We start from the raw sequence: 42,146 nt of genomic DNA on the forward strand, positions 1-42,146 counted from the left end.
GGCAGGTGGTTCAAACACGCAGAAGTCCCCGTCCCACTTGGGACGGGGACTTCTGCGAACAGCCGATAGCTGGCCGCTAAAGTGGATACATCGCATTTGCGAGTCCAACTTTCGGGGACCAGTTCAGATCGAGGGGCCTTTTTGTGTCTGTTCCCCTATGCCTGCGGCTGCTGGCAGTAGGGGCACCAGTAGAGGTTCCGGCCGGCAAGGTCGGCCATGAGCACGATGGTTTGGCACACCCTGCAGGGCAGCCCGTGCCGTTTATAGACAAAGTGGACGTCGTCGCGGTGCGGGAAATGTGCGCTCCTGGGCGGCACGGGCTCCCCTGCCGCGGCCGCCTTGGCGGCCGTGGTGCCATCGAGCGTCCAGTACTTGGGCGGGGTGGTGATGATCCGCCCATCGGCCACGCCGTCGTTCATGACGGCGACGATGTCGCGCCACAGCCTGCGGGCGTCGTTGTCCGGCAGCGCGGTTCCGGGCAGCAACGGATCGAGGCGGCGGCGGAACAGCACTTCGGCACGGTAGACGTTCCCGACGCCGGCAATCACCTTCTGGTCCATGAGCAGGGCCGCCAGCGGGGTCTTCCGGGTCCGGACATTGGCGGCGAACCGCCCGGCGTCCCCGCGAAGGTTCCGCAACGGATCCGGCCCCAGCCGCGCCAGGACGGCGTCGGCCTCTGCTGCGGTGATGGTCTCGCAGGTGGTGGCCCCGCGAAGGTCCGCCCAGCCGTGGCTCCCGGCGAGCCGGACCCGGACGGCCCCGACGGGCGCCGGCGGGCCTGCGTAGGGCGCGCCGCCGTCGTCGTCCCCGTCAGTGAACGCCTCCTGCTCCCCTACCCGCCGCGGCGCACCGATGCTTGACGCGCCGGCGAAGGTGCTGTCACCACCGAAGCTCCAGGCCCCGTACAGGCCAAGGTGGACGTGCAGCACCAGCGAGTTGTCGAAGTGCAGGAACAAGTGCTTCCCATGAGCCTCGGCAGCGACCATGGTGCGGCCGTCCAGCAGCGCCGCTCCCCCGCTGAACCTGCCCTGGGGACTGGACACAGCCAGTGCCTCGCCGAGGAATACATCGCCGAACTGGCGGGCGAGCCGGCGGACGGAATGGCCCTCGGGCACTACTCGATGACCTCGCCGGTGGCCTCAAAAACAGCGATCTTTTCGATCCTGCGGATGTGGCGTTCATCATTGCTGAAGGGCTCCGCCAGGAACGCCTCGACCAGCTCGGTGGCTTCCTCCACCGTATGCTGGCGGCCGCCCAGGGCAACCACGTTGGCGTCATTGTGCTCGCGGGCAAGGGTGGCCGTGGAAAGGTTCCAGGCGAGGGCGGCGCGGATGCCCCTCACCTTGTTGGCGGCAATCTGTTCACCGTTGCCGGAGCCGCCCAGCACGATGCCCAGGGCATGGACGCCGGCCTCCCGGTCAGCCACCACGGCGAGTGCCGCGTTGATGCAGAACGACGGGTAGTCGTCCTGGGCGTCGTAGACCTTGGGGCCATGGTCAACCACCTCGTATCCCTTCCCGGTCAGGTGGGACACCAGGTGGGCGCTGAGCTCCATGCCTGCATGGTCGGTGGCGATATGGACCCGCGGGTAGGCAGGGGTAGTGGTCACGTGCTAAGTCCGTTCGGTTGTGGGAGCTGGCGGCCACCGGGTGGGGCCGGAACGACACGGATAAGGATACTAGGGCAGCCCGGGGTCGGGGCTCTGGCCTTCCGTCGGTGGCGGCGGGCCGCCCCCGCGACGGGCCCTGGCGGCCACCCGCGTCAGGACTTCGGCAAGCCGCGCGGCTGAGGCCTGGCTGCCGCCGCTGACGGCAAGGCGCTGGCCGTCGGTCTTGCTGACGACGACGGCGGGGCCGCTGCTGACCAGCATGGCTGCGGTTCCGTGGTGGTGCCGGTAGCCCCACCCGCCGTAGTCCGCGGCCCTCACTTCTGCGGCACTGGCGTCGGAAATGGCACCGGCAGGCACGTCCATGACCGGCACCACCCCGGCCAGCAGGACCTTGAGTCCGCGCCGGTCCGCCCTGATGCGGGCGAACAGGAACGCTGTCCCCACCAGGGCCAGGACCACGAGCAGGATGCCCAGCCAAGGCACCACGACGGCGATGAGGGCCGCCGGGAACAGGGAGGCGATGGCGATCATGACGAAGACGGAACTGCGGGCATGGACCCAGAGCCTGATGCTGTCCAGGGCAAGGTCGGGGTCCAGTTCCTTGGCGATGGCGACCTGGAGAGCCCTGTCATCATCCGGCGACCATTGCCGGTCAGCCTTGTAGACCATGGCCATGGTCACCCCGAGCGATACCGCGGCACCGCTGCCAAGGGCAAGCACCGTCATGTCCACATGCGACTGCCGGGCGTCGGCCAGCCCCGTCTGGCCGATCAGGCCCGCGGCAAGGGCGGAGGTGATGAACAGGCTGAGGAAGAGTCCGGCACCCATCATGATCCGCCGCATCATGACCGGCCGCCCAAGGGGCACGGCCTGGAGCAGGACCAGCCAGCCGGCAACGACAATTCCGGCCGCACCAACCCCCACGTAGGCGCCGAAGGGCGCGAAGTCGGCCCCGCCGTCGTCCGTCCAGCGGATGGCGACCGGCTCCGGAAGGTCCGGGCGCAGCAGCGACGCGCAGTAGGCAAAGGCGGCGGCCAGGACGACGGGGAACCCGACGGCGAAGCGCAGGGCCTTGGTGTCCACCGAATCCAGCAGCTTTCCCATGCATTTAACGCTACCCCTGCGGCTGCCCGCCCAACCGTCCGGGCACCTGCAGCCGGCTGTGAGCTGCGCAACTTGCCAAGGACCCCAAGGATGAAAGAATGCATCACAGTGCCGGAACCGGGACCACCGGCCGGCAGCCCTAAATTCTCTGGAGGCCCTCTTTTGCCAGGCATGAACCTGACGCGCGCCGAAGCCCGTGAGCGCGCCGAACTGATCACCGTCGAGTCCTACGATGTCAGCCTGGACCTGACCCGCGGCGGAGAGGTCTTCGGCAGTACCACCACCGTGAAGTTCGCGGCGTCGCCGGGGTCGGCCAGCTTCATCGATGCCGTCACCCGCACGGTGCACAGCGTGACCCTGAACGGCCGCGCCCTTGATCCGGCCGCCGTGGCCGACGGCGTGCGGATTCAGCTGCCGGACCTGGCGGAGCACAACGAGCTGACAGTCGTGGCCGACATGCCCTACATGAACACCGGGGAAGGGCTGCACCGGTTCGTGGACCCGGTGGACAACGAGGTCTACCTGTACACGCAGTTTGAGGTTCCCGATTCCCGCCGGATGTTCACCGTCTTCGAGCAGCCGGACCTGAAGGCAACGTTCGCCTTCACCGTCACCGCGCCGTCCCACTGGGATGTCATTTCCAACTCCCCCACCCCTGAGCCGGCGCCGGCGGCGCCCGCCGAAGACGGTGCCGGCCGGTCCGTGTGGACCTTCGCACCCACGCCCCGGCTGTCCTCCTACGTCACCGCCCTGATCGCGGGTCCGTACGAGTCTGTCCGCAGCGAGGTCACCAGCTCAGACGGCCGGGTTATCCCGCTCGGAGTCTTCACGCGCAAGTCCCTGATGCAGTACCTCGATGCGGACAACATCTTCGAGCTCACGCGGCAGGGCTTCGGGTTCTTCGAAGCACAGTTCGGCTGCCCCTACCCGTTTGAGAAGTACGACCAGCTGTTCGTGCCGGAATTCAACGCCGGGGCCATGGAGAACGCCGGGGCGGTGACCATCCTGGAAGGCTACGTGTTCCGCAGCAAGGTCACTGGCGCCCAGATCGAGCGGCGCGCCATCACGGTGCTCCACGAACTGGCGCACATGTGGTTCGGGGACCTGGTGACCATGCGGTGGTGGAACGATCTGTGGCTCAATGAGTCCTTCGCCGAATACATGTCCCACCTGGCGGCGGTGGAGGCCACGTCCTTCACCAGCGCCTGGACCACCTTCGCCTCCGTGGAAAAGTCCTGGGCGTACCGGCAGGACCAGCTGCCCACCACGCACCCCATCTTCGCCGAGATCAACGACCTGCAGGACGTGGAGGTCAACTTCGACGGCATTACCTACGCCAAGGGCGCCTCGGTGCTGCGGCAGCTGGTGGCCTGGGTTGGACCGGACCAGTTCATGGCGGGTGTCCGTGAATACTTCGCCAAGCACTCCTGGCACAACACGGAGCTGCAGGACCTGCTGGTGGAGCTGGAGAAGGCCAGCGGCCGCGACCTGGACCGCTGGGGCCGGCAGTGGCTGGAGACCGCGGGCGTGAACACGCTGGCTCCCGAGCTGGCGGTGGATTCCGACGGGAAGCTGCGGTCCTTTGCCATCCTGCAGTCCGCGGTACCGGAGTGGCCCACCATCCGGCCGCACCGCCTTGCCGTGGGGTTCTACAACCTGGACGACGCCGGCAAGCTCACCCGGGTGCACCGGGAGGAACTGGACGTCGACGGCGAACGCACGGAGGTGCCGGCGCTGGCCGGCCTGGCCCGGCCGGACCTGATCCTCATCAACGACGACGATCTTGCCTACGCCAAGGTGCGGCTGGACCCGGCCTCTCTGGCCACCGCCACCGCGCACCTGAAGGACTTCGCTGCAAGCCTGCCGCGGACCCTCGTCTGGAACTCCGCGTGGGACGCTGCCCGTGACGGTGAGACCCCGGCACGGAAGTACGTGGAGTTGATCCTGGCCAACGTCGCTGCGGAGACGGATTCTTCCGTGATCCTGGTCCAGCTCCGGCAGCTGGCCACCACCCTGAACTTCTATGTGGCCGAGGAACACCGCGAAGCCACCACTGTCGCGGCCGTGGACCGGTTGTGGGATTTGGCGTCGTCTGTTCCCGGCGGCTCCGACGGCCAGCTGCAGTTCATCAAGTCCTTCGCGCTGCTGGCCCGCAGCGCGTCCCAGCTGGACCGGGTGTCCGGCCTCCTGGACGGGTCCGTGGTCCTGGACGGCCTGAGCGTTGACCAGGACCTCCGCTGGGAGCTGGTGGCTTCGCTGGTTTCCGGCGGCCGGATGGGGCAGGACGGCATCGACGCCGAGCTGGAGCGGGACAACACCTCCAGCGGCCAAAACGCGGCTGCCCTGGCCAAGGCTGCCATCCCCACCCCGGAGGCGAAGGCCGCGGCCTGGGAATCCATTGTGGTCAAGGGGGAACTGTCCAACGCGCTGCAGGGATCGGCGGTGACCGGCTTTATGCGGGTGCTGGACCGTTCGCTGCTGGAGCCGTACTCGGAGCTGTACTTCGCGGCTGTGCCGGGCATCGTGGCAACCCGCACGCACGCACTCGCCCAGCAGATCGTCGTCGGCCTCTACCCGGCGCTGTTGACCACGCAGGCCACGATCGACCGGACGGACGCCTTCCTGGCGTCGCTGCCGGCGGAAAGCGCTGCGCTGCGGCGGATGATGCTGGAGAACCGCGACGGTGTTGCCCGCGCCCTGCGTGCGCGCGGCGCCGATGTCCTGCAGGAGGGCAGCCCGGCGTGAGCCTCAACGAACACCGGTACTCGCTGACGGTCCAGTGGACAGGCAACCGGGGCGGCGGCACCTCGTCCTACCGGAGCTACTCCCGGGACCATGACGTGCTGGTTCCGGGCCTGCCGGTCCTCAAGGGCTCGGCAGACCCCACCTTCCATGGAGACCGGGAACGGTACAACCCGGAGCAGCTTCTCCTGGCTGCGCTGGCGCAGTGCCACATGCTGTCCTACCTGCACGTGGCGGTGAAGCACGGCGTGGTGGTCACGGGTTACCGGGATGAGGCGACCGGACTGATGCGGCTTAACCGGGACGGCAGCGGCCAGTTCGAGCGGGTCACCCTGCACCCGCACGTGACGGTGGCCGACGCCGCGCAGGCGGAACTGGCGGCCTCGCTGCACCATGAGGCCAACCAGGTCTGTTTCATTGCCCGGAGCGTGAACTTCCCGGTGGAGCACCAGCCGGTGACGGTGGCTGCTTAGGCTTCCCCGCCCTGCAGCAGCTTGACGAGCCGTTGCTCCGTGGCGGGGTGCAGGCCGGCCTTGCGGGACCGGTCCAGCCCGCGGACGCGTTCATCTGCCAGGGTGTCGGCCAGGGTTTCCTGCCAGGGCCGCAGCACCATCCCCGCGGCCTTGGCTGCCTGGTTGCTGCGGGCCATGAAGCCCTCATGGCGGGGCGGCAGCCAGAGCGGAAGGGAATCAGGCCCGGACCAATAGTTGACGCCCTGCTCCACCAGCCATTCTTCACCGGCAGTAATGGTGGCGGGTATGTTGGCGGTGGAGAGCTGGCCGCAGGCGCTGATGAGCTCTGCAAAGGCCACTTGGTCCCCGCTGGCGTTCAGTGGGCCGGAGGTCCCCTGCTCCGCTGCAAGCAGGATCCACGCCGCCAGGTCCCGGACGTCGATGACCTGGGTGGGCTGGTGCCCGATGTCCGGGACCAGCACCGGCCCGGGGGTGCCGGCGAAGCGGGCCGGCCAGTAGCCGTAGCGGTCGGTGGGGTCGCCAGGGCCACTGACCAGGCCGGCGCGGCAGAGGTGGGCCCTGCCGCCTGTGGCGTCCAGGGTGGCCTGTTCGATGGCCACTTTGGACTCGCCGTAGTTCCCGGGGGTGGAGAGAGTTCCGGGGGCAAGCGCCGGCAGGAGCCGGGCGTCCTCTGCCGTTCCGGGGACGGAATGGTCCGCATAGGCTGAGCAGCTGGAAACGAAGGTCCAGTGGCCGGCCTTCGGAGCGAGGGCGGCAAGGGCCTCCCGTGCAGGTGCAGGGTCCCGGGCAACCTCGATGACGGCGTCCCACGTGCCGGCCACGCAGGAGTACGCTGCCGGGCCCGCCGACCGGTCCGCCCTTGCCCACTCGGCGCCGGGCGGCGGCTCACCGGACTCTCCCCGGGCCAGGCACGTGGCGTGATGCCCCGCGGCCACCGCCTGCCTGGCGATTTCCCGGGAGAGGAAGGCTGTTCCGCCGAGGATGAGGATGCGCATTGCTCCACGCTACGGCGCTAGGGTTGAAAGAGAACAGCGCAATATCCCAAGGAGCTATTTCCACCCATGGTCAGCATGTTGTCCATCCTTCCCGACGCCGCGAGCCAGCCGTCCGGCGTAAGCGTCCCAGGCATCGTGATCAGCCTCGGCGTCGGCGTTGCCGTCTGGCTCGTGGCCACGTTCATCATTTCCCGCATCACCAGGCGGGTGGCGTCGGGGAGCAATTTCTTCAAGAAGCCCACGTTCAAGTGGGCTGCTCCGGCCTTTCGGGCCCTTGACCACGAACGCCGCGTCCAGCGTGCCGAAACCATCGGTTCACTGCTCAACAGCGTGGTGGGCGTGCTGGTGGTCATCATCACCGGCATGTACGTGCTGCAGAACCTCGACATCAACATTGCCCCACTGCTGACCAGCGTGGGTATCCTCGGTGTGGCCATCGGCTTCGGCGCCCAGCAGTTGATCCGCGACTTCCTGGCCGGGATCTTCATTACCATTGAAGACCAGTACGGGATCGGTGATGTGATCGAAACCAGCGAAGTGGTGGGCGTGGTGGAGTCCATGGGACTGCGGATCACCCGCGTCCGCTCCGACGACGGCGCCATCTGGTACCTGCGCAACGGCGAGATCCTGCGCGTGGGCAACCGGTCGCAGGGGCGTTACGTTCCACTGCATGAGTCCGACGACGGCACCACCGACCAGGGCTCGGCGCACGTTGAGACCAAGAAGACTGACCAGAAAGCCGGGGACTAGCATGTCGCTTCCCATTGAGCCGCGCCCCGGGCAGCGGCCCCAGTTGATGCAGAACGATCCCTTCAGCAAGCCGGATTACACCGACAGCTTCTACGACGCGGTGGGCGGCCACGAGACCTTCGTGAAGCTCATTGACGTGTTCTACGACGGCGTGGCCACCGATCCCCTGCTGCGGCCGATGTATCCGGAAGAGGACCTGGCGCCCGCGAAGCGCCGCTTCCTGATGTTCCTTGAGCAGTACTGGGGCGGGCCCACAACGTATGGCGAGGAGCGCGGCCACCCGCGCCTGCGCATGCGGCACATGCCCTTCAAGGTCACGCCGGAGGCAAAGGACCGGTGGCTGTTCCACATGCGCACCGCCGTGGACGCTCTGGAGTTGCCGCCACTTTACGAGGGAACGCTGTGGGACTACATGGAACGGGCCGCGCTGTCCATGGTGAACAGCCCCTCCGGTTCCTGAGTCTCTTATCGGGCCGGCGCCCTGCGGTCTGGCCTAGAGCAGTCCGCTGCCCGTCCGTGCCAGGACGTGGCCGCGCGGTCCGGTAAGCCGGAACCAGCGGCCGGCCTGGTAGAGCTTCTGGTCGCCGTCCCCCAGGAACCCCAGCGCGAAGGCCGCGAAGGCAGCGCCGGCGGGCAGTCCGGCGTCGTCCAGTTCCCGCCCCCATACCGCGGCCCGTGCGTTGTTCACGATGAGTGCGCCCGGCTTGTCCGGCACGATGCCCGCCACCTCGGCGATGCCTGCCTCGGCAGCCGCCCGCAGGCGGGCGTCGCTGACGGACCCCAGCAGTTCCCAACCGCCCCGTGGGGCGCCTACCCCGGTCCAGGACTCGGTGACGGTGGTGGGCGGAACCGGCAACTCGACGTCGCCCTCCCCTGCACGTGCCAGCCGGTCCAGGACGGATGACAACGCAACGGTGACATCCGTTCCGGACGGTTCCGCCAGTGCCATGGTGCGCAGGCCCAGGATCGTCGGGGTGGATTCGCCCAGGAGCCTGGGCCGCAGGACGCACACGTAGGTGGCCAGGACGGAGCCGGCGGCCTGCAGCCGGATGGCGCCGTCATCAATGGCTTTGGCCCGGGTGGCGAAAGTCTTCAGGTCGGCGAGATCCCGCGGGTCTGCGAAACGGAAGGACGAGGTGAGAAGTTCAGACACATCTAGAACACTACCGGCTGCACTCCGGTTGAGTGGTTTGCGGGCCGCCGTCTAGAGTCGGACCATGACTGAAGCCGAAGCCGGACTGCTGGCGCCGCCCAGTGGCGACCCCACCTCATCGCTGATCGAACTGCTGGACCTTGGTGAGCTTGAGGGCGCCCGCACGGATGAGGACATTTTCCTTGGCCCCTCACAGCAGCAGCCGCACCACAGGGTGTTCGGCGGGCAGGTGCTGGCGCAGTCCCTCGTGGCATCGATCCGGACAGTTGACCCCGAACGGTTCGTCCACTCCATGCACGGCTATTTCCTGCGCCCCGGCGACGCCAACAAGCCCATCACCTTCGGGGTGCAGCGGCTGCGCGACGGCAGGTCTTTTTCGGCCCGGCGGGTCCACGCCTACCAGGACGGAGTGCCCATCCTGTCCATGATCGCGTCCTTCCAGGGCGAGGACGAAGGGATCGAGCACTCTTCTGTGATGCCGGAAGGAATCCCGGACCCCGAATCATTGCCCAGCACGGCGGACCTGCTGGGCAAGTTCGATAATCCGGTTGCCCGGCACTGGGCGTATGAGCGGCCCTTCGACATCCGGCACGTAGACCCTGCGTTGTACGTTTCAGCGGCCGGTCCGCGGGAAGCCCGCAACGCCGTCTGGATGAAGACCTTTGGGCCGATGCCGGACGACTCCAACCTGCACCGCGCCGCCCTGGCCTACGCCAGCGACTACACCCTCCTCGAATCGGTCCTTCGCCGGCATGGCCTGAGCTGGATCACCCCCGGAATGAATGTAGCCAGCCTGGACCACGCGATGTGGTGGCACCGGCCCGCGCGGGTTGATGAGTGGCTGCTCTACGTCCAGGAATCCCCCAGCGCCCACGGCGCGCGCGGCCTGGCAACCGGCAAGATCTTCAACCGCGAGGGCCAGCATGTCGCCTCCGTTGCGCAGGAGGGGATGGTGCGCATTCCCACCGACCCCGCGGTCGCCTGACTTCGAAGGCACCGCACCCTCGCAGGCACGCTGACCCCGCAGGCACGCAGAAGGCCGGTACCCCGAAAATTGTCGGGGTACCGGCCTTCTTTTGAGCTGTCAGGCTTTTGGCCCGGTTCCGCGCTGCTAGTCGCGGGTCAGGCGCCGGTGGGTGACCCGGTGCGGCTTGGCAGCGTCCGGGCCCAGACGCTCCACCTTGTTCTCCTCGTAGGATTCGAAGTTACCCTCGAACCAGTACCACTTGGAGGGGTTCTCGTCGTCACCTTCGTAGGCCAGGATGTGCGTGGCCACCCGGTCAAGGAACCACCGGTCGTGCGAGACCACCACGGCGCAGCCGGGGAACTCGAGCAGCGCGTTCTCCAGGCTGCTGAGGGTTTCGACGTCGAGGTCGTTGGTGGGTTCGTCGAGGAGCAGCAGGTTCCCGCCCTGCTTGAGGGTCAGGGCCAGGTTCAGGCGGTTGCGCTCACCGCCGGAGAGCACACCTGCCTTCTTCTGCTGGTCCGGACCCTTGAACCCAAAGGCTGCCACGTAGGCGCGGGACGGCATCTCGACGTTGCCCACCTGGATGAAGTCGAGTCCGTCGGAGACGACCTCCCACAGGGTCTTGTTGGGGTCGATGCCACCGCGGCTCTGGTCGGCGTAGGAGATTTTGACCGAGTCACCGATCTTCAGCTCGCCGCCGTCGAGCGGCTCCAGGCCCACGATAGTCTTGAAGAGCGTGGACTTGCCCACACCGTTGGGGCCGATGACACCCACGATGCCGTTGCGCGGCAGGCTGAAGGAGAGCCCGTCGATCAGGACACGGTCGTCGAAGCCCTTCTGCAGGTTCTTGGCCTCCAGGACCAGGCCACCCAGGCGCGGTCCCGGCGGGATCTGGATTTCCTCGAAGTCGAGCTTGCGGGTGCGGTCCGCTTCTGCGGCCATTTCCTCGTACCGGGCCAGGCGGGCCTTCGATTTGGTCTGGCGGCCCTTGGCGTTGGAGCGGACCCACTCGAGTTCCTCGGCGAGGCGCTTGGCCTGCTTGGCATCCTTCTTGCCCTGGATCTCGAGGCGGGCGCGCTTCTTCTCCAGGTAGGTGGAGTAGTTGCCTTCGTACGGGTACAGGTGGCCGCGGTCCACTTCGGCAATCCATTCCGCCACGTGGTCCAGGAAGTAACGGTCGTGGGTGACGGCGAGGACGGCGCCGGGGTAGCTCGAAAGGTGCTGCTCAAGCCACAGGACACTTTCCGCGTCCAGGTGGTTGGTGGGCTCGTCAAGGAGCAGCAGGTCCGGCTTCTGCAGGAGGAGCTTGCACAGGGCCACGCGGCGGCGCTCACCACCGGAGAGATTGGTGACATCGGCATCGGCCGGCGGGCAGCGGAGGGCGTCCATGGCCTGCTCCAGCTGGGAGTCGAGGTCCCAGGCATCGGCGGCGTCGATGGCTTCCTGCAGCTTGCCCATTTCCTCGAGGAGGGTGTCATAGTCAGCATCGGGGCTGGCCATTTCCTCGGAGATCTCGTTGAAGCGCTGGATCTTGCCGTAGATCTCGCCCACGCCTTCCTGGACGTTGCCCAGGACTGTCTTTTCCTCGTTGAGGGGCGGTTCCTGGAGCAGGATGCCCACGCTGTAGCCGGGGCTGAGCCGGGCTTCACCGTTGGAGGGCGTGTCCAGCCCTGCCATGATCTTCAGGATGGTGGACTTACCGGCACCGTTTGGGCCCACAACACCAATCTTGGCGCCCGGGAAGAAGGACATGCTTACGTCATCAAGAATGAGTTTTTCGCCAACGGCCTTACGGGCCTTGGTCATTGTGTAGATAAATTCCGCCATGGTCTCAAATCTAGTGGGTTGGCGGGCAGATCTCACATTTACAGCCGGAAAGTCAGCAGGATCAGGAACCCACGAAGCACTTGCCGCTGGCCAGGACCGGCAGGACGGTGACGGTCACTGCGCCTTCGCGCACCTGGCCAATGACGCAGTCCTTGCCCTGCAGCACGGCAGCCTCGATGGCGTCCGCCTCCAACCCGGTGGGCGTCCGGCTCTGCGAGACCTGGAGCACTGCGGGCGCGATGCCGGCCCCCGTCAGTGCGTCGCTGACCTGGGCCGTGGCCGGTTTGGGTGTGCCTGTTGCCAGTTTGGCCAGGGTGTCGGTTACGGTCCGCTTCACGGTTTCGGTGGCTGCGGCATCTGCTGCCGCGGCGGCCGAGGTGCTGGCACCGGCTGATGTATTGGCCAACGCTTCCCTGCCCACGGCGCTGCTTGTCGCAGCTGGATTGGCGGCCTGGGCTGCCGCTTCCTGTGTGGCCGGCGCTGCCGCCGTTGCCTTCAACAATCCGTCATCGCTGCCCTCAACCCGCGGATTGTTCGCTGCGGGACCGGCGGCACACCCCGTCACGAGGGCGGCCAGGACAGCACATGTCAGCGCTGCACCGGCCCGGTTTGTCTGCCGGCGGTAAGGGGTGGGACGCATGGTGTCATTGTGCCATGCGCCGGACGCCCGGCCGGGATTACCGGCCGCAGGCGTCCGGCCGCGCTGGAGGGCTGACGCATGGTGGCGGGCGCTCGGATGTGGGCGGGCGGACGGACCTCGGCCGGGGGTGCCACCGGTCCGTCCGCCCGGGACTGAACGGGGAACGTTGACAGCTGATGCCTGTTTCCTAGACTTCGGCGAGTTCCCCGGTTTCCAGGTCAAGGGAAGCGAGTCCGCCGTCGTTGTCCTCAATGACGACGGCCCCATGGTCGTGTTCCCCGGGATGGTCGTCCTCACGGTCCTCCGGTTCGTCAAGGGCCGGGTCCATCGCAGGGGCTTCCTCCGCGGACTGCGGCTGCTCCACAAGGGAAAGCGCAGGCCTGGAAGCGGTCCGGATGAAGTTTGCCGAACCAAAGGTAAGGTCATGCCCCACGGCCTCGGCGTCGATGATGGTGGAGTGGTAGACCCGGCCTTCCTTTTCCCAGGTGCGGATCTTCAGCTTGCCCACGACGATGACCGGTTGGCCTTTCCGGATGCTGCAGCCCAGGGTCCCGGCGAGGTTGCGGTAGCCCTGCACGGTGAACCAGTTGGTGTGCCCGTCGCCCCAGGTTTTGGATTCCCTGTCAAAGCGGCGTGTGGTGGAACCGAGCCGGAAGGAGGCTGTCGCCACTCCCCCCGGCGTGGTGGAACTCGTGATCTCAGTGGCAACGAAGCCCCGGATGGTAATCGTTTCGCTCATGTCTACGTCCTGTCTGGATGGTGGCGCCTGGAGCAGGCATGACCAGCATCGCCCCGGACGCCGGCGCGCAGGAGGCGCGGGTTCCCGTATGTGGACAACAGGGCCCAACCCGCCACGTGGGGAGGAACAGTGCAGGCCGGATGACGCCGCCGGCATGCCGGGCAATGTAAACTTTTTGAGGCGCCGGCCTGCAGGCCGGAAGCTGATGCCTCAGTAGCTCAGGGGATAGAGCAGCGGCCTTCTAATCCGCCGGTCGGGGGTTCGATTCCCTCCTGGGGCACGTTGGTGGCTGATGCCCCGGTCTTCGGACCGGGGCATTGTGCACCCGCCGCTATGCGTGCAGCCGGTGCGGGGCTTCCACCAGGGACCGGATCACGCTGCCGGCGGCCCCCAGCAGGGCACCAAACTCCCCCACCGTGGACACCGCTACCTGCTCCGACTCGTACTTTCCGGGCGCATATTTCTGCAGGCTGTCCAGCAACGGGGCGCGCAGCCAGGGCTCAAGGACTGCGAAATGCCCGCCCAGTACCACCGAATCGATATCCACCACGCGCGCCGTTGAGGCAAGCGCTATACCCAGACAGCGGCCTGCACGTTCGACGGCGGATACCGCCTTGGGTGCCCCGCCCTCAAGTGCCCGCAGGAGTGCGGACATGGCGGCAGACCGTGTAACCCCCTCCGGCGCCAGGCCGGCAGCAATGAATATGGCGTCCTGGCCGGCTACCGTTTCCAGGCAGCCAGTCCCCCCGCATGAACAATGGCCGCCGTCTGGATCCACCACGATGTGTCCCACTTCGCCGGCATGGCCCCCGGGGCCGGTGAACAGCTCGGAACCGATGACAATCCCGCCGCCCACGCCCACCTCACCGGAGACGAAAAGGAAGTTGGATGCGCGATCCGGCCGGTGCCGCAGTTCGGCCAGGGCGGCCGCATTGGCCTCATTGAACAGTGCAACCCCCAGCGCTGTTTCGGGCAGCAGGGCGTCAAGGTCGAGGTCTACATTGACCCAGCCCAGGTTGGGAGCGGTCAGCACGCGCGCCCTGGCAGGGTCCACCAGCCCGGGCACCGCCAGCCCGCCGCCCACGACGTCGACGCCCTGTTCCCCGGCCGCGCTCCGCACCCTGGCTGCCAGGCCTGCGAGCGCAGCCAGCACCGGCTTGTCCGCACTGTTCCGGTTATCGCGCTCCCGTACCTCCCGCAGCAGCACCTTCCCGGACAGGTCAACCACGGCGGCGGAAATGTAGTCGACGTTGACCTCCATTCCCATGACCGCACGGCTGGGGCTGAGCTCCAGTCCCACGCCTGGCCGGCCGCGGCCCTGGGGGTTAAGCCCGATTTCGCGGATGACCCCGGCGTCCAGGAGGTCCAGCACCAGGCTGGACACCGACGCCTTGGTCAATCCGGTGGCGCCGGCAACCTGGGCACGGCTGGGATGCGTGCCGGGCGGGAACTCGGCAATCGCGCCGAGGACCAGCGCAAGATTGCTGCGCCTCACGTCCCCAACGTTTCCGGGGGCCGGGGATCCGGACCCCGCCGCTGCAAGCGCCGGCATCACCATCACAAAGCTCCTTGGTTAGACGCTTCCGCCAAGTTTTTCGGCGGTCTCCACGCTGGACTATTGACCCCACCCTACGTCCGCTCATATAGTTCAGGCAATGAACTAAAGCTTCGCAATTCCGCGGCGCAACCCGATCGCAAGGACGCATCATGACTCTCTCCCCCACGCCCGCTGACAAGTTCACCTTCGGCCTCTGGACGGTGGGCTGGACCGGCGCCGATCCGTTCGGCGTGGCCACCCGTGCCGCTTTGGATCCGGTGGAGGCAGTCCACCGCCTGGCAGAACTGGGCGCCTATGGCATCACGTTCCATGACAATGACCTTGTTCCTTTTGACGCCTCCGCGTCAGAGCGGGACCTGATCCTGAAAAACTTCCGCGCAGCCCTGGCCGAGACCGGGCTGAAGGTCCCCATGGTGACCACCAACCTGTTCAGCCACCCGGTCTTCAAGGACGGCGGCTTCACCTCCAACGACCGTTCCATCCGCCGCTTTGCCCTCTCCAAAGTCCTGCGCAACATCGACCTCGCCGCAGAGCTCGGCGCCGAAACGTTCGTCATGTGGGGCGGCCGCGAAGGCAGCGAATACGACGGCTCCAAGGACCTGGCAGCCGCCCTGGACCGCATGAAGGAAGGCGTTGACACCGCGGCGGGCTACATCAAGGAGAAGGGCTACAACCTGCGGATCGCCCTTGAACCCAAGCCGAACGAACCCCGCGGCGATATCTTCCTGCCCACTGTCGGCCACGGCCTGGCCTTCATTGCCCAGCTCGAGCACGGTGACATCGTGGGCCTGAACCCCGAAACCGGCCACGAGCAGATGGCAGGACTGAACTTCACCCACGGGATTGCGCAGGCACTCCGGGCCGGCAAGCTCTTCCACATCGACCTCAACGGCCAGCGCGGCATCAAGTACGACCAGGACCTGGTGTTCGGCCACGGCGACCTCACCAGCGCCTTCTTCACGGTCGACCTGCTGGAGAACGGCTTCCCGGGCGGTGGCCCCAAGTACGACGGCCCGCGCCACTTCGACTACAAGCCCTCCCGCACCGACGGCTACGACGGCGTGTGGGCGTCCGCCAAGGCCAACATGGCCATGTACCTGCTGCTGAAGGAACGGGCGCTGGCGTTCCGCGCAGACCCGCAGGTACAGGAAGCACTCAAGACCTCCGGCGTGTTCGAACTCGGCGAGCCCACCCTCAGTGCCGGCGAAAGCACCGCAGACCTGCTGGCCGACGCCGCAGCGTTCGAGGACTTCGACGCCGACAAGGCTGCTGAGCGCTCCTTCGCGTTCGTCCGGCTCAACCAGCTCGCCATCGAGCACCTGCTGGGCGCCCACTAGGCCATGGTGCTCGTCGCAGGCATCGACAGCTCCACCCAGTCGTGCAAGGTGGTCATCCGCGATGCGGAAACCGGGTCATTGGTCCGCCAGGGCCGGGCCCCACACCCTGAGGGCACCGAGGTCCACCCCGACCATTGGTGGACGGCACTGCAGAAGGCAGTTGCAGATGCCGGCGGACTGGATGACGTCAGTGCCGTGTCCGTCGGAGGCCAGCAGCACGGCATGGTCTGTCTGGACAGCGACGGTGCGGTGATCCGGCCGGCGCTGCTGTGGAACGACACCCGCAGCGCCGGCGCTGCCCAGGATCTCATCGAATCCGCCGGGGGCGGCGATCCAGCCGCCGGCGCGCAGTACTGGGCACGCGCAACCGGTACCGTGCCGGTCGCGTCCCTGACGCTGACCAAGCTGCGCTGGCTGGCGGAGAACGAGCCGGAAAACGCCGCAAGGGTGGCCGCCGTCTGCCTGCCGCACGACTGGCTCACCTGGCGGCTCGCAGGCTACGGGCCAGGCAGCGGAAAGGAGGGGTTGGCCGCCCTGGCCACGGACCGCTCGGACGCGTCCGGCACGGGCTACTACTCGACGGCGGAAGGCAAGTACCTGCCCGACGTCCTGTCCGCGGCACTCGGCCACGTGCCGGTCCTCCCCCGGGTCCTCGGGCCCCTGGAAGCAGCGGGAAAGACACCGGCGGGCGCCCTCCTGGCGGCAGGCGCCGGGGACAATGCGGCGGCCGCGCTGGGTGCAGGGGCCCGGTTGGGCGATGTGGTGATGTCGCTGGGCACGTCCGGCACCGTATTCGCGGTCTCGGATTCGCCGGCGGCAGACGCATCGGGCCTGGTGGCCGGGTTCGCCGACGCCGCCGGGCATTTCCTGCCGCTGGTGTGCACCCTGAATGCCACCCGCATCTTTGATGCCACCGCCGCCCTGCTGGACGTGGACCTGGCCGAGTTCAACCGGCTGGCGTTGGCCGCCGGTCCCGGTGCCGGCGGCCTCACCCTGATCCCCTACTTCGATGGGGAAAGAACCCCCAACCTGCCGGACGCCACCGGCTCCCTGCACGGCATCACGCGGGCCAACTACACCCCTGCCAACCTGGCGCGCGCCGCCGTCGAGGGTGTTGTCTGCTCACTGGCGGACGGCCTGGCGGCACTGCAAAACCAGGGCGTGTCCGCCCAAAGGATCCTCCTGGTGGGTGGCGGAGCCCAGTCAGCAGCAGTGCAGGACGTGGCTGCCAGCCTGCTGGGAACCGCCGTCACGGTGCCGCAGCCGGGTGAATATGTCGCCGACGGCGCCGCGCGCCAGGCTGCGGCGGCACTCAGCGGACGCTTCCCTGCGTGGGCGGCAGACGCCGTCGACCTTCCGCTGGGAAACGACGACGCCGGAGTGCTGGCAAGGTACCGTCGGGTCGCCTCGCTCTACACGTAAGGCTGCAGCGGGCAGGGAAGTACCCGGACCGCGGTGGGAAATACCACCGCGGTCCGGGTCCTTTTATGTGGGGCGCAGGCTCCTGCCGTGACGTAGCAGGAGCCCGCGGGTCTTGGATCAGGTCAGGCGTACGGCAGGACAAGCTCCGCGTAACGCTCTTTGACCGTGGCCAGGACGGTGTTGCCGTCCGTGTCCCAGATCTCCTGATTGAAAATCTCCACCTCGATGTCGCCCGTGTACCCGGCGTCGCGCACCCAGGTGCCGATCGTGGCGAAGTCCACCACGCCGTCGCCCATGAATCCGCGCGAGAGCAGCGGATCGGCGGCGATGGGCATGTTGAAGTCGCACACCTGGTAGGAGGCAATACGGTTCTCCCGGCCGGCGCGTTCGATTTGCGCCTTCAGTTCCGGGTCCCACCAGACATGGAAGGTGTCGACGGCGACCCCCACCGTGGAGGCGTCGAACGGCGCCGCGAGGTCCAGGGCCTGCCCCAGGGTGGAGATCAGCGCGCGGTCGGCGGCGTACATCGGGTGCAGCGGTTCCAGCACCAGGCGGACGCCGTTTTCCTGTGCGAACGGGACCAGGTCCGCGAGCCGGTCAGCCACACGCTGCCGGGCGCCCACGATGTCCTTCTCCCCCGGGGCGAGTCCGCCAACCACCAGGAACAGTTCGGTGGTGTCCAGCGCCACGGCTTCGAGGATGGCTGCACGGTTGTCGGCGAGCGCGTTTGCCTGGCCCTGCGCGTCCGCCGCGGTGAGGAACCCGCCGCGGCACAGCGAGGACACACGCAGGCCCGCATCCTTGATCAGGCGGGCTGCCTTGTCCAGGCCGGCTTCCGCCACCCGGTCCCGCCAGGGGCCGATGGCGGGGATGCCGGCGTCGACGCAGCCCTCGACCACCTGGGCAAGCGTCCACTTCTTGATGGTGGCGCTGTTGATGGACAGGCGGGAGAAGCCGCTCATACTCCCACCCCGTTGATCCGCAGGTAATCGGACATGCGGAAGGCGGCCAGCGCGGGGTCCTTCAGCAAGCCGGCCTGGTCGGCCAGCTCAAAGGTCCGGGCGAGGTGGCAGACAGAGCGGCCGGAGTGCAGGCCGCCGACCATCTGGAACCCGGACTGCTTGCCGTTGAGCCAGGACATGAACGCGATGCCGGTCTTGTAGTAGAACGTCGGGGCGCTGAAGATGTGCTTGCCCAGTTCGCGGGTGGAGTCCAAAATTTCCCGTGCCCTGGCCGGGTTTCCGGCGTCGTAGTTCTGCAGGGCCACGGATGCGGCCGGGTAGATGGCCGCGAAGATGCCCAGCAGCGCGTCGGAGTGGTGGGTGCCGTCGCCGTCGATGAGCTCGGGATAGTTGAAGTCGTCCCCGGTGTAGAGGCGGACGCCCTCAGGCAGCGCTGCCCGCAGGGCCACCTCGTGGCTGGCATCGAGCAGGGAGACCTTGACCCCGTCCACCTTGTCCGCGTTGTCCCTGATCAGGCCCAGGAAGGTTTCGGTGGCGGCCGGAACGTCCCCGGACCCCCAGTAGCCGGCGAGGGCGGGATCGAACATGGTTCCGAGCCAGTGCAGGATGACCGGCTGGTCCACCTCCTGCAGCAGCGTGGAGTAGACGTTCAGGTAGTCCTCCGGCCCGCGCGCTGCCTTGGCGAGTGCCCGCGATGCCATGAGAATCACCTTGGGGCCGGCCTCGGTGATCACGGAGATCTGTTCGCGGTATGCCTCAAGGACGGCCTTGATGCCCGCGTCACCGGAGGGAAGGGTGTCCAGGTCCAGCTGGTCGGTGCCGGCCCCGCAGGACACGAGGTCACGGACCGATTTGCCGGCGGTGGCCGGGTTGTTGGCCGAGACCACCGAGGCTGCTTCGACGCCGGTGTGCTTGATGAGTTGCTGCGTGGCGGCCCAGTCAAGCCCCATGCCGCGCTGGGCGGTGTCCATGGCGTCGGCCACGCCAAGACCGTAGGACCAGAGCTCGTGGCGGTACGCCATGGTGGCGTCCCAGTCCAGGCGGGCCGGGGCCCCGGGGGTGTTGTCAGCGAGGACCTCGGGGATGACGTGGGCCGCGGCGTAGGCGCGCCGGGCAGTGAGCGGGGCGGTGGGGCGGGCCCAGGGCGTGGCGCCCTGGAGGCGGTACTCCCTGGTGCCGCCGTCCTCGGAGGGAAGGATAAGGGAAGTCATCAGAGCGTGATCTCCGGGATGTCGATGGTGCGGCGTTCGTCATTGGAGCGAAGGCCAAGTTCGGCGAGCTGGACGCCGCGGGCGGCGGACAACAGGCCGAAGCGGTGTTCCCTGCCGGCCACAACGTCGCGGAGGAACTCTTCCCACTGCAGCTTGAAGCCGTTGTCCAGTTCGGCGTTGGCGGGAACTTCCTGCCATTGGTCGCGGAAGGATTCGGTGACGGGCAGGTCCGGGTTCCACACGGGCTTTGGGGTGTGGGCCCGCTGCTGGGCGACGCACTTGTTCAGGCCGGCCACAGCGGAACCGTGGGTGCCGTCCACCTGGAATTCCACCAGTTCGTCGCGGTAGACGCGCACTGCCCAGGAGGAGTTGATCTGGCCAACCACCTGGTCGCCGCCCGGGGTCTCGAGTTCGAAGATGCCGTAGGAGGCGTCATCGGCGGTGGCCTTGTACTCGTTGCCTGCCTCGTCCCAGCGGGCGGGGATGTGGGTGGCGGTCTTGGCATTGACGCTCTTGACCTGGCCGATGATGCCCTCCAGGACGTAGTTCCAGTGGCAGAACATGTCCGTGGTCATTCCGCCGCCGTCTTCCTTGCGGTAGTTCCAGGACGGGCGCTGCGCGGCCTGGATGTCGCCTTCGAATACCCAGTAGCCGAACTCGCCGCGGATGGAGAGGATGCGGCCGAAGAAGCCCTCGTCCACCAGGCGGCGGAGTTTGACCAGGCCAGGGAGGTAGAGCTTGTCGTGGACGACGCCGGCAGTGACGCCCGCCTCCTTGCCGATGCGGGCCAGCTCGATGGCTTCTTCGAGGGTCTCGGCCGTGGGCTTCTCGGTGAAGATGTGCTTGCCGGCCAGCATCGCCTTCTTCAGGGTGGCGGCGCGCAGGCTGGTCATGGAGGCGTCAAAGATGACGTCCACCGTGGGGTCGTTGATCACGGCGTCCAGGTCCGTGGTCCACTCGGACACCTTGTGCTTTTCCGCCAGTTCCCGGATTTTGGCCTCGTTGCGGCCCACCAGGATGGGTTCAACCTGGACCCGGATGCCGTCCGGGAGGGTGAAGCCGCCTGCATCGCGAATCGGCAGGATGGAGCGCAGCAGGTGCTGGCGGTAGCCCATCCGTCCGGTGATGCCGTTCATGGCGATGCGGATTGTCTTTGTTTCGAAGCCCATGTGTCCTCCACGGTGAGTGAGCAAGGTAGTCAAACTAATTGGGAAAGCGCATTCCCGCTGCTTCCATGATGCACGGCGCGCTTTCCCTTGGCAAGCGCTTTCCGGAAGTAGTTTGAACTGCCATAATGTGCTTTAGCCTTCGAGCCCGTACAAGACCAGGAGATGCAGTGGCTGCAAGTACCCTTACCGAGGTGGCCCGCCTTGCCGGCGTTTCCCCCGCCACGGCCTCCCGCGTCCTGAACGGATCCGCCCGCAAACCGGGGAAGGACATTGCCGACCGGGTCCGGCAGGCGGCTGAGTCGCTTGGCTACATCCCCAACGCCCAGGCGCAGGGCCTGGCGAAATCCAGTTCCGGCCTGATCGGCCTGATCGTCCATGACATTGCCGATCCCTACTTCGCGGCCATTGCCAGGGGCGTGCAGGAAGCCGCCCGGGAACAGCGGAAGATGGTGCTCCTTGCCACCACCGGCGGCGGCCCCGCGGAGGAAAAGGAAGCGGTGGCTGCGTTCGCGGCCCGCCGCGCAGATTCGATCGTGATCGCCGGTTCCCGCTCGTGCCGCGACGAGGACAAGGACGGCAACACCGAGCTGGCAGCGGAACTTGACCGGTATTGCCGCAACGGCGGGCAGGTGGCCGTGGTGGGCCATCCCGTCGTGGGTGCAACTGCTCCGGAGGGGTACCACGTGGTGAAAGTGCCCAACCAGGAGCTGGCCGGCCGGCTGGCCACCGAACTTGCGGGCAGCTGGGACGGGGACTTCGTCATTGTCGGCGGTCCCGAAGGGCTCCTGACCTCCGATGACCGGGTCCGCGGTTTCCAGGAGGGATTGGAACGGGCCGGGCGCCGGCCGGCGGAAGTGCTCCGCAGCGCGTTCAACCGGTCCGGAGGATATGACGCCGGGCTTGAACTGGCTGCCCGGATCAAGGCAGCCCGGACCAACGCGCGCCCGTCCGGGGAAGGGGGCCCGTCCGGGGAGGGGGGCGGCGCAGCCAAACTGTGCATTTTCGCCGTCAACGATGTGATGGCCATCGGGGCCGCGGCGACATTGCGGTCCGAGGGGCTCCGCATCCCGCGCGACGCCGCCATCGCCGGTTTCGACGATATTGAGACCCTCCGCGACTTCCGGCCGGCTCTTTCCACGGTGCGCCTGCCGCTGGAGGACATTGGGCGCCTGGCCACCCGGGCCACCCAGCGGAGGCTTGCCGGCGACGACGGGGACGGGGCCGAAGACGCTTCACCCGGTGACATCACAGGCGAGGTCACGCTGCGGCGCAGCACCGAAGCTGCCGTCTGATGGCGCCGGGTGCGCTTACGGCAGTTCCGGCCCATTCCGGGGCTGCCGGCGCCCGGCCGGCCATCATGGTCCTGCCGGGAGGAGGATACGCCCGCCAGGCTGATCACGAAGCGGAGCCCGTTGCAGAGTGGCTGGCGTCCCTGGGCATCCACGCCTTCGTCCTCCGCTACAGGGTGACCCCTGACCGGCACCCTGCTCCCCTGGAGGACGCAAAGGAAGCCATGCTCCACATCAGGAAGGGACAGCACGGGTTTGCCGTTGACCCGGAGCGCATCGGCGTCCTGGGCTTCTCCGCCGGCGGCCACCTGGCGGCCACCCTCAGCACGGCAGCCGCCACCGGGAACCCGGACCTGGACGTGCCCGCCGCCGTCCCCGACCTCTCGGTGCTCTGCTACCCCGTTGTATCACTGACCCACGAGGCGCACCAGGGATCGGTGGAGAACCTCCTTGGCGGCGCGCCGCCGTCGGACCTCCTCAGGGCCCTCTCGCCGGAGCTGAACGTCACCCCCCGGACACCGCCGGCGTTCCTCTGGCATACAGCCGACGACGACGCCGTTCCGGTGAGCAACAGCCTGAACTACGCCAGGGCACTCTTTGCCGCCGGCGTTCCGGCGGAACTGCATGTCTTCCCGCAGGGACGGCATGGGCTGGGGCTTGCCACAGACCAAGCCGGACCCCGGCAGTGGACCGCACTGTGCGCAGCCTGGCTGCAGCGTGCCGGGTGGACGGACCCCCTCAGGCAAGCCGCCACGGCCGTCCCCGCCTAGCTCATCGTCCGCCTAGCCCGGCCCCGCCTAGCCCAGCGCCCGGATGGTCCAGCCCGCCGAATGGGCCTGGCCGGGCTGCAGATGCACCAGGTCCGTCCCTGAATGCAGGGCATCAGGCGGACTCGTCATGGGTTCAACGGCCAGGCCCAGCCGGTCCGGGCCGGCGGGTTTGTCGCCGGTGTGCACCTGGACCCAGGGCCACTCGGCGCCCCATTCGAGTTCCACACCTGTACCTGACGGGTCCAGTACCCGTACCCGGGCCAGGCCCGTACCCTCCCGGGCGATGTCCGTGAAGGCATGGTCGATCTTCACCGGCCCCAGACGCCGGGGCGAACGGAAGTCGAAGGCATCCCCGTCCACCTGCCGCATGCCCACGGGCAGCAGCCGGTCGGGGGTCACCTCCAGGTAGGCAGCGGCCGGCAGATCCAGCGACCAGTCATCCAACGGGGACGGACCGGCCACCAGGTAGGGATGGGGGCACACCCCGTACGGGGCGGCAGCGGCCCCGGTGTTGACCGCCCGCACCGAGCCATGGAGCCCGTCGGTGGAGAGCGTATAGGTAACCGACAGCTCCAGGTCCCCCGGGTAATCCGGGCCGGCCGGAATGCGGCAACCCAGGACGGCGCGGTCCGCGGCCGCTTCCAGCACCTCCCATGGCCTGTGGATGGCAAGACCATGCAGGGCAGCGCCGCGGTCCGGTTCGTTGACGGCAGCGGCATAGGCCTTGCCTGCATAGGAGTAGGTGCCGTCCGCCAGGCGGTTGGGCCACGGCGCGCAGATGACGCCGCGGTAGTCGGGTACGGGTCCGTCGGGGCCAAAGCCCACCACCAGGTCCCTGTCCCCGTGCCGCAGTTCCCTGAGCGCCCCGCCGCGGAGGGTGACGACGGCGGAGTAGGGTCCGTGGGCGAGGTGGACTTCAGTTCCGGGCATGGTTCCCTCTGCGTCGAAGTGTGTTAGCGCTCACCAGCCTACCGCACCGCCTGTGCTGCCCACTGACTAAAGTTGCCCCATGGACACGGCCGCCGACCAGGACCTCATCGCTTCCGTTAGGGGTGCGCTCCGCGGATTGGCCGACCCCGCCAGGGCTGTGGGGGCGCAGGCCTACATGAGGTCCCTCCTCCCCTCGCTCGGCGTACGGGTTCCCGAGGTGCGGCGGATCGCGGAACGTGCTGCACGGGACCATCCGCCGGTTTCCGCCGGGCAGCTGCGGGCCACCGTGCTGGACCTGTGGCGCACCTCCACGTTCCGGGAGGAGAAGTACGCGGCCATCGACCTGACAGCACACCGGCTGGTGGCCTCCGACCTGGAGATGATTCCTGTGTACGAGGAAATTGTCCGGACAGGTGCATGGTGGGACTTTGCCGACGGCGTGTCCGGCCGGATCTGCACCCTGCTGCAGGCGCACCCCACGGAGATGTCCAGGCTCCTGCTGCAGTGGAGCAAGGACCCGGACCTTTGGATCCGCAGGGCCGCCATTACGTCGCAGCTGCGCGCCGGGAAGGCCACCGACACACAACTGCTCGCCGCCATCATCGAGCCGAACCTGGCGGACCAGGAGTTCTTCATCCGCAAAGCCATCGGCTGGGCGCTGCGCGAGTACGCCAAGACCGCACCGGAGTGGGTGGAGGCGTTCGTTTCCCGCAACCGGGACGCCATGAGTCCACTGTCGCGCAGGGAGGCCCTGCGCAGGATAAGCGCCCGGGCCGCACAGCGATAGCGGCCGCTAAATCACCGGACGTTCGACGACGGGCTGGTGCGATTTGCGGAACAGCCTGCGGGTGCCGGGGTCCCAGAAGATCAGGTACAGGGCAAAGAGCAGGGCGGTCAGCGCCGCGGCAATCCGGGCCAGGGCGAGGGCGAAGCCGAGGTCCTGGGTCTGGAGGTACGGGAAAACGTCCAACTGGTCCGAAATGGCGTAGATCATGAAGAAAGACACCACGAAGTACAGGGCCTTGACCTGCCAGTCGTTCCTGATGCCGGTCACGGCAAAGAGCGGTATGAGCCAGACGACGTACCAGGCCTGGATGATGGGGGCCAGCAGGACCACGGCCGCCAGGGCAAGTGTGAGGCGGCGCATGAGGCGGTCGTAGTCACCCTTGAAGATCTGCCAGGCGACGATGCCCACGGCAAGCAGCTTCCCGGCGTCGAACACCCAACCGGCGGGGACCGAACCGTCAAAGCCGAAAGCATTGGCCAGGGATCCCACCACCATGCCAATCAAGCCCACCGGGGCGTACCAGATCGAAATGCTGCCTGGTGCGGAAAGGCCGTTGATCCAGCCGAAACCGAACCCGTTGACCATGCTCATGGCGGTCAACAGCGCCAGGCTCAGGCCGGCCGTCAGTGCCCAAAACGCCACTTTCCGGAGCCAGCCCGCATTCCGGCCCGCCCACAGGAGCCCGATGAACGGCAGGAAGACAATGGTGATGGGCTTCACCGCGATGGAGAGGGTCACCAGGGCGATGCCGCGGACCGGGCGCCGGGTCGCGGAGTAGTACAGGCCCGCCAGGGCAAGCCCGATCATCAGGGAGTCATTGTGGACACTGGCGATGAAATTGGTCAGGAAGAGCGGGTTGGCCACGGTCAGCCAGAGGGCCCGCTGCGGGTTCACGCCGTGCAGTTCGGCGAGCCGGGGCACGTAGACGACGCAGAGCACCACACCGGCCAGCGCCACCAGCCGGAAGAGCATGACGCACGCCTCCGGCTGGACGTTGGTTACCCAGACGACGAACTGCTCGATCCACAGGAACAGCTGGCCGTAGGGAACCGGCGCCTCGGTCCACATTTTGTCGGCGCCGAGCTGGAAGTAGTTGGACAGGGCGGAAATGCCGTTTTCGTACGGATTGAAGCCCTCCACCATCAGGCGCCCCTGCCCGATGTACGCATAGACGTCGCGGCTGAACAGCGGCACGCTGAACATCATGGGAAGTCCCCATGCCACCACCGCGGACAGGGTTGCCCGCCGTGCCTGTTCACCCCACACCCGGACCTTTTGGCCCAGCCGCAGCCAGGCACGCACCAGCAGCATGCCGCCGACGGCCACCAGGACGATGGACAGCGCCACGCCGGGAGCCTCCGTCCGCATCCAGATGAACACGGGCATCCGGCGCAGCTCCGAGACCGGGGCCAGCCAGCCGACGCCAATGGAGCCAATCATCATGAACATGGAGCCCAGGAAGCCGGCAAGCAGGGGTGAGCGCGGATTGTCCACCTCGGCACTGCCCGTTCCGGCAATACCGGCAGCCGCCATCTCCCCCGTTGCGGGCACAGGCGCCGTCATCTCAGGATCGTCCAATCTTCTTGCGTTTTCCGCGGTTGATCCGGCGGGCCGCGCGGGCCGGCCGGGACACGATTAAAGGGCGGAAGGGCGACCCGCCGCGTACCCGAAATCCTAGCATCGGCAGGGTGCCCGGAAGTGTAACGGTAGGCTGGTCCGGTGCCTATATCTAACGAACGAATCGTCTGGATCGACTGCGAAATGACCGGCCTGGACATCAAGAACGACGCCCTGATCGAGGTGGCAGCACTGGTCACCGATTCGGAGCTCAACATCCTTGGCGACGGCGTCGACGTCGTCATCAAACCCGACGATGCCGCCGTGGCCCAGATGTCCGACTTCGTCCGGGACATGCACACCAAGTCCGGGCTGCTGGCGGAGCTGCCGCACGGCAAGACGATGGCAGAAGCAGAGGCCGCGGTCATGGAGTACATCTCCACCTGGGTCCCGGATCCGCGCAAAGCACCTCTGGGCGGCAACTCCGTGGGAACCGACCGGGTGTTCCTGTCCCGCGACATGCCTGCCGTGGTGGAGCACCTGCACTACCGGGTCATTGACGTCAGCACCATCAAAGAGCTCTCGCGCCGGTGGTACGCCCGGGCGTACTTCCAGTCGCCGGCGAAAAAGGGCGGCCACCGCGCGCTGGGAGACATCAAGGATTCCATCGACGAGCTCCGCTACTACCGGGAGGCAGTGTTCGTCCCCGCCCCCGGACCGGACAGCGCCACCGCCCAGAAGATTGCCAAGGGCATCACCAACGGGGACGCCGGGGACCGGTCCGGGGAGTAATCTGCGCCACGTTTTGATGAAATTTCGCTCAAATCGCAGAAAGTGGACAAAGCACCCCTTTCGAGCAGGTAAGCTATTTGAGTTGCGTTTCCAGGGAGCCGCTCCGGTGGAATTCCCTTGAGGCACATGGTGGGCGTAGCTCAGTTGGCAGAGCGCCTGGTTGTGGTCCAGGAGGTCGCGGGTTCAACCCCCGTCGCTCACCCTCACGGGGCGGCACATGCAGCCGTCAACAAAGGAGGCCGCACCGGATATCCGGTGCGGCCTCCTTTGTCGTGCCCCACCGGTTCACGCATTGCAGCCGGGGATACCGCGAAGCCGAAGGACTACTGATATGACCGTTCTGCCGATCACCATCTGGGGCGAGCCTGTCCTGCACCGCCGCGCCGCCGAGGTGGAGGTCTTCGACGACGAACTGCGCACCCTGATCGCCGACATGTTCGAAACCAATGACGCCGCCAACGGGGTGGGCCTGGCCGCCCCCCAGATCGGCGTCGGCAAGCGGATCTTCGTTTACAAGTACGCCAATGACGACGGCGCTCCCCCAACCGGAGTCCTGGTGAATCCCGTCCTGACCCTGTCCAAGGTCTCGGGTGCTGCTCCCGATCCTGACGAGGAGGAAGAGGGCTGCCTGTCCTTCCCGGGCGAACAGTATCCGCTCAAGCGCGCCGAATGGGCCCGGGTGGAGGGCTTTGACGGGTTCGGAGAACGGGTCCGCTTCGAAGCCACCGGCTGGTTTGCCAGGGTCATCCAGCACGAGTATGACCACCTGGACGGCAAGCTGTACGTCAACCGGCTGATGGACCGGTATTCCCGCAAGGCCATGAAGCAGGCCAAGAAGAACGGCTGGGGCGTGCCGGGGCTGACCTGGATGCCTGGCGTTGACCCGGACCCCTTCGGACACTGACCGGTTCAGCCACTTAGCCGTTAGCCACCGACCCGTGCCGGCGGATGCCGGTCAGCCTGCCGTGATGGTCTGCTGCTGGGGGCAGGAAGCCAGGACCCGCTTCATGGCATCCTTTTCTGCTGCCGTTACCCACAGCCCGTACGCGGCCTTCACGGAAATCTGCCGGGCCACATAGTGGCAGCGGATTGCCGTATTTTTCGGCAGCCAGGTAGCGGCGTCCCCCGCGCTTTTTTGCTGATTCGCGGCGCCGTCCGCCGCGATGAGGTTCAGCGGATCGTTTGCCAGACTCTGGCGTTCCCTCGGCCCCAAACGCTGGGCACCCTTTTGCCAGGCATCACCCAGGGCGACGACATGATCGATCTGGACCGCGCGGCTGCTGTCGGAACCACGCCGGAAATCGACGTCCTGCCCTGTGTAGGGTTCCCGGAAGTGCCCGGCCGTCACCTTGCAGGAGGAACCCTCCGAGAACACAACATCGGCGAGGTCCCGGCGAAGAATGTCATTGCGGGTATCACAGCCGTTCCGGTCCACATCGAGCCAGGCCTGGCCAAAGGCCTCCCGGCTGTAATCGCTGCTGGGCGCCCGCCCCTTGACGGCCAGGCCGTCCAGGGCTGCGACGGCGCTGCCGGCCGGCACCGGGTTGGGTTCCTGGACCGGCTTCATCCAGGCAGAGTCGAAGACCGGGGCCTCCGTGGGCCCATCCGTGGCGGGCCCCGCTGCCGCGAACTGTCCGGCGGTGAAGAACCAGAACAGCGCGGCAATGATGGAAACCGCAGCCGTCACAAGAAGCGCCCAGGCCTGCCGGGAACGGCGGCGTGCGCGGCGGTAGGCGGACCAGCTGACGGTCATGGGGTTGACGCCGGGAAGGGGAAATCGGGCACCCCAAGAGCCTAGGACAAAGGCCGCGGCCGGCCGCTGATATCCACACTGTTGGGGACGAGTGATGGATCACAGCGCCGTGCACGGCGCCTGGTTATTGTTCCCTGGTGACCCGTCGCAGGTCTTCTTCCGCTATGGACAGCAGGTTCTCGAGCTGGCGCACCCGCTCGTCGGTGACGTCCCCGGTCCTCTGGGCTGCACGGGCGCGGTCCAGGAGCCGCACGGCTTCCTTATGGTTGGCTTTGGCCACGTCCAGTGCGTGCTCGAGGGTGGTTTCGTGCTGAAGTGTCGATTCGTTGTCCATGCCACCAGTGTGGTCCCGTTTCCCGGCTGATTCCAGAGAATCAGCCGGGAATTCGCAGGACGCGGCCGGATGTGGCTAGACGGCGATCGCGGCAAGGGCGGCAGCGCTTTCCTTGGCGGGGAAGGACGGCGGATTCACGCCGGCCATCTCTTCCATGACGCGGACCACCTGGCAGCTGTAGCCGAACTCGTTGTCGTACCAGACGTAGAGGACCAGGTTCTTGTCCGTGGACACGGTGGCCAGGCCGTCCACGATCCCGGCGCGGCGGGATCCGACGAAGTCGGTGGAGACAACCTCGGGCGAGTCGATGTAGTCGATCTGCTTGCGCAGGTCCGAGTGCAGCGACATTTCACGCAGGTAGTTGTTGACCTCGTCCTTGGTGGTGCCGTTTTCAAGGGTGAGGTTCAGGATGGCCAGCGAAACGTCCGGCGTGGGGACGCGGATGGAGCTGCCGGTGAGCTTGCCCAGGAGTTCGGGCAGCGCCTTTGCCACTGCCTTGGCGGCACCGGTTTCGGTGATGACCATGTTCAGTGCAGCGGAACGGCCGCGGCGGTCGCCCTTGTGGAAGTTGTCGATGAGGTTCTGGTCGTTGGTGAAGGAGTGGACGGTTTCCACGTGGCCGTGGACCACGCCGAACTTGTCGTTAATGGCCTTCAGGACCGGGGTGATGGCGTTGGTGGTGCAGGACGCCGCGGAGATGATCTTGTCCGAGTCGGTGATGTCCCGGTGGTTGATGCCGTGGACGATGTTCTTCAGTTCACCCTTGCCCGGCGCGGTCAGCAGGACCCGCGCAACGCCCTTGCTCTGCAGGTGCTGGGACAGGCCTTCGGCGTCGCGCCAGCGGCCGGTGTTGTCCACCACGAGGGCGTTGTTGATGCCGTAGGCGGTGTAGTCGATGGTGGCGGGGTCGTTGGAGTAGATGACCTGGATCTGGACACCGTTGGCCGTGATGGTGTTGGCGGCCTCGTCGATCCGGATGGTGCCCTCGAAGGAGCCGTGGACGGAGTCGCGGCGCAGCAGGCTGGCGCGCTTGGAGAGGTCGTTGTCGGATCCGCGGCGCACCACGATGGCGCGCAGGCGCAGGCCGTGGCCACCGCCGGCCTTTTCGATGAGGAGGCGTGCCAGGAGGCGGCCGATGCGGCCAAAGCCGTAGAGCACGACGTCGGTGCTGGTGCGGTCATCGCCGCCCCGCTTGCCCACGATCTCGGCGAGCTCGTCGCGGAGGAATTCCTCCAGCGTGGCGCCGTTGCCTTCTTCCTTGAACTTCTGGTTCAGGCGGGCGATGTCGATCGCGGCGGCGCCGAGTTCGAGTCCGGCCAGCGTGTTCAGCAGGGGCGCCGTGTCCTCCAGGAGCAGTTCGTCCTTGCTCATCCGGCGCGCGAAGCGGTGCGCCTTGAGGATGTTCATGGTGGACTTGTTGATCAGGCTCCGGCCGTGGATGCTGGTCACCACGTTGTTTTCGCGGTACAGCCTGCCGATAACCGGGATCATGGCCTCGGCGAGGGCCTCCCGGCCCATCCACGTATCAAGACAAGAATCAGACGTCTGGCTCACAGAAATACCTTCCTCGGTTCAGCCGTGTACGTCGTCGTACACAGATGTAGGCCACCTGATGATGTCCAGGGGCACCGGCGCCCGCAGGGGATGGTCCCCAGGCGCCTGGATCGCGTGCAAAGAAAAACCGCCGGTTGCGGACGCAACTTTCGGCGGTAGAACTCCTGCGTCCGGGATCCATTCTAATTTGGCCCGCCGCAGGGAGCACGTTTGCGCTGCGTGAAATCACTCACACGGCCGGGGCGGACCACCCAGCTGAAACTGCCGGCCTTCAGTTGTGGATGGCGGAGTACAGGTTCAGGCTGGCGGAGAACACGAGCCAGGAAAAGTACGGCAGCACCAGGTATCCGGCGGCGGCGTCCACCGGTCCGAAGCGCAGGATCAGGAACGCCAGGGTTGCGGTCAGCGCGCAGATGACAGCAAAGGCTGCCCACAGGGCCACCACTCCAAGCATGGGATACATGGCGAAGAACGTCACCGGCCACGCGGTGTTGAGCAGCAGTTGCGTCACATAGCCGGCAAGGGTGGCCCCGGACAGGCGCCCTTTGCGCCAGACCAGCCAGGCGGCTGCCGCCACGCCGGCATAGAGCACCATCCAGGTGGTGCGGAACATCCACGACGGCGGCATCCACGGAGCTTTCAGCGAGCCCGCGTACCAGCCGTTGGAGTTAAGGATGATGGGAACTGAGGCGAGGACCCAGGCCAGGGCGGAAAGGGCCAGGAAGCCGCCCTGTGAACGGATGCCGGGAATGCCCGCTGCGGGTGCGGGACGGGTTTCAGGAATTACGGGCACGGTTCAGGATCCCCGACGCATAGCCCGTGGTCAAACGCGGTTTAAGGATGGGACAGCCGATACGCCGGGTTCTGTTCTCCCCTGCCGTTACCGGGAAGGGAGCGACGGCCATCCATCTACGAGTACCGTTGCCGGCACCCTCCAGCGGCCTACCCGGACACTCGGGCGGGCAGCCCTCGAACGTGTCCTGTCTGGCCTTGCTCCGGGTGGGGTTTACCTAGCCTTCCCGGTCACCCGGGAAGCTGGTGGTCTCTTACACCACCGTTTCACCCTTACCTGCCCTCCCCGGCCGGAGCCGGAAATGCAGGCGGTCTGTTTTCTGTGGCACTGGCCTGCGGGTTACCCCGAGTGGGCGTTACCCACCACCCTGCCCTGCGGAGCCCGGACGTTCCTCGAGCCACTTGCGTGGCGCGCGGCCGTCTGGCTGTCCCATCCGGGTCCCAGTCTACCGGCGCCGCCGGCCGCCTTTTGCCGCCGGTAGGATCGGACGGTGCTGATTCTGCTTCCCCCTTCCGAAGGCAAGACACCCGCGCTCCGCGGACCCGCCGTCGACTGGACCGACCTGGGCTTCCCGGAGCTCAACCCGTACCGCGCCAAGGTCCTTGACGCGCTGGGAACGGTCAGCGCCCACCAGGATGCCCTCGCCCTGCTGGGCGTCGGAGCGTCCCTGCGGGACGACGTCGAACGCAATACGCGCCTGCACGCCGAACCGGCGGCCCCGGCGCACAGCATCTATTCGGGCGTCCTGTATGACGCCCTGGGCTACCGGACGCTGACGCCGGCACAGCGCCGCAAGGCCGATGAATCCGTCCTGGTGATCTCGGCGCTGTGGGGAGCCCTGCGTTTTGGCGACAGCGTTCCCGCCTACCGGTTGTCCATGGGCACGTCCCTGCCCGACGTCGGCCGGCTGGCTCCGTTCTGGAAGGCGCAGCTCAGCGACACCCTGGGCGCAGCAGCCCAGGGACACCTCGTGGTCGACTGCCGGTCCAGCACGTACGCAGCGGCGTGGGCGCCCCCGCCGGAACAGACCGTCTCCGTGAATGTCTTCACCGAGAGCGCCGGTGTCCGCAAGGTAGTGAGCCACTTCGCCAAGCACACGCGCGGCGAACTGGCGCGGCACCTGCTGGTGCGCCGCGGCAAAGCCCCGGCCACGCCGTCGGACCTCCTGAAGGCTGCCCGCGAACAGTGGGAGGCCGAACTGGTGCCGGGGACCGCACGCAAGCCGCACGCCATGAACATCATCCTGCCGGGCTGACCGGCCCGGGGGGAAGCCTGTTGGCTGCCTAGGACCACTCGTCCGAACGGACCAGGATGGCGCCGGAGTCCGGGCAGTAAACGATGTCGTCGGCAGCAGCTGCCTTGATCTCGGCGAGGTCGCCGGGGCTGAGCTTCATGCCCGAGGCTTCCGACGTGCCGTGGAAGAGCCGGGCCGCACCGACTCCCCGCTTGGCCAGCGTCTTTTCGTAAACCGCCACCAGGCCTGCGTCCAGGCCCTGGGCAAATTCGCCGCGCTGGGCACGCAGGCCTGCCGCTTCCGTTTCCACTTCGGCCAGGGCCGCATCAAGCTCGGCCCTGATGGTTCCAAAGGACCCCTGGATGTCATCGACGATCTGCTGCTGGGCCGCCTGCCGCTCCCGCAGCGAGTCGAGCCGCTCCATGACTTCCAGATCCACGTCTTCAAGGTCCGAGCGCCGCTTGTTCAGCGACGCGATGTCCTTTTGAAGTGCCACCAGGTCCTTGGACAGGCCGGTTCCGCTGTTTAGCCGTGCTTCGTCGCGTTCGATGCGCGAGGCAACCTGTTCGACGTCGGCCTCTGCCCGCTTCAGCGCAGCCTCGGCGTCGTGCACGGCCACCTTGGCTGCGCCCAGTTCACCGTTGGCGACGGACAGGGCAGCCTCGAGGTCCCTGATGCGGGGATCGTTTTCCAGCGTGCGGCGGCGGTTGGTGAGGCCCTTCAACTTGGCGTCCAAGCCCTGCAGTTCGAGCAACTTCAACTGTTCCGCCGGTGCTGCCTTGGCCACTTTTACCTCCGCTAAATCCCTTCCGGCCGGGGCCGGGCACCGAACCGGCGCTTCCTAGACTCTAGCCCGGAGTGAGGATGAAGTCCCACGGGTCGCTGTTGGTGGTGCTGACCAGGATCTCAACGTCATGGCCCTGGTCGGACAGGACGTTGCCCAGTGCCGCGGCGGCGGCAGGCAGCCACAGCCATTCGCTGGCAAAGTGCGAAACGTCCACCAGGTACGGCCGTCCGTTGAGGGCGGCCTCGCGCGCCTCCGACGCCGGGTGGTGGCGAAGGTCAGCGGTCACATAGACGTCCGCATTGCTGGCCCGCACTTCGTTAAACAGCGAATCGCCGGCACCGCCGCAAACCGCGATGCGCCGAACCAGCCCGTCCTTGTCGCCGGAGACACGCACTCCCCCGGCCACGGAGGGAAGGATTCCGAATACGCGGGCGGCGAAGTCGCCCAGGCTCATGGCCTCCGCGAGGTCGCCCACGCGCCCAATGCCTTCCTCCGGCAGCCCGTTGGCCGCCACTGTCAGGGGGGCGACGTCGCGGAGTCCCAGGGCGTCAGCCAGGACATCGGAGACACCTCCGACGGCGGAGTCGCCGTTGGTGTGCACGGTCAACAGTGCCGTCCCCGACTCAATCAGCCGGTGCACCGCCCGCCCCTTTGCCGACGTGGCCGCCACGGACGTAACGCCCTTCAACAGCAGGGGGTGGTGGGTGATGAGCAGCTCCGCTCCCCACTCAACCGCTTCCTCAATGACTTCCAGGGTGGGATCGACCGCGAACATCACCTTTGTGACGGGGGCGGACGGGTGGCCTGCCACGAGCCCTACCTCATCCCAGGTCTCCGCCAGGGATTCCGGCCACAGCTCCTCAACCGCAAGCAGCAGCTCGGCCAATGTCGGGGCCTCCGCGGAACCCGCCGCGGGCGGCGTGTCGGAGGTGGCCTCGCCGTCGTGATCTGCCTGGCCGGTAACGTCGGTGTCCACAGGTTCCATAGTCTTAGTTTTACCCCATGGGCTTCCCGCCGCCGCAGTTTGCGGCGCTGCGCCGGGGTGCCCGGGGAATCTTCCGGCGCTGTCAACCATTGAAGAGGTCATGAAAACTTTTGTTCTTGGCGGAGGCTGCTTCTGGTGCCTTGACGCCGTCTACCAGAAGACCAGGGGCGTCACCTCCGTGGTATCCGGCTACACCGGCGGGCACGACCCCCACCCGGACTACTACTCGGTCTGCAGTGGGACCACCGGGCACGCCGAAGTTGTGGCGGTGACCTTCGATGAGGACATCATCCCGGCGGAGGTGATCCTGGACATGTTCTTCGCCCTGCACGACCCCACCACGCTGAACCGGCAGGGATACGACGTGGGCACCCAGTACCGCTCCTCGATGTTCTACGAAACGGATGAGGAGAAGATCCTGTTCGAGGAAGCAATCGACCGCAACCAGGCCCTGTGGTCCCACCCCATCGTTACCGAGGTCAGCCGGCTGCCGCGGTTCCACGTGGCGGAGGAATTCCACCAGGATTACTACGCAAAGCACCCGGAACAGGGGTACTGCCAGGTGATCATCAACCCCAAACTGGCCAAGGCCAGGAAATATTACTCTGCATGGCTTAACGCTTAGCCCGGCATTACGCGGCCTCGTTAGGCTGACCTCAGTATCCACCCCTTAGAGATAGGCGTATGTACATGGCACGGATCTATGACGATGTAACGCAGCTGGTCGGCGGGACCCCCCTGGTCCGGCTGAACCGGCTCAGCGAAGGGCTGGACGCCACCGTTGCCGTGAAGCTGGAGTTCTACAACCCGGCCAACAGCGTCAAGGACCGCATCGGCGTTGCCATCATCGACGCCGCGGAAAAGTCCGGCGCCCTGAAGCCCGGCGGCACCATCGTTGAAGGCACTTCCGGCAACACGGGCATTGCCCTGGCCATGGTGGGTGCCGCACGCGGGTACAAGGTCATCCTCACCATGCCCGAAACCATGTCCACCGAGCGCCGGGTCATGCTGCGTGCCTTCGGCGCGGAGATTGTGCTGACCCCGGGCTCCGAGGGTATGCGCGGCGCAGTGGAGAAGGCCCAGGAAATCGTGGCCAACACCGAGAACTCCATCTGGGCACAGCAGTTTGCCAACGAAGCCAACCCGGAGATCCACCGCAAGACCACCGCGGAAGAGGTCTGGGCCGACACCGACGGCGCGGTGGACATCTTCGTGGCAGGCATCGGCACCGGCGGAACCATCACCGGCGTTGGACAGGTCCTGAAGGAGCGCAAGCCCGGTGTGCAGATCGTGGCCGTGGAACCCAAGGACTCCCCCATCCTGAACGGCGGCGCCCCCGGCCCGCACAAAATCCAGGGCCTGGGCGCAAACTTCATCCCGGAACTGCTGGACACCAATGTCTACGATGAGGTCATCGACGCCACCCTCGAAGATTCGGTCCGCGTAGCCCGCGATCTGGGCATCAAGGAGGGCATCCTGGGCGGCATCTCCTCCGGCGCCATCGTCTGGGCTGCCCTGGAACTGGCCAAGCGGCCGGAAAACGCCGGCAAGCTGATCGTGGCCGTGGTGTGCGACTTTGGTGAGCGTTACATCTCCACCGTGCTCTATGACGACATCCGCGGCTGATCAGTCCGCGCTCCGCCCGTTTCCTGTAGAAAGAACTTTGTGGGCTTTTTCGCAAGACTAAAGGAAGACCTCGACGCCGCCCGGTCCCACGACCCGGCGGCTCGAGGTTCTTTTGAGAACTTTTTCGCCTATTCCGGGCTGCATGCCATCTGGATCCACCGGCTGACCCACCGCATGTGGCAGAAGCCGGAGCTGCGTTTCCCGGCCAGGCTCCTGTCGCAGCTGGGCAGGTCCTGGACCGGGATCGAGATCCATCCGGGCGCCACCATTGGCCGCCGCTTCTTCATCGACCACGGCATGGGCGTGGTGATTGGCGAGACGGCCGAGATCGGCGAGGATGTGATGATCTATCACGGTGTGACGCTTGGCGGCCGTTCGCTGGCCAGGATCAAGCGGCATCCCACTATCGGCGACCGCGTGACCATCGGTGCCGGCGCCAAGATCCTTGGGCCCATCACCATTGGCCGGGACAGTGCGGTGGGAGCCAACGCCGTGGTGGTCAAGGATGCACCTCCGGAGTCCATCATCACCGGAGTTCCCGCCAAATGGCGGCACCGGGATGCACAGCGGGAAACCAAGCCCGCGGTGGATCCGGCCGAATACGACATAGAGTACCGGATCTGATTGGTTTAGCAGGACAGCAAGAGGCGGGCAGGTCCCCGGGTCACCGGGAACCTGCCCGCCGTTGTTTAAGCGGCAGCAGGTGCTAGTGCGTGTCCACCGCTTCAACCTCGGACTTGTCCTCGCCCCAGAGGGTGTGGAAAGTCCCTTCGGTGTCGACTCGGCCGTAGGTGTGGGCGCCGAACAGGTCGCGCTGGCCCTGGATGAGGGCGGCGGCCACGCGCTTGCGCCGCAGGCCGTCGTAGTACGCCAGGGACGACGAGAACACCGGCACCGGAATGCCGAGCTGGACGGCGGTGGCCACAACTCGGCGCCAGGCCGGCAGGGCGTCTGCGATGGCCTTGGTGAAGGCCGGCGCGAAAAGCAGGTTGGCCGGCTTCTCGTCGGCGGCGTACGCCTTGGTGATGTCCTTGAGGAGCTCGGCGCGGATGATGCAGCCTGCCCGCCAGAGGGAAGCGATTTCGTCCAGCTTCAGGTCCCAGCCGTATTCCTTGGCCGCGGAGGTGAGCATGTCCAGGCCCTGGGCGTAGGAGACCAGCTTGGAGGCGTAGAGCGCCTGGCGGACGTCCTCGACAAACGTCCCCGGGATCTCCACGGTGGCCTCGTTGCCGGCCAGCAGTTCCTGGCCCAGCTTGCGCTGTGCGGCCTGGGAGGACAGTGCACGGGCAAAGACCGACTCGGCGATCCCCGACACCGGCGAGCCCAGTTCCAGGGCGGAGATGACTGTCCAGCGGCCGGTGCCCTTTTGGCCTGCGGCGTCGACGACGACGTCCACGAACGGCTTGCCGGTCTTGGCGTCAACGTGGCCCAGCACCTCGGCGGAGATCTCGATCAGGAAGGAGGACAGCTCGCCCTGGTTCCACTCGGAGAAGATCTTTGCCTGCTCGGCCGGCTCGATGCCCGCACCGGAGCGGAGCAGGTCGAAGGCCTCGCCGATGACCTGCATGTCGGCGTATTCGATGCCGTTGTGCACCATTTTGACGAAGTGGCCCGCGCCGTCGGTGCCGATCCAGGCGCAGCAGGGCTCGCCGTCGACCTTCGCGGAGATCTTTTCCAGCAGCGGGCCAAGTGCCTTGTAGGACTCCTTGGAACCGCCGGGCATGATGGACGGGCCGTTCAGCGCACCTTCCTCGCCGCCGGACACGCCGACGCCCACGAAGTGCAGGTCCTTCTTGGCCAGGGCCGCTTCCCGGCGGCGGGTGTCCTCGTAGTGGGAGTTGCCGGCGTCGATGATGATGTCGCCCGGCTCCAGCAGCGGCTCCAGCTGTTCAATGACCGAATCGACGGGCTTGCCGGCCTTGACCATGATGAGGACGCGGCGGGGCTTCTCCAGGGAGTCCACCAGTTCCTGCAGGGTTTCGGTGCGGATGAAGTCACCCTCCGAGCCGTGCTTTTCCAGCAGCGCATCCGTCTTCTCCACGGACCTGTTGTGCAGCGCCACGGTGAAGCCGTTGCGGGCCAGGTTCCGGGCGAGGTTGGCGCCCATGACGGCGAGGCCGGTGACACCGATGTGTGCAGACATCCATAACTCCAATTCATTGTTGGCCTCGGCTGCCGGCTTCCGCAGGCGGGAAGTCACCGGGCCAGATCAGGGGGTCGGAATAAAGCATATATATTCTGGCGGCGACGCGAAAGTAACGTCCGCGTCATGGAATCCATTGTGTCGGTGTCAGCCCAGGGCTGCTGCCTTTCAGTGTCCTGGGCCGCTGGCTTGCCTGAACTCCGGACGCCTGCCAACAACTAGGCTTAGCTTCATGACCAGCAGCCTCCACCACCGTGCCATCGACAACCTCGGTACGCGGATCATCTCGGGGGATCTTCCTGCCGGCCACGTCATGCTCGCTGAGCAGCTTGAGGTTGAACTCAAAGTATCCCGTTCGGTCATCCGGGAAGCGGTGCGTGTCCTGCAGTCCCTGGGCCTGGTGGAGACCACCAAGCGGGTGGGTATCCGGGTGCTGCCGGCCAGCCGCTGGAATCCTTTTGATCCGCAGGTCATCCGGTGGCGTCTGGCCAGCGATGCACGCGGCGCCCAACTGCGCTCCCTTGCCGAACTGCGGGCAGCAGTGGAGCCTGCGGCTGCCGAGCTGGCTGCGCAGAACGCTCCGGCAGCGCTGCGGATGGAACTCGTGGACGTGGCCCGTGCCATGCGTGAGGCCGGCAACAACGGCGAGGTGGCCCGGTTCCTGGAGCTGGACATCCGCTTCCATTCGCTCCTGCTCTCAGGCTCCGGAAACGAGATGTTTGCCAACCTCATGGGCCAGGTGGCGGAAACCCTGACAGGACGCACTGTCCACGGACTGATGCCCGACCACCCCCATCAGGCCGCCCTGCAGTGGCATGAGGATGTGGCGGACGCGATCGCCCGTGGTGACGCAGTGTCCGCGCGGGAGGCCTCGGACCGGATCATGCGGCGCACGATGTCCCAAATGGCAGATACCTGGACGGAACAACCGCGGGTTTTTATCCCCGTTCGGCAGTAAGCATCGGCCGGAACCGGGAAATGACGTGAAACGCCCGCCACACGTGACTTTTTGTTTCCGGGAGTTCACGGTATATTCATCCCAGGCCCTCCACCGCGGCATCCCCCAATAGTCGCGGTGGAGGGTTTTCCAATGCCCGGACAAAGGCGCGGAGCTCAACCTCCTAGGCTGCGCCCACAACTGGTTCCCTCAGCCGCCAGCCGCCGCCCAGCCCGTCCCGCTGGAGATACATGGTGGTCAGGGCCGACCTGGAGTTGTTTCCCAGCCTGACCTGCACCTGCAGGACTTCGACGTCCACGCCGCTGCTGCCCTTGGGCATCCGTCGGCTGGTTTCCCACCAGTTGACGCGCTCGAACCATCTCACCGGCTCGGCACCCACGGCCCATTCCCTGCCCCGGCTCAGCACCGCCGTCGGCATTCCGTCGCTGTCTGTCTGCACTATGACGTGTTCCATTCCTGCAAGCTATGGCAAGGCACTGACAATGGCGCCAGGAGGCCGGCGCAGCAAAAAACCCCGCTGCCTCCACCATCAGGCGGGGACAACGGGGTTCTACAGGTGGGTCCTACCGGGATCGAACCGATGACATCCACGGTGTAAACGTGGCGCTCTACCAGCTGAGCTAAAGACCCAAATTGCGTGGTTTCCGGCCGTTCCGCCGTAACCAACGAACATAGACTCTACCCGACTGTGGGCCGGAAACGCGAATCCATGGAAGAAGCGTCCCGCCTACAGGGAAGGAAGTTCCGCGGCGAGGTAATCCAGTGCCTGGCTGACACCGGTTTCCAGCTTGATGGTTGCCTTGTCGTCGCCACGGGTGGCGCCCCGGTTGATGATGACCACAGGTTTGGATTCCTTGGCGGCGTGCCTGACGAACCGCAGGCCGCTCATGACAGTCAGCGACGAACCGGCGACCACCAGGGCGGCAGCCTGGTCCACCATTGCGTAGGAGCGCTCCACACGGTCCTTGGGCACATTCTCGCCGAAGTAGACGAAATCCGGCTTCAAGGTGCCCCCGCATGCGGGACACACTGCCACCACAAAGCTGCTGATGAGGGTTTGGTCCTCCACAGTCGCGTCAGCGTCGGGGGCCATTTCCACGAGTCCGCCGGCCGCTGCCCGCTTCAGGAAGCCTGGGTTGAGTTCCTCAAAAACACCGGCCAGCAGGCGCCGGGAGTACGTGCGCCGGCAGTCCAGGCAAACCACCTGGTCATACCTTCCGTGAAGATCCACCACGTTGGAGCTGCCCGCGTCCTGGTGCAGCCGGTCAACGTTTTGGGTTATCAGGCCGGTGAGGTAGCCGCGCCGCTCCAGCGCCGCGGCGGAATAGTGGCCCTGGTTCGGGTCTGCATGCCGCATGTGGGACCAGCCAATGTGGTTCCTGGCCCAGTACCGCTGCCGGTTGGCCGCGTCCCGGACGAATTCCTGGTACGTCATGGGCGAACGGGGCGGCGAATCCGGGCCGCGGTAATCCGGAATGCCGGAGTCGGTACTGAGGCCGGCGCCCGTCAGCAGGGCAAAGGGGGCGCCGGCGAGAACGTCCCGGATCCGTGCCAGAACCTCAAGGTCATTGCCGGAAGGCGGGGCCGGGGCTACCGGCGGCATGCTGGCGAAGCCGGTAAGACCCGTCCCCCGCCGTTCCCCAGCCATGCTTCCTCAGGCCTGCTTCAGATCCGCCAGCGCGGCGCGGTATTCGCTGAAGTCGCGGGCCTGGCCGCGGGGGTTCACCACGCTGTAGCGGATCCTGCCCTCACCATCGATGATGAAGGTGGCCCGCTTCGCCATGCCGCTGCCGGCGTCGAACACGCCGTAGGCATTCGCCACGGCGCCGTGGGGCCAAAAATCGGCCAGAAGGTCGAAGGTGTAGCCCTCCTGCGCCGCGTAGGCCCGGAGGCTGAACTTGCTGTCCACGGACACGGCCAGGACAACCGCATTCGAATCCTCGAACATCCCCAGGTTGTCCCGGATTTCGCAAAGTTCACCGGTACAGATACCCGAGAATGCAAAGGGGTAAAAGACCAGTGCCACGTTTTGCCCCCGGAACGAGGACAGGTTCACCGGCTCGCCGTATTGGTTGGCCAGCTCAAAATCGGGAGCTGCAGCGCCCAGCGAAGGAACAGCCGCAGAAGCGGCCTCAACCGCTGCCGTCACTTGTTCTTCCTGCTGACCAGGCGGACGGCGCTCCAGTCCTTTGAGACGCCGGCTGAAGTGGTGACATGCAGGCCGGCCGTGGGAGCGGCCTCCTGGATTTCCGCCGGCGAAACGTAGCCGTCGCGGCCTGACTTGGGGGTGAGCACCCAGACAACGCCGTTTTCGCTCAGGGTGGTGAGCGAATCCATCAGGCTGTCCACCAGGTCCCCGTCGCCGTCGCGCCACCAGAGGATGACGGCGTCCGCGACCTCGTGGTCGTCCTCGTCAAGCATTTCGGACCCGGTGAGGTCCTCAATATCGTCACGCAAGTCGAAATCGACATCGTCGTCGTAACCGAACTCCTGAATCAGATCCCCATTTTTGAAACCCAATTTTTCCGCCACATTTACCGAAGTGGCGGCGTCGGCCTCGCTCACGTGTTCCTCCAATACCTCATATATGCGGTGTGCATAGTGATTTCCATTACTCCCAAGCCAACACCCTTTGTGCCTGCGCTTCAAGCTGCCGCCCCCTGGACTGCGCATATTCTGCGTCACATCGGGCCACAGCGCCCCCGGGACAGGGGCTTTTCGTCACACAACCAGTATGACGAACGAAATACAACTGGAGCACCCGGACCGCAGCTACGCATCGTGTTGCCGTGAAGGCTAGAGTGGCTGATGACAACTATGCCTGCGGACGACGACCTTGTGACTCCGTGCAGACATAGGAGCGCTAGGAAGCTGCCCGGCACACATGACCGGGCTGTTGTAACCGATACGTCGCACACGGCGTATATACGCCGGGCAGTCACCCTGCCTGGCCTGAGTGCGCCGATTCATGCGCGCAAAGAGAGGTTGGACGTGGCTGCAGGAGAAGATACCTCCCATATCCTCAGCGGGTTGACTAACCAGCTGCCTGATCGTGATCCGGAAGAGACTGCCGAGTGGGTTGAGTCCCTGGACGCGTTGATCAGGGAACAGGGCACCGAGCGTGCCCAATACATCATGCGGAGCCTGCTGCAGCGCGCCGGCGCGCAGAGCGTGGGGGTGCCGATGGTGACCACCA

Annotated in this window: 43 protein-coding genes, 3 tRNA genes and 1 other RNA gene; 20 read left to right on the forward strand and 27 right to left on the reverse strand. The window is 66.5% G+C overall.

The features are described 5' to 3' along the window. Positions 1-155: 155 nt before the first annotated feature. The 3 genes from ACWRN3_RS20790 to ACWRN3_RS20800 form a co-directional block, all read right to left on the reverse strand. Positions 156-1,115, reverse strand: coding sequence for an Fpg/Nei family DNA glycosylase (locus tag ACWRN3_RS20790; RefSeq protein ID WP_476741773.1), 960 nt, complete (start codon positions 1,113-1,115; stop codon positions 156-158). After that, positions 1,115-1,609 (reverse strand): ribose-5-phosphate isomerase, encoded by a 495-nt coding sequence (locus tag ACWRN3_RS20795; RefSeq protein WP_159631792.1) that lies wholly within the window; start codon positions 1,607-1,609, stop codon positions 1,115-1,117. The genes ACWRN3_RS20790 and ACWRN3_RS20795 overlap by 1 nt, the downstream gene beginning before the upstream one ends. Positions 1,610-1,678: 69 nt before the next feature. Continuing rightward, complete coding sequence (locus ACWRN3_RS20800) at positions 1,679-2,713, reverse strand: hypothetical protein (RefSeq protein ID WP_476741774.1); 1,035 nt, start codon at positions 2,711-2,713, stop codon at positions 1,679-1,681. A gap of 171 nt (positions 2,714-2,884) precedes the next feature. Here ACWRN3_RS20800 and pepN point away from each other — a divergent pair, with 171 nt between their 5' ends. Both pepN and ACWRN3_RS20810 read left to right on the forward strand, forming a co-directional pair. After that, the gene (pepN, locus tag ACWRN3_RS20805; RefSeq protein ID WP_476741775.1) at positions 2,885-5,458 is read left to right on the forward strand and encodes an aminopeptidase N; all 2,574 of its coding nucleotides are present in this window, start codon (positions 2,885-2,887) and stop codon (positions 5,456-5,458) included. Continuing rightward, positions 5,455-5,928, forward strand: a complete 474-nt coding sequence (locus tag ACWRN3_RS20810; protein ID WP_476741776.1) for an OsmC family protein — start codon at positions 5,455-5,457, stop codon at positions 5,926-5,928. The genes pepN and ACWRN3_RS20810 overlap by 4 nt, the downstream gene beginning before the upstream one ends. Here ACWRN3_RS20810 and ACWRN3_RS20815 read toward each other — a convergent pair. Next, positions 5,925-6,923: an NAD-dependent epimerase/dehydratase family protein gene (locus ACWRN3_RS20815; protein WP_476741777.1), complete on the reverse strand. Its 999-nt coding sequence runs from the start codon at positions 6,921-6,923 to the stop codon at positions 5,925-5,927. The two genes, ACWRN3_RS20810 and ACWRN3_RS20815, sit on opposite strands and share 4 nt — an antisense overlap. 66 nt (positions 6,924-6,989) lie before the next feature. On the opposite strand from ACWRN3_RS20815, the gene ACWRN3_RS20820 reads away from it, so the two are divergent. After that, positions 6,990-7,673 (forward strand): mechanosensitive ion channel family protein, encoded by a 684-nt coding sequence (locus tag ACWRN3_RS20820; RefSeq protein ID WP_255172456.1) that lies wholly within the window; start codon positions 6,990-6,992, stop codon positions 7,671-7,673. 1 nt (position 7,674) lies between these two features. Then, a complete protein-coding gene (locus ACWRN3_RS20825; protein ID WP_275180260.1) occupies positions 7,675-8,133 on the forward strand; it encodes a globin in 459 nt (152 codons plus the stop codon). Between the two features lie 33 nt (positions 8,134-8,166). Here the strand turns inward: ACWRN3_RS20825 and ACWRN3_RS20830 are convergent, their stop codons facing one another. Then, positions 8,167-8,826 (reverse strand): DUF8185 domain-containing protein, encoded by a 660-nt coding sequence (locus tag ACWRN3_RS20830; RefSeq protein ID WP_476741778.1) that lies wholly within the window; start codon positions 8,824-8,826, stop codon positions 8,167-8,169. A gap of 64 nt (positions 8,827-8,890) precedes the next feature. On the opposite strand from ACWRN3_RS20830, the gene ACWRN3_RS20835 reads away from it, so the two are divergent. Then, positions 8,891-9,811, forward strand: coding sequence for an acyl-CoA thioesterase (locus tag ACWRN3_RS20835; protein ID WP_476741779.1), 921 nt, complete (start codon positions 8,891-8,893; stop codon positions 9,809-9,811). 126 nt (positions 9,812-9,937) lie between these two features. Here ACWRN3_RS20835 and ettA read toward each other — a convergent pair whose 3' ends face one another. The 3 genes from ettA to ACWRN3_RS20850 all read right to left on the reverse strand — a co-directional run bounded on the left by ettA (position 9,938) and on the right by ACWRN3_RS20850 (position 12,999). Beyond that, positions 9,938-11,620 carry an energy-dependent translational throttle protein EttA gene (gene ettA / locus ACWRN3_RS20840; protein WP_159631783.1) on the reverse strand — a complete coding sequence of 561 codons (1,683 nt, stop codon included), beginning with the start codon at positions 11,618-11,620 and terminating at the stop codon, positions 9,938-9,940. Positions 11,621-11,681: 61 nt separating this feature from the next. Then, positions 11,682-12,260: a DUF6993 domain-containing protein gene (locus ACWRN3_RS20845; RefSeq protein WP_476741780.1), complete on the reverse strand. Its 579-nt coding sequence runs from the start codon at positions 12,258-12,260 to the stop codon at positions 11,682-11,684. A 187-nt stretch (positions 12,261-12,447) separates the two neighbouring features. Next, positions 12,448-12,999 (reverse strand): single-stranded DNA-binding protein, encoded by a 552-nt coding sequence (locus tag ACWRN3_RS20850; RefSeq protein WP_255172464.1) that lies wholly within the window; start codon positions 12,997-12,999, stop codon positions 12,448-12,450. A 207-nt stretch (positions 13,000-13,206) separates the two neighbouring features. On the opposite strand from ACWRN3_RS20850, the gene ACWRN3_RS20855 reads away from it, so the two are divergent. Then, positions 13,207-13,279, forward strand: a tRNA-Arg gene (locus ACWRN3_RS20855). 51 nt (positions 13,280-13,330) lie between these two features. Here the strand turns inward: ACWRN3_RS20855 and ACWRN3_RS20860 are convergent. Further along, on the reverse strand, positions 13,331-14,557 hold the full coding sequence (locus tag ACWRN3_RS20860; protein ID WP_476741781.1) for an ROK family protein: 1,227 nt from the start codon (positions 14,555-14,557) through the stop codon (positions 13,331-13,333). 149 nt (positions 14,558-14,706) lie between these two features. Between ACWRN3_RS20860 and xylA the strand changes: the two genes are divergently transcribed. Beyond that, entirely contained in the window at positions 14,707-15,894 is a 1,188-nt protein-coding gene (gene xylA, locus ACWRN3_RS20865; RefSeq protein ID WP_476741782.1) for a xylose isomerase, read from the forward strand. A 3-nt stretch (positions 15,895-15,897) separates the two neighbouring features. After that, the gene (gene xylB / locus ACWRN3_RS20870) at positions 15,898-17,316 is read left to right on the forward strand and encodes a xylulokinase (RefSeq protein ID WP_476741783.1); all 1,419 of its coding nucleotides are present in this window, start codon (positions 15,898-15,900) and stop codon (positions 17,314-17,316) included. 122 nt (positions 17,317-17,438) lie between these two features. Here xylB and ACWRN3_RS20875 read toward each other — a convergent pair whose 3' ends face one another. Genes ACWRN3_RS20875 through ACWRN3_RS20885 form a run of 3 tightly spaced genes read right to left on the reverse strand, consistent with a single transcriptional unit; the run spans position 17,439 to position 20,658 of the window. Continuing rightward, positions 17,439-18,278 carry a sugar phosphate isomerase/epimerase family protein gene (locus tag ACWRN3_RS20875; RefSeq protein WP_476741784.1) on the reverse strand — a complete coding sequence of 280 codons (840 nt, stop codon included), beginning with the start codon at positions 18,276-18,278 and terminating at the stop codon, positions 17,439-17,441. Continuing rightward, a complete protein-coding gene (locus tag ACWRN3_RS20880) occupies positions 18,275-19,489 on the reverse strand; it encodes a dihydrodipicolinate synthase family protein (RefSeq protein ID WP_476741785.1) in 1,215 nt (404 codons plus the stop codon). The genes ACWRN3_RS20875 and ACWRN3_RS20880 overlap by 4 nt, the downstream gene beginning before the upstream one ends. Next, entirely contained in the window at positions 19,489-20,658 is a 1,170-nt protein-coding gene (locus ACWRN3_RS20885) for a Gfo/Idh/MocA family protein (RefSeq protein ID WP_476741786.1), read from the reverse strand. Before ACWRN3_RS20885 ends, ACWRN3_RS20880 begins: the two co-directional genes overlap by 1 nt. Before the next feature lie 167 nt (positions 20,659-20,825). Here ACWRN3_RS20885 and ACWRN3_RS20890 point away from each other — a divergent pair, with 167 nt between their 5' ends. Next, positions 20,826-21,950: a LacI family DNA-binding transcriptional regulator gene (locus ACWRN3_RS20890; RefSeq protein ID WP_476741787.1), complete on the forward strand. Its 1,125-nt coding sequence runs from the start codon at positions 20,826-20,828 to the stop codon at positions 21,948-21,950. Continuing rightward, positions 21,950-22,717 (forward strand): alpha/beta hydrolase, encoded by a 768-nt coding sequence (locus ACWRN3_RS20895; RefSeq protein WP_476741788.1) that lies wholly within the window; start codon positions 21,950-21,952, stop codon positions 22,715-22,717. Before ACWRN3_RS20890 ends, ACWRN3_RS20895 begins: the two co-directional genes overlap by 1 nt. A gap of 27 nt (positions 22,718-22,744) precedes the next feature. On the opposite strand, the gene ACWRN3_RS20900 is transcribed toward ACWRN3_RS20895, so the two are convergent. Continuing rightward, entirely contained in the window at positions 22,745-23,647 is a 903-nt protein-coding gene (locus tag ACWRN3_RS20900; RefSeq protein WP_476741789.1) for an aldose 1-epimerase family protein, read from the reverse strand. 79 nt (positions 23,648-23,726) lie between these two features. On the opposite strand from ACWRN3_RS20900, the gene ACWRN3_RS20905 reads away from it, so the two are divergent. Next, positions 23,727-24,434: a DNA alkylation repair protein gene (locus ACWRN3_RS20905; RefSeq protein ID WP_476741790.1), complete on the forward strand. Its 708-nt coding sequence runs from the start codon at positions 23,727-23,729 to the stop codon at positions 24,432-24,434. 6 nt (positions 24,435-24,440) lie between these two features. Here the strand turns inward: ACWRN3_RS20905 and mptB are convergent, their stop codons facing one another. Further along, positions 24,441-25,997: a polyprenol phosphomannose-dependent alpha 1,6 mannosyltransferase MptB gene (mptB, locus tag ACWRN3_RS20910; protein WP_476741791.1), complete on the reverse strand. Its 1,557-nt coding sequence runs from the start codon at positions 25,995-25,997 to the stop codon at positions 24,441-24,443. A gap of 156 nt (positions 25,998-26,153) precedes the next feature. Here mptB and orn point away from each other — a divergent pair, with 156 nt between their 5' ends. From orn to def, 3 genes are all read left to right on the forward strand, one after another. Next, positions 26,154-26,783, forward strand: coding sequence for an oligoribonuclease (gene orn, locus ACWRN3_RS20915; protein WP_324642186.1), 630 nt, complete (start codon positions 26,154-26,156; stop codon positions 26,781-26,783). Between the two features lie 129 nt (positions 26,784-26,912). After that, positions 26,913-26,985 (forward strand) — tRNA-His (locus ACWRN3_RS20920). A 129-nt stretch (positions 26,986-27,114) separates the two neighbouring features. After that, positions 27,115-27,687, forward strand: a complete 573-nt coding sequence (def, locus tag ACWRN3_RS20925) for a peptide deformylase (RefSeq protein WP_476741792.1) — start codon at positions 27,115-27,117, stop codon at positions 27,685-27,687. Positions 27,688-27,738: 51 nt separating this feature from the next. Here def and ACWRN3_RS20930 read toward each other — a convergent pair whose 3' ends face one another. The 5 genes from ACWRN3_RS20930 to rnpB form a co-directional block, all read right to left on the reverse strand. After that, positions 27,739-28,536 carry an HNH endonuclease family protein gene (locus ACWRN3_RS20930; RefSeq protein ID WP_476741793.1) on the reverse strand — a complete coding sequence of 266 codons (798 nt, stop codon included), beginning with the start codon at positions 28,534-28,536 and terminating at the stop codon, positions 27,739-27,741. Between the two features lie 124 nt (positions 28,537-28,660). After that, positions 28,661-28,870, reverse strand: a complete 210-nt coding sequence (locus tag ACWRN3_RS20935; protein WP_476741794.1) for a hypothetical protein — start codon at positions 28,868-28,870, stop codon at positions 28,661-28,663. Positions 28,871-28,945: 75 nt separating this feature from the next. Next, positions 28,946-30,424 (reverse strand): glyceraldehyde-3-phosphate dehydrogenase, encoded by a 1,479-nt coding sequence (locus tag ACWRN3_RS20940; RefSeq protein ID WP_476741795.1) that lies wholly within the window; start codon positions 30,422-30,424, stop codon positions 28,946-28,948. Positions 30,425-30,695: 271 nt separating this feature from the next. Next, a complete protein-coding gene (locus tag ACWRN3_RS20945) occupies positions 30,696-31,217 on the reverse strand; it encodes a TspO/MBR family protein (RefSeq protein ID WP_476741796.1) in 522 nt (173 codons plus the stop codon). Between the two features lie 44 nt (positions 31,218-31,261). Further along, positions 31,262-31,649: RNase P RNA component class A (gene rnpB / locus ACWRN3_RS20950), an RNA gene on the reverse strand. 58 nt (positions 31,650-31,707) lie between these two features. On the opposite strand from rnpB, the gene ACWRN3_RS20955 reads away from it, so the two are divergent. Further along, positions 31,708-32,472 (forward strand): YaaA family protein, encoded by a 765-nt coding sequence (locus ACWRN3_RS20955; protein ID WP_476741797.1) that lies wholly within the window; start codon positions 31,708-31,710, stop codon positions 32,470-32,472. Positions 32,473-32,500: 28 nt separating this feature from the next. Here ACWRN3_RS20955 and ACWRN3_RS20960 read toward each other — a convergent pair whose 3' ends face one another. Then, positions 32,501-33,238, reverse strand: coding sequence for a zinc ribbon domain-containing protein (locus ACWRN3_RS20960; RefSeq protein WP_476741798.1), 738 nt, complete (start codon positions 33,236-33,238; stop codon positions 32,501-32,503). Between the two features lie 61 nt (positions 33,239-33,299). Next, the gene (locus ACWRN3_RS20965) at positions 33,300-34,223 is read right to left on the reverse strand and encodes a Nif3-like dinuclear metal center hexameric protein (RefSeq protein ID WP_476741799.1); all 924 of its coding nucleotides are present in this window, start codon (positions 34,221-34,223) and stop codon (positions 33,300-33,302) included. Positions 34,224-34,323: 100 nt separating this feature from the next. Between ACWRN3_RS20965 and msrA the strand changes: the two genes are divergently transcribed. The 3 genes from msrA to epsC all read left to right on the forward strand — a co-directional run bounded on the left by msrA (position 34,324) and on the right by epsC (position 36,473). Continuing rightward, positions 34,324-34,848 carry a peptide-methionine (S)-S-oxide reductase MsrA gene (msrA, locus tag ACWRN3_RS20970; RefSeq protein WP_255172482.1) on the forward strand — a complete coding sequence of 175 codons (525 nt, stop codon included), beginning with the start codon at positions 34,324-34,326 and terminating at the stop codon, positions 34,846-34,848. 65 nt (positions 34,849-34,913) lie between these two features. Further along, entirely contained in the window at positions 34,914-35,849 is a 936-nt protein-coding gene (cysK, locus tag ACWRN3_RS20975) for a cysteine synthase A (RefSeq protein WP_159631762.1), read from the forward strand. A 39-nt stretch (positions 35,850-35,888) separates the two neighbouring features. After that, entirely contained in the window at positions 35,889-36,473 is a 585-nt protein-coding gene (epsC, locus tag ACWRN3_RS20980) for a serine O-acetyltransferase EpsC (protein WP_159631761.1), read from the forward strand. An 82-nt stretch (positions 36,474-36,555) separates the two neighbouring features. Here the strand turns inward: epsC and gndA are convergent, their stop codons facing one another. Further along, positions 36,556-37,992: an NADP-dependent phosphogluconate dehydrogenase gene (gene gndA / locus ACWRN3_RS20985; RefSeq protein ID WP_476741800.1), complete on the reverse strand. Its 1,437-nt coding sequence runs from the start codon at positions 37,990-37,992 to the stop codon at positions 36,556-36,558. A 232-nt stretch (positions 37,993-38,224) separates the two neighbouring features. On the opposite strand from gndA, the gene ACWRN3_RS20990 reads away from it, so the two are divergent. Next, positions 38,225-38,950 carry a FadR/GntR family transcriptional regulator gene (locus ACWRN3_RS20990; protein WP_324642195.1) on the forward strand — a complete coding sequence of 242 codons (726 nt, stop codon included), beginning with the start codon at positions 38,225-38,227 and terminating at the stop codon, positions 38,948-38,950. A 163-nt stretch (positions 38,951-39,113) separates the two neighbouring features. Here the strand turns inward: ACWRN3_RS20990 and ACWRN3_RS20995 are convergent, their stop codons facing one another. From ACWRN3_RS20995 to ACWRN3_RS21015, 5 genes are all read right to left on the reverse strand, one after another. Further along, positions 39,114-39,404, reverse strand: a complete 291-nt coding sequence (locus ACWRN3_RS20995) for a hypothetical protein (protein ID WP_255172485.1) — start codon at positions 39,402-39,404, stop codon at positions 39,114-39,116. A gap of 103 nt (positions 39,405-39,507) precedes the next feature. Beyond that, positions 39,508-39,580 (reverse strand) — tRNA-Val (locus ACWRN3_RS21000). Positions 39,581-39,677: 97 nt separating this feature from the next. Further along, positions 39,678-40,598: an NAD-dependent protein deacetylase gene (locus tag ACWRN3_RS21005; RefSeq protein WP_476741801.1), complete on the reverse strand. Its 921-nt coding sequence runs from the start codon at positions 40,596-40,598 to the stop codon at positions 39,678-39,680. A gap of 6 nt (positions 40,599-40,604) precedes the next feature. Continuing rightward, a complete protein-coding gene (locus ACWRN3_RS21010) occupies positions 40,605-41,099 on the reverse strand; it encodes a peroxiredoxin (protein WP_476741802.1) in 495 nt (164 codons plus the stop codon). After that, positions 41,096-41,515: a DUF3052 domain-containing protein gene (locus ACWRN3_RS21015; RefSeq protein ID WP_141160169.1), complete on the reverse strand. Its 420-nt coding sequence runs from the start codon at positions 41,513-41,515 to the stop codon at positions 41,096-41,098. The genes ACWRN3_RS21010 and ACWRN3_RS21015 overlap by 4 nt, the downstream gene beginning before the upstream one ends. A gap of 426 nt (positions 41,516-41,941) precedes the next feature. On the opposite strand from ACWRN3_RS21015, the gene ACWRN3_RS21020 reads away from it, so the two are divergent. Beyond that, the coding region (locus ACWRN3_RS21020; protein ID WP_476741803.1) for a hypothetical protein at positions 41,942-42,146 on the forward strand (205 nt) is incomplete at its 3' end.

It is taken from the genome of Pseudarthrobacter sp. rb, from assembly GCF_056389225.1.

Coding starts and splice junctions, on each gene's coding strand:
- ACWRN3_RS20800 (WP_476741774.1), bottom strand. CDS start 2,713: ATGGGAAAGCTGCTGGATTCGGTGGACACCAAGGCCCTGCGCTTCGCC.
- pepN (WP_476741775.1), top strand. CDS start 2,885: ATGAACCTGACGCGCGCCGAAGCCCGTGAGCGCGCCGAACTGATCACC.
- ACWRN3_RS20815 (WP_476741777.1), bottom strand. CDS start 6,923: ATGCGCATCCTCATCCTCGGCGGAACAGCCTTCCTCTCCCGGGAAATC.
- ACWRN3_RS20820 (WP_255172456.1), top strand. CDS start 6,990: ATGGTCAGCATGTTGTCCATCCTTCCCGACGCCGCGAGCCAGCCGTCC.
- ACWRN3_RS20825 (WP_275180260.1), top strand. CDS start 7,675: ATGTCGCTTCCCATTGAGCCGCGCCCCGGGCAGCGGCCCCAGTTGATG.
- ACWRN3_RS20835 (WP_476741779.1), top strand. CDS start 8,891: ATGACTGAAGCCGAAGCCGGACTGCTGGCGCCGCCCAGTGGCGACCCC.
- ettA (WP_159631783.1), bottom strand. CDS start 11,620: ATGGCGGAATTTATCTACACAATGACCAAGGCCCGTAAGGCCGTTGGC.
- ACWRN3_RS20845 (WP_476741780.1), bottom strand. CDS start 12,260: ATGCGTCCCACCCCTTACCGCCGGCAGACAAACCGGGCCGGTGCAGCG.
- ACWRN3_RS20850 (WP_255172464.1), bottom strand. CDS start 12,999: ATGAGCGAAACGATTACCATCCGGGGCTTCGTTGCCACTGAGATCACG.
- ACWRN3_RS20860 (WP_476741781.1), bottom strand. CDS start 14,557: ATGGTGATGCCGGCGCTTGCAGCGGCGGGGTCCGGATCCCCGGCCCCC.
- xylA (WP_476741782.1), top strand. CDS start 14,707: ATGACTCTCTCCCCCACGCCCGCTGACAAGTTCACCTTCGGCCTCTGG.
- xylB (WP_476741783.1), top strand. CDS start 15,898: ATGGTGCTCGTCGCAGGCATCGACAGCTCCACCCAGTCGTGCAAGGTG.
- ACWRN3_RS20875 (WP_476741784.1), bottom strand. CDS start 18,278: ATGAGCGGCTTCTCCCGCCTGTCCATCAACAGCGCCACCATCAAGAAG.
- ACWRN3_RS20880 (WP_476741785.1), bottom strand. CDS start 19,489: ATGACTTCCCTTATCCTTCCCTCCGAGGACGGCGGCACCAGGGAGTAC.
- ACWRN3_RS20885 (WP_476741786.1), bottom strand. CDS start 20,658: ATGGGCTTCGAAACAAAGACAATCCGCATCGCCATGAACGGCATCACC.
- ACWRN3_RS20895 (WP_476741788.1), top strand. CDS start 21,950: ATGGCGCCGGGTGCGCTTACGGCAGTTCCGGCCCATTCCGGGGCTGCC.
- ACWRN3_RS20900 (WP_476741789.1), bottom strand. CDS start 23,647: ATGCCCGGAACTGAAGTCCACCTCGCCCACGGACCCTACTCCGCCGTC.
- ACWRN3_RS20905 (WP_476741790.1), top strand. CDS start 23,727: ATGGACACGGCCGCCGACCAGGACCTCATCGCTTCCGTTAGGGGTGCG.
- mptB (WP_476741791.1), bottom strand. CDS start 25,997: ATGACGGCGCCTGTGCCCGCAACGGGGGAGATGGCGGCTGCCGGTATT.
- def (WP_476741792.1), top strand. CDS start 27,115: ATGACCGTTCTGCCGATCACCATCTGGGGCGAGCCTGTCCTGCACCGC.
- ACWRN3_RS20930 (WP_476741793.1), bottom strand. CDS start 28,536: ATGACCGTCAGCTGGTCCGCCTACCGCCGCGCACGCCGCCGTTCCCGG.
- ACWRN3_RS20935 (WP_476741794.1), bottom strand. CDS start 28,870: ATGGACAACGAATCGACACTTCAGCACGAAACCACCCTCGAGCACGCA.
- ACWRN3_RS20965 (WP_476741799.1), bottom strand. CDS start 34,223: ATGGAACCTGTGGACACCGACGTTACCGGCCAGGCAGATCACGACGGC.
- msrA (WP_255172482.1), top strand. CDS start 34,324: ATGAAAACTTTTGTTCTTGGCGGAGGCTGCTTCTGGTGCCTTGACGCC.
- cysK (WP_159631762.1), top strand. CDS start 34,914: ATGGCACGGATCTATGACGATGTAACGCAGCTGGTCGGCGGGACCCCC.
- gndA (WP_476741800.1), bottom strand. CDS start 37,992: ATGTCTGCACACATCGGTGTCACCGGCCTCGCCGTCATGGGCGCCAAC.
- ACWRN3_RS20990 (WP_324642195.1), top strand. CDS start 38,225: ATGACCAGCAGCCTCCACCACCGTGCCATCGACAACCTCGGTACGCGG.
- ACWRN3_RS20995 (WP_255172485.1), bottom strand. CDS start 39,404: ATGGAACACGTCATAGTGCAGACAGACAGCGACGGAATGCCGACGGCG.
- ACWRN3_RS21005 (WP_476741801.1), bottom strand. CDS start 40,598: ATGGCTGGGGAACGGCGGGGGACGGGTCTTACCGGCTTCGCCAGCATG.